Origin of the sequence: Acinetobacter sp. V89_7 (assembly GCF_029967895.1) — a bacterium.
Taxonomy (GTDB): domain Bacteria; phylum Pseudomonadota; class Gammaproteobacteria; order Pseudomonadales; family Moraxellaceae; genus Acinetobacter; species Acinetobacter soli.
Window position 1 is genome coordinate 57,672 of record NZ_JASCAJ010000029.1, and the last position, 41,656, is coordinate 99,327.

Genomic DNA, 41,656 nt, shown 5'->3' on the forward strand with positions numbered 1-41,656 from the left:
AGCACCCGTTTGAAAGAAGCTGTGCCCATAGGAGATGTAGTAGCCTACAAAAAAGTAAGCAATTGCAGAAATAGAAAAATCGGTCAGAATCTTACTGAGCGCATTGACCTGATTCTTATGCCGCACGGTGCCGAGCTCTAAAAAGGCAAACCCAGCATGCATGGCCAGAACCAGCACTGCGCCGAGCAATAAGAAAAATAAATCGACATTTTGCATAATTTGCTCAAAAAAAGTGCTTAAATCCAGCTTGGTTGCATATAAAAAATGATTTATGCACCAAAATGGTTAAGAAAATCTAAAGGGTGATTAACCACAACGCACGGTTGGGTTAATTTGCCTTTTTAAAGCAAAAAACGCACCAATATTGGATTAAAATTTAAAGCTTCCGATAAGCGTGGTGCAGACTGAGCAAAAAGAGTGCTTTAAGGTGGGCCGATCTGACACGCTTTGCCTTCATATTCGTAACGATGAAAACGATAATTGCTGCCATCCCAGCGCAAAACCGGAAAGCAGAACCCCGGCCCACCTACCGAAACGTCGGGCATACGATTTTTTCCTGTCGATTTTAATAACTCGGGCACACCTGTACCATCGTAGCGCACACGCCACACACCTTGCGCCGTTTTGCTTAATAGCACAAACCCCATACCTGTCAGTCCATAACAGCCAGTATCTGCACTGCTGACAATGGCCTCGGATAAACGGTCATGGTTGATATCTTGATACAGCTCAAGCGTTGGCTCACCACATTCGGATTGCCATTTATTGTGATGAAACTGAAAACCGGCAGCTTTAAAAATCGCACGCTTTTCTACTAATGGGGCGCGTACTGTTTCGGCAAAACTGGTAGTCGAGAACAAACAACTTATAGTAAAGACGCAGGTGAGAAGTGATCGAATATTCATAGTTGCTTTATTTTTGTTCATTTGCTTAAGTTTAACGCAAATTTTAAGCCTGATCCGATTTTTGCGCATAGAATGAATCAGGATTTAAAAATAACGATAGTAGACACTGATCGAACATGGCTCATATCTTTCTTGCACTTTTTCCCCTGATTGCGCTCATTGCGACAGGGTATCTGTTTAAAACCTATCAATTTTTTAGTACAGAATTTTGGGCAGGCGCAGAAAAACTCAATTATTACGTGCTCTTTCCAGCGCTACTGTTTCATACCCTTGTTACGGCCAAAATTGATTTTCAGAATCTAAAGTACGTGATTTTTGCCATGTTTACAGTTATTGCTGTGGCCACTGCTGTGCTGTATGGCATCAAGTATTTCAAAAATATCCGACCGGCACGCTTTGGTGTGCATGTACAAAGTATTGTGCGTTTTAATACCTATATTGGCTTGGCTTTGGTGGCAGCGCTCTATCACAAAGAGGGCATGGCGATCTTGGCCATTTTACTGGCGGTGAGTATTCCGGTAGTCAATGTAATTTCGGTGCTTTCACTCACCTCAAGTGAAAATATGGCCCTTAAACCCGTACTGCTGGCATTACTGAAAAATCCGCTCATTGTCTCTTGTCTATTTGGTGGTGTATTCAATGCACTCCAGATTCCGCTGTGGGACGGTATTTTAAATTTACTCAAGCTGTTTTCATCGTCTAGCTTACCTTTGGGGTTACTTTGTGTAGGCGCAGCGTTACAGTTTATGGAAATGAAAAAAGATGTGCCCGCCTTGCTAATCGATACCGCTGCGCGTTTGCTTGTTATGCCTGCGCTGGCTTATGGGGTGTGTATGTGGATGGGTTTATCAGCGCTTGAAACCCAGATCATGGTGGTCTTTTTTGCATTGCCTACGGCATCTGCGGCTTACATTTTAACAAAAGTGCTGCGTGGTGATAGTCAGCTTATGGCAGCGGTGATTAGCTTACAAACCCTGTGTGCGGCCGTGACCTTACCGCTGGTGATTTGGTGGGTGGGCCAATAAGTTAACGTCTTTCAATGCTGTATGGCGTATTGTCTGCTAGCATAAATACACCCGTTGAATGGTTTTCTCTTTTAAATAAAACAGAGATGCGGCACAGGTCGCATCTGCCGTACTGGCTTCAACACCTTCATTTTTTAAAATCAGACGAGCCTCTTTGGGCGCTTCTTCAAAAGGTACAATATCGGCACCATCTAGTTTCGACATATCTACAAAATTTTCTCCCCGTTCGGTTGGCTCAAACTTATTAAATACATTCAAATCATAATCATGACTGTCATTTTGGTAGTAATACACGTCCCTGCTGTTGCCAAGGCGAAACTCAAACAAATATTGTAAGCCTTTGGCGTTTGGATTTTTAAGTACCCGAAACGCATCAGGGTGGCCATCACCATTCGCATCGAGTATAAGCGGTTGTTTTAAATAGGTGGGATCGACCACATAACCTTGTGGTAAAGGCGTAGGGTTATCTACCAAATACGTTGGTTTAGAAGCAGCTTGCGCCTTCATATGAGCGGCGGGTTGAGCGGTATTTGTTTCTTGCTTTACTGCTGCTGCGTGTTGTGGTGCAGTATTTTGCGTTGTCGATGGGGCTTGCGGGCTACAGGCACTGAATACTCCCACCATCCACAGTATGCCATATTGCTTTTTCATGTTGATCTTCTTGTATTGAAAATAGCCCATGCTGGGTGCTTTATGGTAACGCTTAAATTGAAAATCTTAAAGTTGATACATGGTAATTTACATTGATTAAAACGTAAGGATAAAAAATAATGTTAAATGAGTACAGTTAGCGATTAATTTTAAACTTATCTTTCATAATTAATTATTAATTTAATTTTAATTTGAAAAGAATTAAAATATCAATTCAGTTAAAGAATCAATCTTTATTAAAATTAATCTAAAATTTATTTGTGAAATATTATGAAAAAAATATTACTTGTTGGATTATCAGTTGCTCTAGGCGTTTCTGCTTGTACTTCTAACCTAAAAGATATGAGTTCGAAATCAAAAAATGTTACTGAGTTCAATAGCATAAACCATAAACAATATAAGTTGAATAATGTAAATATTCGCTTAGATAGTTCTGTAGAGAAAGAAGGCTTCCTTACGAAAGACACTATTCAAAAGGTATATTTGGATGAATTAAATAAGCAACTACAATTACAGCACAAAAATGTGACCAATCCATCAGCTAAGTTTGCTTTGGTTGATGTAGATTTAACTCATAAAAGAATATTCATGGGCGAAGGACTAAAATTTATTGGTGGTAATCGTATTGTCGGAGGATATGCTGATACCGTCTTTACTTATAAGGTTAAAGTAATTTACAACGGTGAAGTTGTTCAAAACTTTGAGCGCGAAAAACAGATTGCAAGAAAAGGTGGTTTGATTGGTAATTTCAAAAAAATAGCTCGAGATTTGTCTAGTTCTGGCAAACCAGAAAATGAAATTCAAGATTTACAAAAAGTCTCAGCTGCTATTGTGGCTGATTTGAAGCCATAAAAAGATTTTTTTTCAATCTATAAAAAAGCCACCATAAGGTGGCTTTTTTATACTAAAGAAACAACACCTTAAAGCGCAGCAATCTGTTCCATGCTTTGCTTAATTTTCACGAGCTGATCTGCAAACTCAGCCAATTTCACTTTTTCACCTTCAACAACTGCTGCGGGAGCTTTGGCAACAAAGCCTTCATTAGCAAGTTTGTTGGCAATCTGGTCGTGCTGCTTTTGTACTTTATCCAAATCTTTCTGTAAGCGGCCCAATTCTGCTTTCGGGTCGATCAAGCCTTTCATTGGAACAAATACAGACGCATGGCCCACAACACTAGAAGACGACAATGGCGGCTCTTCACCTTGTGCCAAGAACGTAATGCTTTCTACTTTGGCCAAAGCTTTAAAGAGCGGCTGAATACGTTCGATCTGTGTGCGTTCGCTGTCAGAGATGTTTTGAAGCAACACTGGCAACAAGCGGGCATTACCCAAGCCCATTTCACCACGGATATTACGTACAGCACCAATCAAGCCTTGAAGCCATTGCATATCGGCTTCGGCTTGTTCATTCATTTTTGCAGCTTCCGGCACTGGGTATTTCGCCGTCATGATGGTGTCGCCACCTTTACCAATCATTGGTGCAAGCGTCTGCCAGATTTCTTCGGTCAGATACGGCATCAGTGGGTGCGCCAAACGAAGTGAGGCTTCCATCACTGCAAGCAATACGCGGCGAACTTCTGCTTTACGTTCTTCCGAAACTTCTGCATCGTTCAAAACTGGCTTGGTCAGCTCGACATACCAGTCGCAGTATTCGTTCCAAATGAAGTCATAAATGGTTTGCGCAGCAAGATCCAGACGATACGTTGCAAATGCCTGATGTACCGCTTGCTCCGCTTTTTGTAGGCGGCTCATGATCCATTGCTCTGGCAATTCCCATAGCTCTGGGCGAGCTTCCTGAGCAACGGTTTGACCTTCTACGTTCATGAGTACGAAGCGGGTCGCGTTCCAGATTTTGTTACAGAAATTACGGTAGCCTTCTACACGCTTCAAATCAAACTTAATGTCACGGCCAGTGTTGGCAAGGGCACAGAACGTGAAACGCACGGCATCGGTACCATACGAGTTAATTCCTTCTGGGAATTCTTTACGGGTGGCTTTTTCAATTTTCTCGGCTTGTTTCGGGTTCATCAAACCAAAAGTACGTTTTTGTACCAAGCTTTCAAGGTCAATCCCGTCAATCAAATCGAGCGGATCAAGTACGTTGCCTTTCGATTTCGACATCTTCTGGCCTTCGCCATCACGTACCAAACCATGTACATATACGGTTTTGAACGGCACTTGTGGCGTACCATCTTCATTCTTCATGAAGTGCATGGTCATCATGATCATGCGCGCCACCCAGAAGAAGATAATGTCAAAACCAGTTACTAACACATCGGTCGGGTGGAAGGTATTGAGGAAATAGTTTTCCGCATCTTTCTTGGCATCGCCTGTCCAGCCCAAGGTCGAGAATGTCCAGAGGCCCGAAGAGAACCATGTGTCTAACACGTCTTCGTCTTGTTGAAGCGCAAGGTCGGCAGCAAGGTTGTTTTTCGCACGAACTTCTTCTTCGTTACGGCCAACATATACATTGCCTTCAGCGTCGTACCATGCCGGAATACGGTGGCCCCACCACAACTGACGTGAAATGCACCAGTCTTGAATGTTGTTCATCCATGCCATATACATGTTGGTGTATTGCTCTGGTACAAACTTGATGCGTCCGTCTTGAACTGCTTCAATTGCAGGCTGTGCCAATGGCGCAATTTTTACATACCACTGGTCGGTTAAAAGTGGCTCCACAATCACGCCTGAACGGTCACCGCGTGGCGCTTTGAGGTCATACGGCTGAATCTGGTCTAACCAGCCTTCTGCTTCGGCTTGTGCAACCAGTTTCTTACGTGCAGCAAAACGCTCCAAGCCAACATAATCTGCTGGCGCTGCAATTGCGTCAGAAATTTGTTCGCCAGCTTTTGCAATATATTCAAACTCAGCCAGAACTTCGGCATTTTTATTGAAGATATTGATAATTGGCAAATCGTGGCGTTTACCCAAGTCGTAATCGTTAAAGTCGTGTGCAGGGGTGATTTTGACACAGCCTGTTCCGAAATCTTTTTCGACGTATTCATCGGCAACAATTGGAACCAAACGGCCCGTAATTGGCAACACAATATTTTTGCCAATCAGGTGCGCATAGCGTTCGTCTTCCGGATGTACCGCAACCGCAGTATCGCCTAATAGCGTTTCAGGACGCGTCGTGGCCACCACAAGGAAATCATGGCCGTCTTGAGTTTTGAGTGACTTGTCTTCAAAGAAATATTTGAAATGCCACAACGAGCCTTTTTCTTCAACCGACTCAACTTCAAGATCAGACAGCGCCGTTTGTAGTTTCGGGTCCCAGTTTACCAAGCGTTTACCGCGGTAAATCAAACCTTGCTCATGCAGTTGAACAAACACTTCTTTTACTGCATTAGACAAACCATCGTCCATGGTAAAGCGTTCACGCGACCAGTCGACCGAAGAACCCAAACGACGAATCTGTTTGGTGATGGTGCCGCCAGATTGCTCTTTCCATTCCCAGACTTTGTCAATAAATTGCTCACGGCCCAAATCGTGACGGCTAACATTTTGTGCAGCCAACTGACGCTCTACGACCATTTGCGTGGCAATACCCGCGTGGTCGGTTCCCGGCTGCCATAAGGTATTTTTCCCCATCATGCGGTTGTAGCGGGTGAGGGCATCCATAATGGCATTGTTAAAGCCGTGCCCCATGTGCAAGCTACCGGTGACGTTTGGCGGCGGAATCATAATACAAAACGAGTCACCTTGACCGGATGGCTTAAAGTAGCCTTTCTCTTCCCAGATTTGATACCATTTTCTTTCAATATCAGTGGGATCATAGGTGGTTGCGATGTTTTGGGCAGATTGAGCGTTGGCGTCAGTCATAGTAAAAATCAAAAATGAATAAAAAATTGCGACTATTGTAGCAAAAAATACATCGGAATTAATGCTTAACTCATCGACAAAAAATTTACCTGCTCGGTAAAACACGCTAGATTAAACCCAAACGCAGACATTCATGTCTTTACATGAATATCAGACAATAAAATGCGAGGGATGCTTCATGGGATATGCTGTATTTCTTAAAATCGATGAGGCCACGCATCATCATTTTGATCAGATTCATGCCCAGCTCAATCAGGGCACTACACAGCCGCAGTCCAAGCAATTGGGAATCGTACTTTCCGACATTTCCTGTCAAATCATTCAGCAAGTTTTTGGCGATATGCTGGCACAGCAAAAGCACAAGCCCGATCAGTCCTTCATCAAACAAATCGACGAGTCTGAAAAAGTCATTCAGCAGGTCATGGCTACCATGAAAAAATATTTGCCGTGGTCAGTTTCATTTTTTAGCAATGAACGTCTGCTGCCACTGGTCAATTATCTGGCAAGTACCTTTCGAACAGAAGCGCAGACCACCTATATGCGCTACAGCCTCGATTCGGTCTTGGTGCAGGATACCTTCTCTGCGGTCGATAAAGTCCGCGCAGGGCAAGCCGTATATGTACCCAAAGCTTTTCAGGCGCTCACACAAATTGTCGATCAGGGCGTTACACAGCTCATTCGGACACCGAAGCAGCTCCTTAAGTTTAATCTGGTGGTCGATAAAACCTTAAACGGTGTGATTCATATGACCACGCATCTGGGCTACAAGCGTCTAGAAAAGCTGGGCACGCAAATTGACCCTGATATGGCAAATGACTATATTGAACACTTTATGGCATTTTTAAAAAAAGAAGCCTAACACATTTATTTATAGGGTAAATTCTAATGTCAAAACTCAACTCGCTCGAAAATAAAGTGGTCTGGATTACAGGGGCATCTTCAGGTTTGGGTAAAGCCTTGGCACGTGAGTGTGCCTTACAAGGGGCACAGGTCATCTTAACTGCACGTCGTTATGATGAACTCGAAGCGGTGCGAGTGGGGCTGTTTAAACCAGAACAACATCTGTCTGTGGCTGCCGACATTACCGACGAATCTCAAGTGCGTCATGCCTATGCAGAAGTGTTAGCACAAAAAGGACGTATCGATTGGCTCATCAATAATGCGGGCCTGAGTCAACGCGCACTCATTCAAGACACCACCATGCAAACCGAACGTGCGATTATGGAAATTGATTATTTCTCGCAAGTGTTTCTGACCAAAACTGTATTGCCGACTTTTTTACAGCAAAAATCTGGACGTATTGCCTATGTGTCGAGTGTCGCGGGTTTGCTCGGAACACAGTACCGTGCCAGTTATTCGGCAGCCAAAGCCGCTATTCATATGTGGGCCAACAGCTTGCGTGCCGAAGTGGCAGAGCAGGGCGTTGGGGTTTCGGTGATCTTTCCCGGTTTTGTGAAAACCAATGTGTCACTCAATGCACTCAATGGAGAGGGAAAACCTCAAGGCCATCAAGATGAAGCCATTGAAAATGGTTTGGAGCCAGATGTATTTGCTCAAACCGTAGTTCGAGCACTGATCAATGATGAAGAATACATTGTAGTTGGTGGTGCCAAAGAAAAGTTAGGCGTACTGGTGTCTCGCTTATCGCCATCACTCTTGTACAAAATGATCCGTAAAACCAAAGTGAAATAATCAAGCCATTCAATCTCGTTCAAGGACGCGAAATATCGCGTCCTTGTCGAGTGAGTTTTTAATCGATGATTAACTCAGCCACTCAGCGTACTGTTTGGTCAATCGCGGTACCGTAGGCAAAGACTTCAACCATTCCGCCTTGCATGCCCAGTTCGGTAGTACTTAAACGTAGCCCCATAATATGCGTGCATCCACATTGCTGCGCCTGAAGTTTGAGCCTAACAATCGCTTCGCGCCGTGCCCGCTCTACCACGGTCTCATAGCTGGTGAGTCTGCCACCAAAGAAATTTTGAATATTGGCAATGATGTATTTAAAGTAATCGTGGGAAATTACCACATTACTTGAAACGAATTGTCCCGGCTGAGCAGGTTGTACAAAACGATTGGTATCGAGTTGAATATGCGCCAGTAGTCGTTCTTTTTGTTCTAATTCTTTGAGGTGTTTACGCTCAAAGTATCTTCCAAATCCCCAGCCCACGACAAAGAGCACCACAAAAACGCCAAGCTGAAAAATAAGATTTTCCATGCAGTTGTCCTTGTTTACTGAAACGGATCGGGAAGCTTGGGCGTATTGGGCTGCACAATCACGGCTGTGCCGTATACAAACAGCTCCGAAGCACCTTGAGTAATATTGGAGGTCGAAAAGCGAATCCCCACAATGGCATTGGCACCGAGTTGTTGGGCTTTGGCAATCATACGTTGCATCGCCTCTTGACGCGATTCTTCTAACAGCTCGGTGTAGGCGGTCAACTCACCACCCACAATATTTTTAAGTCCTGCCAGCAAATCACGACCAACATGCTTGCTTCGAACAGTACTTCCATACACCACGTCGAGTTGCTGCGTAATGTGATGGCCTGGCATATTTTCTAAATTACTTAATAACATACAGTTTTCTTCTTGGCATAATAAATATCAAGATAAGAAAAAAGAAACCACGTTGCAATGAAAAACACATAAAAAAAAGCCCACCGAAGTGAGCTTTTCTAGAGTAATTCATTATTTCTTATGGCGTTCTGCACTCGATGCCGGATAGGTTACCGTCTGGGTTGAGGTTGCTTTTACACCGCCGCCCAAGGTTTTATACAGCTCGACCTGATTGTTTAAATTGGCTTGTTGAAGCAAAAGTAAACCCTGTTCTGCCGAATACGAGGTACGCTGTGCATCGAGTACCGTCAAGTAACCGTCAATACCCGCACGGAAACGCGCAGTAGAGAGGGTATAGTTACGGTTCGTTGCTTCCACCAAACGACGCTGTGCCTGTAAACGATCGCCAATGTTATTGCGTGTTGCCAGAGCATCATTTACTTCACGAAATGCGGTTTGAATCGACTTTTCGTAACTTGCTAAAGCCAACTGCTGGTCGGTTTTAGAGATATTGACATTGGCACGGCGCGTACCCCAGTCAAAAATTGGTAAGTCGAGACTTGGACCAATCGACCAGATACCTGCACCCGATTTAAACAAATCGCTCAATTCAGTTGACGCATAACCCGCCGATCCGGTGAGTGTAATCGTTGGAAATAATGCGGCTTTTGCTGCACCAATATTGGCACCTGCTGCACTGAGTTGATATTCCGAAGATTTCACATCTGGGCGGTTATTAAGTAAGTCACTTGGTAAACCCGTTGCAAAAATACTTTCACGCGTAATTGAACTGACCGGCTGATTCGGTAGCAAGTTTTGTGGCACTTGCTGACCCACCAATAGATCGAGCAGATTTTTGGCCTGAGCCATCTGAGTCTTGTAGTTGGCAACGTCGTCACGTGCTGTTTCAACTGAAATTTGAGCCTGACGCAGCGGTACTTCACTATCAATACCCACATCAAAACGTTTTTTATTCAGGTTGTACGCATCGAGCTGTGATTTCAATGTTTGATCAGCCAGTTTTAAATTGGCAGTTGCAAACGAATAGCTCAACCATGCCTGAGCCACCTGACTCACCAGACTGATCTGGGTGGAGTCACGTGCGGCTTGTGTCGAGAGGTAATTGTCGAGTGCTGCATCTTTTAAGCTACGAACACGTCCCCAAAAATCCAGCTCATAGGCAGTCACGCCTAAACCGACCTGATACGTCGAGTAAGGATTGTTTGGATCACGTGTAGACGACACTTGACGAATCGCACTACCACTGGCACCAATGGTAGGTAACTGATCGTTTTTGGTAATCTGATACTGTTGTTGCGCACGCTGAATATTCAGTGCAGCAGTACGTAGATCACGGTTATTGTTGAGCGCCAAATCAATCACTTGCAATAAGCGAGGATCAGAGAAAAAGTCTTTGTAGCCTTGCTCAGCAATAGACGGTCCTGAAGCATTTGAACTGTAGCTTGCAGGGATATCGGCTTTGGCAACTGGTTCTGGGCCACGCATGCTTTGACACGCGGTCAAAGCAAGCGCAAGTGCAGATACCGCAATGCTACGACCTGAAATAGACCATACTTTTTGCATCACGATCTGTGCTCCTGATTGTTGATGGTTTTAGGTTTGTACTTAAAGACACTTCGAATCCACACGAAGAACAATGGAATAAAGAAGATACCTAAAAGTGTTGAGCTGATCACACCGCCAAGAACACCATAGCCGACTGAATGCTGACTACCTGCACCTGCACCAGAGGCAAGCGCGAGAGGAAGTACACCAAAGCCGAAGGCGAGGGTGGTCATGATGATTGGGCGTAGACGCATTTTAGCGGCATGTAAGGTCGCTTCAAGTAAGTCTTCACCTTTTTCTTGCAGTTCTTTGGCAAACTCGACAATCAAGATCGCATTTTTTGCCGACAAACCAATCACCGCAATCATGGCAACTTGGAAGTAAATGTTATTGGATAAGTTCGGATCGCCTTTAATCATCGAGCCAAAGAAGGTTAACAAAACGGCACCAAATACACCCAGTGGCACCACCAGTAAGACCGAAAACGGAATCGACCAGCTTTCATACAGTGCAGCCAAGCACAAGAATACGATCAGCAACGACAATGCGTACAAGAATGGTGCCTGAGCGCCTGATTCGCGTTCTTCAAGCGATAAGCCGGTCCACTCATAGTCAAAGCCTTGTAAGCCCATCGATGGCAATTTGTTAACAATCTCTTCCATGGCCATCATGGCATCGCCCGAGCTGACACCCGTTGCTGGAGTACCTTGAAGGTTGACCGAAGACACACCGTTATAACGCTCAAGGCGTGGTGAACCATAGGTCCATTCGCCTGTCGCAAAGGCAGAGAACGGAACCATGGTGCCCGCACTATTACGAACATACCATTTGTCTAAATCGCCCGGCATCATGCGGCTGGCCGCATCACCTTGCAAGTAGACTTTTTTCACACGACCACGATCTACGAAATCGTTAATGTAAGATCCGCCCCATGCAATACTCATGGTGGTGTTGATATCGGAGATACTTACACCCATCGACCCTGCTTTGGCCTGATCGATATTGATTTGATATTGCGGTGTATCTTCTTGCCCGTTAGGACGAACACCTGTTAAGCGCTTGTCTTGTGCGGCCATACCCAAAATGGCATTACGCGCAGCAATCAGCTTGTCATGACCTTGTCCGCTTGAATCTTTCAACTGCAAGTTAAAGCCTGCTGTGACACCGAGTTCAGGCATCGACGGCAATTGCAACGGAATGATGTACGATGCGTCTTTGACGATCATATTCAGTGCCATACCGCGCTGGATGATATTCCCAATCTGGGTTTCAGGCGTGGTCCGCTCACTCCAGTCTTTTAGACGAATAAAGGCAAGACCTGCGTTTTGACCCACACCGGTAAATGAGAAGCCCGATACAGTAAAGATCGACTGAACCGAATCTTTTTCCTTATCGAGGAAATAGTTGGTCATGGTATCAATGACTTTACCAGTTCGGTCTAAGGTCGCATTTGGTGGTAACTGCACTAAGGTCAGTACGATACCTTGGTCTTCTTCTGGTAAGAAAGATGATGGCAGTTTGACAAAAACAAAGACCAAAATCCCGACCACAGCAGCATACAAAAGTCCAGAGAATAACTTGTGATGCAACATGCGCCCCACACCATTTTGATAGCCATTCGATAGACGATCAAAACTGTGGTTAAACCAGCGGAAAAAGCGGGCAAATACATTGTTACTTGGCTTTTTGTTTGGATCATGCTGTTTAAGCAAGGTCGCACACAGGGCAGGGGTGAAGGTCAGAGCTACGATTAGCGAGAGCACCATCGCGGTGACCAGCGTAATCGAAAACTGACGATAAATGACCCCGGTAGTGCCAGAGAAAAATGCCATCGGTACGAATACCGCAGAAAGTACACTGGTGATCCCGATCAGGGCGCCAGAAATTTGCTGCATCGAGTGTTCGGTTGCAGTGACGGGGTCACTGTGTTCTTCAGCCATTACCCGTTCGACGTTTTCGACCACCACAATTGCATCATCGACCAAGAGACCGATGGCCAGTACCATGGCAAACATGGTCAGGGTGTTGATGGAGAAGCCAAAAATATTGATGACGGCGAAGGTTCCGAGTACAACTACAGGTACTGCAAGCGTTGGAATAATCGTTGCACGCCAGTTTTGTAGGAACAAGAACATCACGATAAACACCAGTACCACAGCTTCAATCAGTGTATGTACAACACTTTCAATCGAGAGGCGGATAAACGGTGTTGTGTCATACGCAAGCTGATCTTTTAGACCGGCAGGGTAGTTCTTACGTAACTGTTCTAAACGGTTTTCAACAGCTTGTGCGGTGTCTAACGCATTGGCACCAGTTGCAAGCTTGATAGCGAGACCACCCGCAGCTTTGCCGTTATATTTCGACTCAAACTGATAATTGTCTGAACCAAGTTCTACACGTGCAACATCTTGGAGTCGAACTTGAGCACCACCTGCGGTGTTTTTCAAGAAGATATTACGAAATTCTTCTGGCGTTTGAAGCAGACTTTGCGCAGTTACTGTCGCGTTCAGAACTTGCCCATTGACGGCAGGTGCACCACCTAACTGACCCACTGCAACTTGCGCATTTTGAGCTTTAAGTGCAGTTGCTACGTCACTTGGTGTAAGTTGATAGCTGGTGAGTTTGGCTGGATCGAGCCAGATTCGCATGGCATAAGAGCCACCAAATACCTGAATCTCACCTACGCCTTCTACACGGCTAAGGGGTTCAGAAATATTTGAGTTTACGTAATCTTTAATGTCTGCATCAGACAGGCTGCCATCAGGTGAGTAAAATGCAATCACCTGTAAGAAGCTGCTGCCCGATTTGGTCACTTTCACGCCTTGGCGCTGTACATCTTCAGGTAAGAGTGCCGTTGCAGACTGCAACTTGTTTTGCACCTGTACCTGTGCGATATCTGGATCAATGCCTTGTTCAAAGTTTAATTGAATCGAGGCCTGACCGTTACCTGCACTGTTTGATGAAATATAACGTAAGCCATCCAGACCATTCATCTGTTGCTCAATAATCTGTGTCACTGTGTTTTCAACAGTTTGAGCAGATGCACCTGGATAAGTTGCAGCAATAGTAATGGTAGGCGGCGCAATCGTAGGATATTGTGCAATTGGCATTTTGGTCAGCGTAAGAATACCCGCCAACATAATGACCAATGCAATCACCCACGCAAAAATGGGGCGATGAATAAAAAACTTAGCCATTCTGTCTACCCCTTATGTATTTGAAGTAGTTTTTTGATCAGAAGGCGCCTTGTTCTGTTCAGTCATTTGTGGCTTGCCTGAGGTTGCTCCTTGAGCAGCTGCACCTTGTGGAGCGGCTGATTGCTCAGGTTTGGCCTGATATGGCTCAACCTTCACCTGCTGGCCTTCTTTAACTTTAGCTACGCCATCGACAATGACTTTATCGCCCTGTTTTAAGCCGCCAGTCACAATCCAGTTTTGACCTTGAACGCCAGAGGTCTGGATTTGACGTGTTTCAACCACACCTTTGGCATTGGCAATCATTGCAGTGGCTTGACCCGTTGGCGTACGGGTAACCGCAGCTTGTGGAATCAAATATGCATTTGGAATAACGGCCTGTGCAATCTGCGCCGTGGCGTACATGCCCGGTAACAACAAGTGATTCGGGTTTGGAAACACCGCGCGTACCGTAATGGTTCCGGTTTCGGTGCTCACAGACGCATCAGAGAACGCCAATCGCCCTTCAATTGGATACATTGAACCATCTTCAAGACGAAGTTTGACTTTGGTGTTATTGCTGTTGTCTAGGCTACCTTTGCTCAGTTGCTGACGCAAACGAAGTAATTCGGCACTAGACTGCTGAATATCGACATAAATCGGGTCAAGCTGTTGAATGCTGACCAACGCTGTGGTCTGGTTTGCAGTCACCAAAGCACCCGCTGTAACCGACGATTTACCCGATTGACCCGAAATAGGTGAGCGAATGGTCGAATAGCCCAGATCGACTTCTGCATTTTTCACTTGTGCGCGTGCAGCCGCAACTTGTGCTTCGGCAACGTTGACCTGACCCACTAAATCGTCATAATCCTGTTTGGCCACGGCATTGCTCGAAACCAATTGCTTATAACGGTTGAGTTTGGTTCTTAATGAACTGAGGTTGGCCTGTTGTTGCAACAGCGCAGCTTTTGCATTGTCGAGTGTGGCACGGTTGGTTCGAGAGTCGAGCTCATAAAGCGCTTGACCTTCACGTACGTAGCTGCCTTCTGCAAACAGGCGTTTTAAAATAATACCGCTGGTCTGTGGACGAACCTCAGAAATCTGGTACGCCGATGTGCGTCCAGACAATTCCACAGATTGTTCTACGCTTTGTGGTTGAGCAACAATGACACCTACTTGAGGAGGTGGCATCTGCTGTGCAGCTGCCGCTTGCTCAGCATTCTTGGAATCTTTGCTACAACCAACAAGTGCAATACTTGTTGCCAATGCGCAAGCAGTAAGGGCAGGAACCCAAAGCTTAGCCGACGTCATTCTTTCACCTCATTTAGATTCTTATCTAAAAATAATTTGTTTTTGTCTAACTTGGTTGTTAATAGCCCCAGCCAAAGCAACGAGGTCCAAATTAAACCAATGCCCCAGCCTGCCAGTACATCGGTAGGATAGTGAACCCCGACGTAAACTCTTGAAACCCCCATCATGCCAAACCACAGCAAGGCCACAAATGCAATTGGGAAATACCGGGGATGGTGGCGGTAAATCAACAGCGCGAGGCCTGCAAGTGTGGCTGCATAAACACTGTGAGCACTTGGAAACGATGCACCATAACTGTTGACGATGTGATACATCTCTGGCGGACGCGGTCTATCGAAGCACCATTTAAAGAGCCACCCCAATCCTATACTGCCCAGCACACTTAAAACGATAAAGACGACAATTGCTTTTTTACCGTTTAAGAAGTGGATAAGGCACCACAGCACAGTAACAAGAAGCACCGCAGGCATACCACCCAAGAAAGCAAGTCCGGTTGAAAGATGGTCAAATGCTGGATTCCTATGTTCACTCAACAACTGTACGACAGAAATGTCCCAAAACTGAGCGGTAGGAGAAAATAAAGCAGAAACGCCAACAATGAAAAAAATACAACCAATACAAAGCAGTAGGTATGGCATCACAGCAACCTTTACTGTTACCGAGGCCTTTGGCCAAGGATTGTGGAGTTAAAGTGTACTTTCGAGTACACTTTTTTTCAAGTCTAATATGCCTGATAGTAATTTCATTCTGAACAATTTTTAAGTTGCTTTAACATTACACAACAAAATTGTTAATGTTTTGTTTTTTCTGATTGAGTTAAAGGGTCTTCGACTTCAACCGGTTGTTTTGGTGGCCAAAAAAAGTCGCTTGGACGGGTCAAAAAGTGGGTCATCACCAGTTTTGCCAAGGGTTTCCACTGCTCAAAACGTACGCGTCGCGCGCGCAATGCCACGATGACCGTTAAGGTAAAGCTGACAAATAAGTTGGTTAAACCAATCATCAGTACGCCCAAAAAAGAAACCACGATCAGACCGATGTCGGGTGAGCCATTGATGTTCATCAAGCCTTGAATAAAGTTCGCCGATGCAAAGGCAATATGACGAATATCGAGAGGTAGTCCCAAAATAAAGCCAATCGTGCCCATACTGCCAAGCATGATTCCGAATAAGAAATTACCTGCCAATGCCCCCAAGTTGCGTTCGACATAATCGGCAAAACGGTCTAAACGAGCTTGTCCCATCAGTCTGACTAAACGTATATCCGCTTTTAAGCGTGGACCGACTTTACGATAAACCGCCATATTGTCAAAGTAACCTGCAATCAAACCAGACAAAAATAAGCACACACCTGCAATCGCCGCATGTGGCACTGCCAGTGAGGTAAACGGATTTAAATCGTGCAGGGTTTTGGCGGCCTTGGCGTTGGTCATCAGTGGCTCATCGAGATTAAAATGCCACATAAACGCGATAAACGCCGCCACTGGTATTGCAATTGAGATATTGCCCAAAATTGCAATCAATTGGGTGCGGATAATATTAATAATGAGGGCCGCCAGTTCAGCCAGTTGTGCGTTTTTAGAACCTCTGCGCTGTTGTACGGTAGCTGCCAGAGCGGCAGCTGTCATGGCCGGTTGTTTGGTTGCCACGGTAAAGTGCAAGATATGAATCAGGACAAACCCCAGTGAGTAATTCATACTGTATACAAATGCCTGCATCAGCGGTGCCAATGTGACTCGCGCCGCCAGCGTTTTCAGGGTTGCCATGACTGCAATAATCGCACCGGCACCGGCGGCGGCCTTATACATTCCCAAAAAGCCTTTTTTGTCGGTACTCACATAGTGTTCGCCAGTTTTACTGGCATTTTCGGTGACTTGTAGAGCAATCAGTTCACTGTTGGTGCTGAGCAGCGCACGCACACTTTTTTCACTATAATGCGCGGCAGTTAAATCCTTGAGCAGCTCGCCCAAAGCACGGTGTCGGCGCTGTTGATCTGCCACTACAATGGTCAGCAACAACTCAATCCGGTCTAAACACTGCTCAAGCAGCGAGAGCAGGTAGGTCAGGCTTAAACTGACCCCGATGCGTTTGGTGGCACGGCGGATTTTCAGTACCACATCGCGGCATTGATCAAACATCACCAAAGCCTGTGAGGCATCTGGTGGTTCGAGTACTGCCACTTCATGGCCGGTGTATTGCAACTGCTTGTACTGCTCAATAAACTCAATGACTTCGCGATTTTGAACCAGAAATGGTGATTCGTATTCTGAGAGTTCTGGCTGGGCGTTAATAAATTCAGGATATAAACCAATGCCGCTGATTCGATACGACAATACGGTAATGGCGGTGATCATTTCGTCATGTACAACGCGTTTGCAGTCGACATTACCGTTACTTTGCCCCAGCACCTGAAACAGCTTATTCCAGCGTGCATCTTCAATGGCATCGAGCCAGTAACGATCACTTTTTTGATGAAATACTTGACCAATCAGGGTGCGTAAATCTTTGTGATCGATCAGGCTGGGCAACACATAAGCGCCCATGCGCTGAGAAAGCTGGTTCCAAAAACCATCCTGCGACAAAATGCCGCTGTCAGAGTACAAGCCACTTTGCTTGTACTGCTGGATCAAATGCAAAATAAACGCCTGTAGGGTATAGGCAGCATTGGGGGTGATCAGTAAGGATTGTACAAATGCATCAAATTTCTTATTGATCTCATCCAGATTGCGTGTGTCGGCAGGTCTCAAGCGATTAATGAGTTCGACTGCCAAAGATTCATCTAGTGCATTCGGGCTCTGTTCAAGCTGCGACTGCATGGTGGCATAAAGATCTAATAAGTGAATATGCATAGGCAACGTATGTGTAAATTTAGTTAGTTTTATTGAATTCGATGTAGCGCCATTTCTGTCAGGTTAAACAGTGCCTGACGTGCCTCACTTTCGGGAAGCTGGCTCAACGCTGCGAGCGCGGCTTGGGTTTCTTCTTCAGCACGTTGGCGACAATAATCAAGTGCACCCGACTGCTGTACAATCTGAATCACCTGATCGAGTTGCTCGACTCCGCCCGTCGCAATACTGCGTCGAACAATAGCATGCTGCTCACCCGTGGTATGTTGTAATGCTGAAATTAACGGCAAAGTGGGTTTACCTTCCATCAAATCATCACCAATATTTTTACCTAATGTTTCGGCATCCGAGGTGTAATCTAAAATATCGTCAATGATTTGAAATGCATTACCAAAGTGCCCGGCAAAAAGACGTAGCGGCTCGCGGTATTGCGGTGTATTGGATAATATCGCTGCGCCTTCGGTGGCCAGTTCAAACAAACGCGACGTTTTGCCGTGAATAATATCTAAATAAGTTTGTTCGGTGGTCTCTGGGTCGTGTTGGGCTTGGAGCTGCAATACTTCACCTTCGGCAATTTCACAGGTACCTGTCGAGAAATCTTTTAAAAGCACCATATCATTTAAATCGACCAGCAAATCAAATGCGCGCGAAATCAGAAAGTCGCCTACCAAGACTGCGGTTTGGTTATTCCAGGTCGCATTGGCGGTTGGACGGCCGCGTCTTAAACCTGATTCGTCGACTACATCGTCGTGTACCAGCGTAGCGGTATGCAGCATCTCAATAATCGCGGCAAGTTTACGGTGTGGCGCCAAGTCTTGTGCACCACAGGCCTTTGCAGCCAATAAACACATAATCGGACGCATACGTTTTCCGCCTGCCTCAACCACATGTTTACTGACCGCCATCACCAATGCGACTTTGGAAGTGATCCCTTCATTGATAAATTTATCCATCGCTGCAAAGTCGGTTGCAACAGGTGCGAGAATATCTTGCTTAAAGTCGATGGCCATTGAAGGGGAACCTCATCAATTTAGGGGAAACGTCACTAAAGGTGATATAGATTTAATTAAATCAGATGCTTAATCAAAAAAAGCGAGCCTAGACTTATACGCCACAAGCATTTTTCTTGCAGAAAAAAACCAAAAGATTGACCTATAAATGAAACGCCAGATTTGAAAATTAAGCCCAATTTACAGTAGCAAGTTGTTTTTAAACTGTATTTGAGATTTTACACATATTCCGTTTAAAAGCTAGGTTGTGCTTTTATTTGCTTTGTGTTTAAGCGTATGCATGATCCATTTCGGCTTTAACATATTATTTTTTGTTCGCTTACTTGTTGTTTGGTCAAATTTCACTTAAAATCTGTCGCCTTATATATCCCAGTGGCGTTCGTTTTAAGTTCAGTATGTCCCTTTACTGACACGACGACACGGGCTGAGTTGGAGTACATTATGTACGCAGTAATCCAAAGCGGTGGTAAACAGCACCGTGTAGTTGAGGGTGAAACCCTTAAAGTTGAATTATTGAAAGCTGAAACCGGTTCAACTATTACGTTTGATGACGTACTTATGCTTGTAAACGGCGAAAGCATTCAAATCGGTGCTCCAGTTGTGGCTGGCGCTACAGTAACTGCAGAAGTGGTTGGTCATGGTCGTCACGACAAAATCCGCATCATCAAAATGCGTCGTCGTAAACACTACCGTAAGCAACAAGGTCACCGTCAATGGTTTACCGAGTTGAAAATTACTGGTATTTCAGGCTAATCACGAGGAGTAATAGACATGGCTTCTAAAAAAGCTGGTGGATCGACTAAAAACGGTCGTGATTCGAATCCTAAAATGTTAGGTGTTAAAATCTACGGTGGCCAATCAGTAACTGCTGGTAACATCATCGTACGTCAACGTGGTACTGAATTCCACGCTGGTGCTAACGTTGGTATGGGTCGTGACCATACATTATTTGCTACTGCTGATGGCGTAGTAAAGTTTGAAGTGAAGGGTCAGTTTGGCCGTCGCTATGTAACAGTTGAATCTGTATAAGATTTAGATTGTTTGAAAAAGCCCACGATGTGGGCTTTTTTTATATCTGAAGATAAAGATGCTCTCCATCATGATGAATAAAACTCACAAAGCAGCCGTATAAAACTACAAAATGTCTTATTTTTTCAATTCTTAGCATATAATTTGTCGGGTAATATAAAAATCAAATTGATTGAAACACAACGAAAGACAAGGTGATATTATGACGATGCTTCGTAAAACCATGTGTGCAATAACGATAAGCGCAGCAACGCTTGCACCTGTCATGAGCACGACAGTGTTTGCCGCGACGCCTGCATCGGAACAACAAGCCACTTCAAACTTGGTGAAGCAACTCACGGGTATTCAAAGCTTGAGTGCCAACTTTGAGCAAACCACTAAAGTAACCAACTCAAAAGCGCCACAAAAGAAAGGGCTGACAGCGCAGCACATGAACCAGACCTTTAAAGGGGTAATGAAAGTTGCGCGTCCAGGAAAGTTTTTCTGGGAAACCTCAACGCCGTCTAAACAGACCATTGTGACCACGGGTAAAACGGTCTGGATTTATGACCCTGATCTACAACAAGCGATTCGTCAGAGTCTAGATGAACAGGTTGCCAACACGCCTGCGCTGCTCCTTTCTGGAAATACCAGTCAGATTATGCAGTCTTATCGGGTGACTCAGCCAGATCGTAGTAAAACTTACTACACACTGTATCCAAAAGACAGTGAGGGTGCCTTTCAAAGCCTGACCATTAGCTTTGGCGCCAATAAAGCACCAAGTTTGATGATTTTGCAAGATTCACTCGGTCAAACCACATATGTTCGATTTAATAACGTGAAGTTAAATGCTGCAATTCCGGCATCGACCTTTAATTTTACACCGCCAAAAGGCACGGATATTATCGATCAATAAGCCGTCAATATAAAAAAGCCGCGTATGCGGCTTTTTTTGTGCTCAGGCTACATAACTTCAATGTTCAGTTTAAAAGTGGCTTTGCTATAGTGAACTCCATTGAGATGACATGATCATAATAGAGAGGAGTGCATATGGCTTTATTACCTACAAGAAAAACAACTGTTCTGATTTCAATATTCAGTGCCACTTTACTGATCAGTGCTTGCCAACCCAAATCTGATGCAAAGAATGAGCAAAAATCTACGACAACTCCCGCCGTTCAGACCAGTATTCCAGCATTAAAGGCCAAAGTGGTCGCAGTCAAATTGCCAAAAAACAAGCTATGTTTAGAAGATGGGTGTACCACCTATAACTTTCAAAGTGTTGAAACCAATCAGCCTTGGATTGATGCATATTTTAGCGAACGTATTAAAAAGGCCGATCCAAATGCCTTTGCCAATTTACCCGATCAGGCTGTGAAGTTGCCTGATGGAATGCCGCAAGATGGCCAAAGTATGATTTACGTGCGTTATTTGGGGCAAAATTACAATCTGGCTTCATTTGAATTATTCACATATACCTATTCGGCAGGTGCAGCACATGGGATGTATCACAAAGAATACGTTATTTTCGATTTGGCTCATAAAAAGCATGTGACGGTGGCAGATTTAATCCAGACCGGAAAAGAGGCAACCCTACTTGATCGACTCTACAGTTATAATCAAAGCTGGCTGGATGAACATAGCATTTCACGAGAAAAGCTAAAACTGAGCGACAACTATTATTATGGCAATGACGGCATCGTGTTCGTCTATCCACTTTATGAACTGGCCTCGTATGCTGAAGGACTTACAGAGCTGACCTTGCCGTATGATCAAGCCAAAGATGTGATTAAACCTGAGTACTTGCCGAGTCAGCCTGTCATGCAATCGCCTTAATCTAGCTAAATTGAGTCTGAATTCAGGAGTAAAGCTGATTTAAGTCATTTAAAATTGTCGTGAAGTGCTGACTGTATTTTTTGATGTGAAGCGCTTACACTATAAGGCAGTTTTTTCCTTAACTTTTGATTGACTATGATCGACCCAAAATTACTCAGAAATAATATTGAAGCTGTAAATCTGGCCCTTGCTAAACGTGGTGTTCAACTTGATCCGGCTGAATGGTCAGCACTGGAAGCACGCCGCAAGGAGCTTCAATCCAAAACTGAAAGTTTGCAGGCAGAACGTAATGCCGGGGCGAAGCAAGTTGGCCAAATCAAAAAAGCGGGTGGTGATGCATCAGAAATCATGACCCGCATGCAAGCAATTGCAGATGAGATCAAAGCGGCCGAAGTGGCTTTGGCTGATCTACAGGCAGAGATTGAACAAAAAGCGCTCACCATTCCAAACTTGCCGCATGAATCTGTGCCAGAAGGCAAAGATGAAAGTGATAATCTGGAAATATCTAAATGGGGCACGCCGCGTCAATTTGATTTTGAAATCAAAGACCATACCGACTTGGGCGAATGGATGGGGGGGCTGGAGTTTGAAACGGCCACTAAACTCACCGGTTCACGCTTTAGCGTATTAAAAGGGCCTTTGGCACGCTTACAGCGCGCTTTGACTCAATTTATGCTCGATACACATACCTTAAAAAATGGTTACACCGAAGCATACGTGCCGTATTTGGTTAATGCAGATAGTTTGCGTGGCACAGGGCAGTTACCAAAGTTTGAAGAAGACTTATTTAAGTTACAAGGCGAAAAAGAATACTATCTCATTCCTACCGCCGAAGTGCCAATCACCAACTTTGTGCGTGATGACATTATCGATGCCGATCGTCTTCCGCTGAAGTATGCAGCGCACACACCGTGTTTTCGTAGTGAGGCTGGTTCGTATGGTCGTGACACCCGTGGTCTGATCCGTCAGCATCAGTTTGATAAAGTAGAAATGGTGCAGATCGTTAAACCAGAAGATTCTATGCAGGCACTTGAAGAATTGACTGCACATGCTGAAGGGATCTTACAGGCACTCGGCTTGCCGTATCGCAAGATTTTGCTGTGTGGTGGTGATATGGGCTTTGGTTCAACCAAAACGTATGACCTTGAAGTGTGGGTACCGAGTCAAAATACCTATCGTGAAATTTCATCATGTTCAAATATGGGCGACTTTCAGGCACGCCGCATGATGGCGCGTTATCGTAGTGAAGCCAAGAAAACCGAATTGGTCCATACCTTAAACGGCTCTGGACTGGCTGTTGGTCGTACACTTTTGGCGGTGATGGAGAACTATCAACGTGCAGATGGTTCAATCGAAATTCCAGAAGTGTTGCGTCCGTACATGGGTGGTGCAACGTTTATCGATTAATTGCATCGATTGTGTGCATGATTTTTGCTTTTACCCACCCAATGTTTTGATTCCGAGGTAGGCAGTGGAAATTTTTCCAATTTCGCTTAAGTTACAGCAACAGCGTTGTTTGATTGTGGGAGGTGGGCATATTGCCTACCGTAAAGCTGTCCTACTGGTTAAAGCAGGCGCAATTTTAGATGTGGTTGCACCCGAGATTAGCAGTGATTTAACTGCATTGATCGATCAAAGTCAGGGTACTGCGTATCACAAGCCTTTTGAAGACACTGATCTGGAGCGTGCTTATCGATTGGTAATTGCAGCCACTGATGTTGCAGCCGTAAATAAGCGAGTATTTGAGCAATGCGAAGCGCGAACGATCTTGGTCAATAGCGTCGATGACATTCCCAATTGCCGCTTTATGGTGCCTGCCATTATTGATCGTTCACCGCTCCTGATTTCTGTGGCTTCAAATGGCGCATCACCCGTGCTCTCGCGTCAGCTTCGCACGCAGATTGAAACATTGGTGCCACACGGCATGGGTAAACTGGCCGAGTTTTCTGGTCGCTGGCGCAAACAAGTGAAGGCCCAGATTGAAAATCCAGATGAACGCCGTATTTTTTGGGAAGATTTATACAATAGTCCTTTAAAAGAGCAGGTGTTCAATGACAATCTGGATGCTGCAAACCAGATGATGACCGATGCACTGCAAAACTGGCGCACGCCTAAAGGTGAAGTATATTTGGTCGGGGCTGGCCCGGGAGATCCAGAATTACTTACACTCAAAGCATTACGCTTGATGCAGCAGGCCGATGTCGTTATTTATGACCGATTGGTCTCTGCGCCAATTATGGAACTATGCCGTCGAGATGCAGACAAAGTCTATGTCGGGAAGGCGCGTTCAAATCATAGTGTGCCGCAAGAAGGCATCAATGAGTTGTTGGTCAAGTATGCGCAGGCTGGTAAACGGGTTTGTCGACTCAAAGGCGGTGATCCGTTTATCTTTGGCCGTGGGGGCGAAGAAATTCAGGAGCTTTTTGCTGCGGGTATTCCGTTTCAGGTGGTACCTGGCATTACCGCTGCCTCGGGATGCTCGGCATATGCCGGTATTCCACTTACTCATCGTGAGTATGCGCAGAGCGTACGGTTTTTAACAGGACACTTAAAAGCCGGATCTCCAGAGCTGCCATGGAAAGAGCTGGTCTATGAAAATCAGACCTTAGTGCTGTATATGGGGCTGGTCGGACTTGAACAGATTTGCGAGCAACTGATTGAACATGGTCAGCGGCCTGATATGCCTGTGGCCCTGATTTCAAAGGGTACTACGCCAGAGCAAAAAGTTGTTGTGGGGACATTACAGACCATCGCATCGAAAGTACTTGAGCACCACATTCATGCACCGACGCTGACGATTATTGGTGAAGTGGTGAATTTACGTGATCAGCTTCAATGGCATGATTCAGGGTCGAAAATTGCCTAATCCCATCCGTTCAGGTGTATCACCTGAACTTGTTTAATCTAAGTGACAAGCGAGTAGTTAAGTGATTCACGTTGTTTTGTTTGAGCCTGAAATTCCTGCCAATACCGGTAATATCATACGCTTGTGCGCCAATACAGGTGCGCAGTTGCATTTGGTACGTCCGTTAGGATTTGAGCTGGATGATAAAAAGCTTAAACGTGCTGGGCTGGATTATCACGAATATGCGCGCATGAAAATCTGGGACAATATCCAATTGTGCCTAGATGATTTACAGCGTCAGGGGATTAGCGCGGTTTTTCCTCTGACCACCAAAGGCACATCGACCCCGCATACGGTCGATTTAAATCGACCTATTGCACTATTGATGGGGCCTGAAACGCGTGGATTGCCAGAAGCGGTACGCTTAATGTTTCCTCAGGAAAACTGGATTCGTTTGCCGATGGCAGAAAATTCTCGCAGTTTAAATCTGTCTAATGCTACGGCTGTAATTGTATACGAAGCATGGCGTCAGCAAGGTTTTAAAACCTTATCGGCAGTTTAAATGGTCTAGTAAGGTGTTTATTTTGTTCTGTAGCTTAGAGCCACAGAAATAAAAAAGGCGCGATGCGCCTTTTTTATTTCTTGGTTTATAACTTGTCGTCAAACTCATTATGCTGAGGTGCTGAGTATTTAAAACCTTTGGTTTTATAACCTAAGTACAAAATACCAAACATTGCCCACCACAAGCCGTATTTCAGCGCAGTGTCTTCAATTTCAAGCCACATGGCAAAAATACTGAAAAAGCCCAACAACGGAATGATCACAAAGTTTAAGATATCTTTAAAGTTTTTGGTGCGTCCATCACGAAGTGCATAGCGTGAAATGACCGACAGATTCACGAAGGTGAATGCTGTTAGGGCACCGAAACTGATCATTGAGATAATGATATCTAAGTCCATAAAGCCTGCAGCCAAGGCAACCACACCTACAATCATAATATTGTAAGACGGGGTATAACTGCTGCTGCTGATATGGCCAAAAATCTTCTTGTTGATAATCCCGTCACGGCCCATTACGTACATCAAACGCGATACGCCTGCATGTGCCGAAATACCCGACGCCATAACGGTCACAATTGCAAAAGCCAATACGTATGACTGAAACAGTGATCCACCTACAAGCATCAAGATATCAGGCTGGGTGGCTGCAATATCAGCAAAGTAGCTTTTTGGATCGCCCGGGAAATAAATCTGGATGAAGTACGTGCTGGCAATAAAAATGACACCCGCCAACAACGCTGTCAGAAAAATTGCTTTAGGTAGCGTTTTTTCCGTATCTTTGGTTTCTTCAGCCAGTGAGCTTAATGAGTCAAATCCGGTAAACGAGAAGCATAGCAAGGTGGCACCCGTTACGATTGCACCCAAGGAGGTCAGTTCGTTCCAAAAAGGTTCGAGGCTCCAGAGCTGATAGCGTGTTTCAGCAGTCATTGGTCCGTCTGCATTTAAGCCCATCTGGAGTTTTTCATAGACCAGATAAGTAAAGACGGCAATCACAATCAATTGAACCAAAACAATCCAGCTATTGAAATGCGCGACGAATTTCGCACCACGAAGGTTCACTCCCGTCATAAATGCGGTCAGCACAATGACCCAGACCCAGTGATTCACTGATGGGAACAACGCCTGTAAATAAATGACAGCCAGAATGATGTTGACCATAGGCGAGAGCAGATAGTCCAGCCATGATGACCAGCCGACCATAAAGCCAACATTGGGATGAATCGATTTTTGCGCATAGGTGTACGCAGATCCGGAAGACGGATAGCGACGAATCATATGGCCATAACTGATCGAGGTCAGCAAGATCGCAATCAGAGCAATGATATACGATGTCGGTACATGATGATGACTTTCTTCTGATACTAGGCCAAAAGTGTCAAATAGGGTCATCGGTTGAATATAAGCCAAACCGATGATGATGATGTGCCAGAGTCCTAGCGTCTTTTGCAGTTTAGCCGCAGGTTGAGTCCCAGTGTGAGTTGTCAACGGCGTATCCTCATAATCGTTGATCAAGGATCAGTCATGTCTGTTAAGGATCGTTTGAGACGAACGATCCCCCCTATACAAAAAGTAAAGTGCGCCAATCTATCCTAAAATGGGGCCTTTTGTCAGTAACTTTGTTGAATTTTTAGCAAATTTTTTGCCAACTTGACCAGTAAAAAAAATGAATAAAAATTCATCTAAAAATAAAAGAGTCTGAACTTAAAGTAAATTCAGACTCTTAGCAAAATGATAAAAAAATGAAGAATTACCAAGCTTTTTTCAAAATCGCTTTTAGATCAGCTAAGCTCGCTTCTTTTGGGTTATAAATAATTGAGCCATCATTGAGTGCTTTTTCAGCCACTTCATCGAGCTGAGCCTCGTTTATCTTGCCTGTTTCACGTAAGGTACGTGGCAGTTTGGTCATGCTGAATAAACGATCACGCATGGCCAAAATGGTGGAAATGGCCTTGTCTGCACGTTGATTGGCTGGAGTCTGAGCGTATATATCAGCGCCAGCCAGTGGCAGCAAGAGGTCGGCAATTTTTGGACCATTCACGTCTTTGTTGTATTCAAGCACGTACGGTAAGAATAGATTCATACATAAACCGTGCGGCAAATGCGCAACTGCACCCAAAGCATGACCGAGTGAATGCACCAGACCGACCATCGAATTTGAAAAAGCAATGCCGGCCATGGTAGAGGCTTGTGCCAGTTCAAGACGGCCTTGGGCATCGTTTGGATTTTCAATGACTTGAAACAGATGCTCGCTGATTTTTTTAATTCCGGCGCTGGCGTAAGCATCGCTAATTGGATTTGCGGCTAGGCAGGTATAGGCTTCGACACAGTGGGTTAAAGCATCCATGCCAGTCATTGCAGTGAGATGAGCGGGTAACGTTAGGGTCATGCGCGGATCTAAAATGGCAGCATGTGGCATCAAATAGTTCGAAGCAAAGGCCATTTTGACATTTTTTTCCGTATCTGACACAACGGCCACCATAGTGGCCTCAGAGCCTGTACCTGAGGTGGTCGGAATAACAAAAAACGGCTTTAACGGTTTAGGTAGATTGTGGGCACCTGAATATTTTAAGAGATCATCACCGCCCTCAGAAACCAGAATATTGGTGGCTTTCGAGGTATCAATCACGGAGCCACCACCAATGGCAATAATGGCATCACAGCCATGCTCACGATACAACTCTGCTGCACGTCGAACCGTTTGCAGGCTAGAGTCGGGTGGAACATCATCAAAAATATAACCAATTACCGTATCGGTTGAGCCAAATGCTGCTTCGATGGGTTCGAGTAACTTGTTGGCACGCACGCCTTTGTCGGTAATGATAAAGGCTTTTTTTGCGCCCAGAGTAGCCAGTTCAAACGGAATATGTTCAAGCGCGGCATGGCCAGCAATCACTTTGACAGGACAGAAAAACTCATAGTAAGGCTTGGCCATGTTAAATACTCCGTTTTAAGTATGATTGTGCAACTTTAAGATAAATATGGGCGGCGCCGGTCAATTTGTCCTTCAATGCCAGCTCGCTTGGGTACTCTTTTACTGCAAGTGAAGCCACGACTTTAGGTAAAATCAAGGCTTCCATTTTATTTAGACACCGTACCAGACGAATTGCATACGACAGATCACCATCAGCAATCATACGGTCATTGGCAAATGCTTGTGCGGTACTTTCCTGAAAAGAAAATACTAAAAAAGCATGACTTAAATGCTTAAAGGTAATGGTGAGATCGGGTTTGATGTCGGTATTGGAAAGTAACTGAAGGCGTTTATCTGGTGTTACACGCGCCACGAAAGCTGGACCATGTGGAAAAACGTTCATCGACAAAACAAAATTGGCTGGAAACTTGGCAACTTCCTGTTGAATCTCTTGATCGACTTCACTTGCCATGGCAAGCCCGCGCCCAATCACATCCATCATGAGTTTGACGTAGCTCAGCTGCAATGCAGGTTTAACGGCTTTTATTGGAATCACTCTACTTTCCCTTTGCAGTTTCTAATTTTATTTAGAGTATTTACTCTAATTGATTTTTTGATGATCGAAAAGTGATTTATCGTGTGATGACTTGTACGTCACTAAAATCTTCGCGGGATTTAAAATAGTTCACTACCTGATCGCATAACTGTTCAAAGCTAGGATACGCAGCCAGTAAGTCACATAACCGTACCATTTCGAGCCCAGCATAACCACAAGGATTAATACTTTGAAAGCCACTCAGGTCGCAATCGATATTTAAAGCCAGCCCATGATAACTGCGTCCGCGACGAATTTTAAACCCCAGTGAACCAATTTTACGCCCTGCAACATACACACCCGGGGCATCAGCTTTGGCATAAGCTTCAATGCCATAAGCTTGAAGCAGATCAATCATGAGTTGTTCAGCAAAAGAAACCAGCGTTCGAACATTCCATTTCAAACGGTTCAGATCAAATAAAAAGTAGATCACCATTTGTCCCGGACCATGCCACGTAACCTGACCGCCTCGATCAGATTGAACCACAGGAATGTCGGTTTGCAGCAAGATATGTTCTGGCTTTCCAGCTTGACCTTGAGTTAAAACAGGCTGATGTTGCAAAATCCACAATTGATCGGGAGTATCGGCATCCCGCTCATTGGTGAGGGTTTTCATTTCATCAAACAGATCGGCATAGGGATGCAACTGGGTGTATTGTCGAATGACGAGTGTAGGTTTTAAAACAGTATCATTCACAGATCGTATCTCTTCGTGTTTGAAGTGAAAGCAGAAATTAGATAGGCAAATAAAGAAAAACACGCCACAGGGCGTGTTTTAAAGCTTAAAGTGCAGTACGAATCAGTGGGCAAGCCGCCAAATCTGCATACAGTGCGTGCACTTGTTCAAGTTCTTCAAAGCGCAATTGCGCTGTTAAAGAATGATATTTTCCTGTACGTGATGGTTGCACCTTGATTGATGCAGCATCAAATTCAGGAAAGTGCTTCTGCAAAATATCAACAACAGCTATGCGAAGCTCATCTCCTGCATTACCAATCAATTTGATTGGATAATCCATTGGAAAAACCCAAAGATGTTCTTGTAATTCACGAGAAGGAGTGCGGTCTAACATATCAGTCTCCATAGTTAATGCCTGCGAAGATGCAGGCATTAAAGTATTTGGATCTTAAATGGGGGCAGTCACCTGAGTATCAAGTGACTACGGATCAGCAGTGCTTAGTCATTTTCAAGGAATGAACGTAAGTGTTCAGAACGTGAAGGATGACGCAATTTGCGCAGTGCTTTCGCCTCAATCTGACGGATACGTTCACGTGTCACATCAAATTGTTTACCCACTTCTTCTAGCGTATGATCCGTTGGCATGTCGATACCAAAGCGCATTTTCAAGACTTTTGCTTCACGTTCAGTCAAGTTTTCAAGCACTTCACGTGTTGCTTCTTTTAAGCCTTCCGAGGTTGCCGCATCAACTGGTGAAGTGATGTTTGAATCCTCGATAAAATCACCCAAATGCGAATCTTCGTCATCACCGATTGGTGTCTCCATCGAAATCGGTTCTTTGGCGATTTTAAGCACTTTACGGACTTTTACTTCGTCCATTTCCAAACGTTCACCCAGTTCTTCAGGTGTCGGTTCACGGCCCATTTCTTGCAGAAGCTGGCGAGATACACGGTTGATCTTGTTAATGGTTTCAATCATGTGTACCGGAATACGGATGGTACGTGCTTGGTCGGCGATCGAACGAGTAATGGCCTGACGAATCCACCATGTTGCATAAGTCGAAAATTTATAACCACGACGGTATTCAAATTTATCAACCGCTTTCATCAAGCCGATGTTACCTTCTTGAATGAGATCAAGGAATTGCAAACCACGGTTGGTGTACTTTTTCGCAATTGAAATGACCAGACGCAAGTTGGCTTCAACCATTTCTTTCTTGGCACGACGTGCTTTGGCTTCACCAACAGCCATACGTTTAGCAATTTCTTTGATCTCGCGGACGTTTAGATCCAGATCTTTCTCGATTTCAGCAATTTTTTGCTGGAAAGCCAAGATATCTGGGCGCACCTTTTCAAGATGGCCTTTGGTTTCGGCTGGTGCTTTTGCAATCTGTTCTTCAAGCCAGCTTGGGTTTGACTCTTGTCCCGGGAATGTAGTACGGAACTGGGTACGATCCATACGACCACGGCGGACAGCATAACGCATCACTTCACGTTCGTTAGAACGAATCTGCTCGTGTGTACCGCGAATCATCTCAGAGATAATATCAAACAGGCGAGGCGTGAACTTAAACATCATGAACACAGTGGCCAAAGACTCAAGTGCAGCTTTGGCTTCGTCGCTGTTACGGCCATGTTTGGCAATCACAGATTTAGTGTTGTTCCACGCAGCTTCGAGTTCTTCAAAGCGAACTTTTGCAATTTCTGGATCTGGGCCTGAATCGCCTTCAGAGTCGTCATCGCTTTCAGACTCTTCCTCTTCTTCATCCTCGTCATCGAGCTTGACCTCTTTGGTCGATTTAGTCGATGCATCATCGTCTTGATCAATCTCGGCTTCTTCTTCCAGAACTTCTGGAATCTCTTCGTCTGATTCAGGATCAAGATAACCAGACAAAATGTCGGCTAGACGGCGTTCGCCAGTCACATAATCATTATATTCTTGTAATACAACTTCAACGGCATTTGGCCAGTAAGCAATCGAATGAAGAACGTCACGAATACCTTCTTCAATACGTTTTGCAATGCTGATTTCGCCTTCGCGCGTTAAGAGTTCAACCGTTCCCATTTCACGCATGTACATACGTACAGGGTCTGTTGTACGGCCCGGTTCGTTTTCCACAGACGCAAGTACAGCTGCAGCTTCTTCTTCTGCAACTTCATCGGCTTCTGTCGAATCACCGAACATCGTATCATCAGATTCAGGTGCACGTTCATGCACAGGAATACCAACGTCTTGAAGCATCTGGATAATGTCTTCAATCTGTTCGCTTTCTGTGATTGAGTCTGGGAGATGATCGTTAACCTCAGCGTAGGTTAAGTAACCTTGTTCTTTGCCTCGGCTAATCAGAGCCGCTACTTGAGAAGTAGGGGAATGCATATCGCTCATCTTTGCTTACTCTTCGTTGAATCTGTGGCAGTAAAAAACCGTGCATGATAGCACAATTCGCTATAAATGTTTTCAATTTGATCGATCAGATATAAATGAAAAAAATCTTTGATTTCACAGCTATTTTTTGAATATTGGGACAAAACGAATGTTTTTCAAGTGCAATGCCTGTTTATTTTTTCTTCCTGCTTCGCACATGATTCTCAACACTATCAAGACTTTTCTGAATATACAATTTTTTTGACGAAAAAAAATTCAAAAACCCTGAATTTATGAAAAAAAATAAATAAAACTTGACAAGGATTTTAAAGGGCGATAAATAGCGCCTAGAACATTCACATTTTTTCATTATGAGGTAGTTTTAGTGTCTTCTACAGATTTTGAATTAGATGATAACTACGGTGATGATGATGATGTTAGTTTTGATGAAGCATCAGGCAAAATCAGTGCCAAAGAATCATTAGAAAAGCGTCGTTTGATTGACGATCTACTCGCGCAGCGTCGATTGGAGCGTGAGCTGAAAGATTTTGATTATGATCTTGATGATGATGATCTTGATGACGACGACGAAGACTAACATAAATCACATGTAGTCCATCTACGGCTGAAAATGATATGCTACAGCCTATTTTTATGAAATTGGATACACAATGAGTACTTTGAATTTAGACCTATTGAGCGATTATCTTGACGGTGACCAAAACGAATACGGTCTGGATTTTGCAGCTACTCATGGTTTTTTGTGTGCCATTGCGGTTGGACCACAGTTTGACCGCTGGTTAAATGAATTGTTTGAAGGCAATCAGAAAAGTGTGCCAACAGCAATCATTGAACAGATCAACATTTGGCTTGATCAGATTCGCCAAAATCTGGCCAATGAAGAAGGAATCGAGTTTCCTTTTGAAATTGAAGAAGCCGACACCGAGTCAAGTTTGGGCGACTGGAGCGTTGGTTTTGTCGATGCGATGTTTCTCAACGAAGATGCATGGTTTACACCAGAGCATGAAGAGCAATTGGTCGATTTGACTTTGCCGATTATGGTGTTCAGTGGCATTGATGAAGAAGATCCACAAATGGAATCGTTCCGTCGTAATGGTCAGTTGATGGATGAGCTGGCGGAAGAAATTCCAGAGAACCTAAACGAATTGTATTTGATGTACCATACACCCAACTAAAACGTTTTCGTGCTGCTTTTCGTCAAGTAGTTAAACGCAATGTTTGGCTTATTGGTTTAAAGCTGCGACTTGAACACACAAAAAACACCTCTAAAGAGGTGTTTTTTATTTTCATTTAGCGCGTAAATACCAGATTTTTTCTTGCGCTTGTCGTCCTTTGTGTTGTTCTGATAATTCCACATGAGCCAGTTGTCGAATTGAATATTGCGATGCATAAAGCTGTTCAATTTCTTCTGCCTCTACTGAGAAAGGCGGGCCTTGAAAACTGTCTTGATCATACTGGTAACTCACTAGAAGCTGCACTGCGCCTTGAGTTATATCGATCAGATGCTGTGCGTAGCGGGCACGCATTTCAGGCGGTAATGCAATTAAGGCTGCGCGGTCATAAATTGCATCGATCTGCCCAATCTCTACATTGGATACATCGAAAAAATCACCAACAAAAAGATCGATTTCTGGATGATGATAGTGAACACATGCTTCAAGCTGTTTTTGTTCAAATACAATGCCCAGATCATCTTTCAACTGTTGCATCAAAGCATGAATTGCAACAGGACTCAGCTCAATCGCCACCACGCGAAAACCTTGCATGAGCAACCAGCCAACATCCAAAGTTTTCCCACTTAAAGGCACCAAAATACGAGCATGTGGCTGAAGTGTTAAAGTAGGTAAATACTGAATTAAGTAATCATTGGGCTGTGGCTGATGAAAACCAATTCGATTTTCTTGCCAGCGTTGATGCCAAAAATCTTGTTGCATGCCACTATCCTTTATTTAAAGTATAAGTTGTAACGATTTAAACCACGTTATTGAATAGATGAATTGCTAAATATAGTCCTATACCAAATACACCATGAGCAAAAACACTTTTAAGTCGCGCTTGCCACGCAGAGGGCACTCGTCGCGCAGCAATTCCAAATCCGAAACAAGGCTGCATTATAAAAAAGGGTATAAGCACGGTGAATAAACCAAATCCCACAGCACAAAAGAACAGAGGTTGCTGTTCGCTAGGGATTGCTAAATAATAAAGACCAGCAAAGCCTACACCAATCATATAATGTGCGAGCCAGCCCACCCATTTTTCATGGGTAAGTCGAGCTGAGTTAATGATATTACGATGACAAAAAAATCCTTTTGGCATAGATAAAAGCCACCGACCGACCAATGAATAATCCAGTGATTGCACTCCAAACCAAAATTTTAACGCTGCGCTAGAAAGATCCATACAGATTGTTGCAGCCACACCGATCCAGAAAATATATACCACTTCCATTATTGCTTTAGCCTGATAAAGTAAGATACTACAGTCTACAAATTGAAGTGAACTTCAAGTCAAGATGAATGAGATCACGATTTCAATGCTTGTCCGTCAGACCGGATTAACAAGCTCAGCGCTGCGATATTATGAACGCATGGGCTTAATTCGTTCTATTGGGCGTAAAGGTTTGCAACGCGTCTTTTCTGAGCAGGTGTTAGAACAACTCGCTTTGATTGAATTAGGTAAAAAGGCAGGATTTAGTATTGCTGAAATTAAAGCCATGTTGGGGCGGCCAGATTCACAGGTAGATAAATTAAAACTTGAGGAAAAAGCACAGGAACTGGAGCAGAAAATAAGAGAACTTGAATCGCTCAGAAAAATGCTAAACCATGCCACGCAGTGTAGTTTTGTCAATCCGTTGGAGTGCCCAAAGTTCAAACGCATCATGGCATTGTCCAAAGCTGGATCAGTTTTAATCACTAAAGATTAAGATATCGAAGTGAAATGAACTATATTTAAGCTTTGTGTTTGAAGAATTTTCTATACAACCACATCAAACCTAACCCTGCAACAATTGCCAAAATGACATATCCCACACGATGCATGATTGCAAACATGAGTGCTTGATTTTCACCAAAGTAAAAGCCCACACAAGCTAAAAATGTGGTCCAGATCAGTGTTCCTAAGCTGCTATAGAGCATAAATTTCCAAAAGGGCATATGACTCATGCCAGCCGGAATACTAATGAGGGAGCGAACAGCCGGAATCATGCGTCCGAAAAAGACAATTCTGTGACCATAATGCTCAAACCAGTCAAGTGCCTTGTGTACGTCTTTGCGCTTAATGAATAGATATTTGCCATAACGGTCTACAAGTTTAAATAAAGATTCTTGAGGAATCTTACGACCCAAAGCATACAAAACGGCTGCGGCAACAATCGAACCAAAGCTGCCAGCAACAATCACACCAACAATCTGTAACTGACCACGTGAGGCGGTATAGCCTGCACTGGGCATAATAATTTCAGAGGGAATAGGAGGGAAGACATTGTCTAGAAACATTAAGAAGGCGATGCCCAAATAGCCTAAACGTTCAATAATCTGTATGACCCAATTTTCCATAGAATTGAATTGGTAAATAAAAAGATAGTAATGATGGTGCTTTAAATTTCAAAGATTTGTTATGTAAATTTATACATCGGCCTACTGTGATGCTCAAAAATGCTGAGGCGTAATTTACGATCGAGTGTCGTATCAAGCGTACTGTCAGCAGTAAATCCTGCTGTCAAATTGTAAATATTGCGCTATTTGTTGGGTGAATCGTATAAGGTAAAACGGTAAAACCACCATATAAACTTTTATTAATCCAAATGAAAAAACGAATTAAAAAGTCAAATGATCTAAAGGCATCAGCATGCAAAAAATAGAAATAACGCAAGCAACTCCGCAAGATTTAGATTGGATCGTCGCGCTTTACCAAGCCAACACCAAACAACAGCTTCAGCAGCCAGTGCAGGGCTTTGTGCAGGATAATCCGCATTTTGAGCAGTTGGCACAAAAATGGATTGAGTCTTCATCGATTTATAAAGCTGAAATTGGGCAGCAGCCTGCAGGTTTTCTGGTACTCCAGCAGATGCTTTCAATGAATGGCCCTGAAATTATTCAGTATATTCATCAACATGCCGATATCTTGGTGTTGAATGAACGCCATCTGGCCGATATGCGTTATGCCACGTATGGACCTATTTTAGTTCATCATGATTTTCGGGGCATCGGTGTTGCAAAGCGCTTATATGAACAGGCGATCCAAGATTTAAAACAGCAATCTTTTGATGCCTTGATTGCTTTTATTGATCTTGAAAATTCTACCTCGCTAAAAGTACATATCGATGGATTGGGCATGCGTATTATCGATAAAGTTGTACTTCCTTCAGGTCAGTTTTATATCATTGGTCAGGTCGTATAGAAACAAAAAAGCCGAAACAGTGTTTCGGCTTTATGATGTATTGATGAATTAAAGACGTTTACGTTTCGCGGCTGCAATTTGTGATTGACGCATACGGAAACCTTCTTTTTGTTTTTCTGTGGTTTTGTCTATGCAGTATACGCACGATACGCCGTGTTCGTAACTTGGAAGCGCCACCTCTTCAGGTGTGAGCGGCCAGCCACATGCATGACATTTTACATTTTGGCCTTCTTCGACACCGTGAGTGACTGCTGTACGGCCATCAAACACGAAACATTCACCTTCCCACATGCTTTCTTCGGCAGGTGTTTCCTCTAAGTACTTTAAAATGCCGCCTTTAAGGTGATACACCTCTTCAAAACCTTCTTGGAGCAATAAGGAGGTCGATTTTTCACAGCGAATCCCGCCCGTACAAAACATCGCAATCTTTTTATCTTTATGCTGTTCCAGATTCTTTTTCACATAATCTGGAAACTCACGGAAAGTTTCTGTTTTAGGATCGATCGCGCCTTTAAATGTCCCGGCCTTGTACTCATAATCATTTCGGGTATCAATCAGAATAACATCGTCACGGCGGATCAATTCATTCCACTCTTTTGGATCTAAATAATGTCCAACCAGATCACGTGGCTTCACTTCCACACCCAAAGTTACAATTTCTTGTTTGAGTTTGATTTTCATTTTTCGAAATGGCTTGTCTGAGCTATGCGATTCTTTGTATTCCATCGCATTGAAGCCTTCATTCAATAAAAACTGGCGAATAGTATCAATTGCGTGGCGGTCACCTGCAACGGTACCGTTAATGCCTTCACTCGCTACGATTAGAGTTCCACACAGATTGATGGTTTTGACCAGATCAAGAAGACGTTGTTGCAAATCTGCAGCATCGGCTACTTCTTTAAATTGGTACAACGCGGCAACCACCCAATCATTGGTCGCTTGCTGTTCTACAGGTGCAAGCTGTTCTACAGTAGCGTTCATGGAAAACTCCAAACATAGATAACAAAAATTTAGGCGCATATTCTAGCTCGAATTTTTCCAATTGGCGAGAATTCAATACATTTTATAGGGATTTATTTGTCTAAGATGGAATATGTAAAAATGTCTAAGTTTTATTCAAAATCACAGGATGGATTTTAAAGTTTAAAGACTAAATATTGTGTTTTTTTAGATAAAGCATACAATATATAGTAGTTTTTGGCGTTTATGAATCATCCGATAAACGCGTATTGTAATTAATCGATAGGGAGATAAGTGTGACGCAAGATCGACGCATTACCACTTTGACGCCTTGTGCTGGGCGCTGTTCGACGACGTTTGGAGACAACGTCTGCCGTGGTTGTCGTCGTTTTAGCCATGAAATTATTCATTGGAACAGTTACACCCCAGAGCAGCAATTAAGCATCTGGACACGTCTAGACATTCAGTTAGATCAGATTCTAATTCCGATGCTCCCTCATGCCAATCTGGCGCAAGCTTTCGCGTTTCTCAAATTAAAGCGCGTACGTCTGTTTGAGCATGCATCTACTGGCCGCACTTTGTATCATGCCTTGAAAGTGTGCGAAAAAAATATCTATCTGGCCGATGAAAGTGGTCTAGGGATTCAAAGTCACCAAGTCAAACCGCTCTGGCAAGAGTTTGAACGTCGCATTTTATCCTTGGCTCAGGCCAGCTATGATTTTGCATGGTTACGTGCCGATGGCATGAAACAACACTTACTCGAAACGGTAGAAGACGACTTTTAAAAAAAGCCCGATGACGGGCTTTTTTTTGATCTGATGATCTTAAATTTGATGCTTTAGGCGATACTGCACCAATTCTTCAATGGTAATTACGGTCAAATGATGAGTTTGTGCATAGGCCAACACCTGAATACCTGCTGCCATTGTGCCATCTGGATTGGTCAATTCACATAACACGCCCGAAGGTTTTAAGCCTGCCAAACGCGCCAGATCAATTGTGGCTTCGGTATGACCACGGCGAGCCAATACGCCACCATCACGCGCGCGCAAAGGGAAGACATGGCCTGGACGATTTAGATCACTGGCGACCGCACCATCTTTAATGGCAGCTTGAATGGTGGTAACACGGTCTTTGGCTGAAACGCCTGTGGTGACGCCATGTGCAGCCTCAATGGTGACGGTAAAGGCGGTATGAAACTGGCTGGAATTGTTTTGTACCATAGGAGGCAGCTCAAGATGATCGGCCAGTTGTTCTGAGAGGCAAAAACACACAATGCCTGAACCGTCTCGAATCATACGCGCCATGGTCTCTACATTGAGAGTTTCGGCTGCCACAATCAGATCGGCTTCATTTTCACGATCAAAATCGTCCATCACCAATACCGGTTTTCCGGCACGCATATCTTCAAGTGCTTGCTGAATACGTTGTTCGGCTGGAGAGAGGGCAGAGAAGAAAATTTCGGGTTGAATCAAACTAGACATATGAAATGCTCACGTAATGGACTGTACGGTTAAACATTTCAGGACTGATGAGAAATGGGGGCGCAGCAATACCACCCCAAAATGGTGGTATCGTAAAACGTCGTCTTCTTTCATCCGGACTATACCGTCGGCTCTGGAATTACACCAGATCTGCGCTGAAAGCATGACTCACTTTGCTGCGCTCGCGGGCTTGCTCGTGCTGAGCTTACCGCCGGTGGGGAATTGCACCCCGCCCTGAAGCGATGTGTGAATAGTATAGCGTTTTTTGCATGATTTCCGAGAGCCTTTTTTAGAACAATCAGTTCTATGCATAGTGTAAATTTTGCTTTGCCAAGCGGTATAAACACAAAAAAGCCCGCAGATTGCGGGCCTTTGGGCGTACAGTCATTTAAGCGACTTGTACCGGAATGCAGTTTGCCGTGTGGTTGACGGTATTATCTGGATTTGCATACACTAAACGCGGTTTGTGCGCATTTGCTTCCACTTCGGTAAAGTCACCAAAGGTTGCAATAATAACTAGATCACCTACATCTGCCTGATGTGCAGCGCCACCATTCACCGAAATAATGCCTGAACGTTCTTCACCACGAATGGCATAAGTGGTAAAGCGTTTGCCATTGGTGACATTCCAGACATGAATTTCTTCATATTCACGTATCCCTGCCAAATCCATCAAGACACCATCAATCGCACAAGAGCCTTCATAATGAAGTTCGGCATGTGTGACTACGGCACGGTGAATTTTGCATTTTAATAATCGAGATAGCATGGCCAGCGTCTCCTGAGTTGACATAAGCGTCTGATCTTGTCCTTGAATCGGCACACGTTCACATCATTGTGAGCGAGTATGCGCATTTTGCTCTGATTCAAATCGCATGGCAAGCCTGATTGTTCAACAATTTATGCTAATTTGGCTTATATGCATTAATTTGGTTCATGGCTTGAGAGATTTGGCCGTCGACCAACAGTCTTAACTTTGACAAGGCATGATGAATGGCATCGTCCATAAGGCTCTGTTCGCTTTGTGGTGCTTTACCCAAAACGTGCCCAGAAACGCGATCTTTCGATCCAGGATGACCGATTCCAATTCTTAAGCGGTGAAAGTTTGGCCCAATATGCGGCACAATATCACGTAAACCATTATGACCGCCGTGTCCGCCGCCTGTTTTTAAGCGAATCACACCTGGGTCCATATCTAGTTCGTCATGCGCAATCAGAATAGATTCAGGGGGAATTTGATAAAACTTTGAAAAAGGAACAACACTTTGTCCCGAACGATTCATGAAGGTCGTTGGAATTAAAAGACGAACATCGTGTCCTTCAATTTGGCCCCGTCCTGTATATCCATGAAACTTTGGATCTTTTTTTAATGTAATGTGATACTGATCTGCAAGTTGCTCAACAAACCAGAATCCTGCATTATGACGGGTCTGGGCGTATTCCGTTCCCGGATTCCCCAGACCAACAATTAGCGAAATCTTAGACACTAATTTACGCCTTGAACACTTATGCGCGTTTGAAGTCAGCGTGCATAGGCGTGTTTTTAGCAGGGTGACGTTGTAACGCTTGGATTTTCACGTTTTCAACTTTGTCACCAAGTTTGATTTCAACAACTTCTTCAAAGAAAGCGTTGTTATCAAGCGCTTTAACAAGTTCACGAAGTTCGATTGTTACTGCTACAGGCTCAGCTTCACCACCATAGATGATTGCTGGAACAAGCGCTTCGCGACGAAGGCGGCGGCTCGCACCTTTCCCTTGCTTGTCTTCGTTACGCGCAGTAGCGTTAAGTACAAAATTTGCCATGAGATAAATCCTCATTAAAGTAAAATAAACTAAACTTGCGACCAGTTTAGTGATAGAAAACCCCAGCCAAGGCCAGGGTTTGAAAAATTCGGGCTATTATAGATAACTATCAAACATCGCGCTAATAGATTCTTCGTTATTAATACGACGAATTGTTTCAGCGACCATGCTTGCTACAGATACTTGGCGGATTTTGCCTAAATTTAATGCTTCAGGAGAAAGCGGAATGGTGTCAGTGACTACCAATTCGTCAAGCACAGAATTTTGCAAGTTTTCTAATGCCTTACCTGATAAAACAGGGTGAGTGGCATAAGCAACAACACGACGAGCACCAAATTGTTTCAGTGCATCGGCAGCTTTGCAAAGTGTACCGGCAGTATCAACCATATCGTCAACAATGACACAGTCACGATCTTTCACATCACCAATCAAATGCATCACTTGTGATTCATTTGCTTTTTGACGACGTTTGTCGATGATTGCAAGGTCGATATCACCCATTTGTTTTGCAACAGCGCGTGCACGTACCACACCACCAACGTCAGGTGAAACCACCATCAAGTTGTCATGCGATTGCTGACGCAAATCTGCAAGCAGGGCAGGCGTACCGTAGATGTTGTCGACAGGGATATCGAAGAAGCCTTGGATCTGGTCAGCATGAAGGTCGATCATGACAACACGGTCTACACCCACAGTGGTTAGCATATCTGCAACAACTTTTGCGGTAATAGGAACACGTGCTGAACGCGGACGACGATCTTGACGAGCATAGCCAAAATACGGAATAACAGCGGTAATACGACCAGCGCTAGCGCGACGTAATGCATCTGCCATCACCAAGATTTCCATCAGGTTATCATTGGTTGGAGCACATGTAGGCTGTACGATGAAAACGTCTTTACCACGAACATTTTCAGTAATTTCTACTGAAATTTCCCCATCAGAAAAGTGACCGACTGAAGCAGCACCGAGAGGAATATGTAAATGGCTTACGACTTTCTGGGCGAACTGTGGATGAGCATTTCCACTAAAAACGACAAGATTGGGCATGAAGCACCCTTGGCGGTTGGCATGTAATGAATTTGGATGGCAGGGGCGGCTGGATTCGAACCAACGGATGGCGAGATCAAAACCCGCTGCCTTACCACTTGGCGACGCCCCTAATGCGGCAGAACTTTAATATTTTTGCCCGCTAATGTCAAGGAAATTGAGTATTAACGTGACAGTAAATTCAGTCTGACTTTATAAAGATATGGCAGGGGCGGCTGGATTCGAACCAACGGATGGCGAGATCAAAACCCGCTGCCTTACCACTTGGCGACGCCCCTA

The 41,656-nt window shown here is 44.3% G+C and carries 43 protein-coding genes, 2 tRNA genes and 1 riboswitch (1 of these 46 running past the window's edge); of the genes, 16 read left to right on the plus strand and 29 right to left on the minus strand.

Translation table 11 applies throughout. The annotated features are described in order from the left end of the window. Both QLG00_RS09685 and QLG00_RS09690 read right to left on the minus strand, forming a co-directional pair. On the minus strand, positions 1-216 hold the 5' portion of the coding sequence (locus tag QLG00_RS09685; protein ID WP_282470881.1) for an ammonium transporter. The gene continues 972 nt to the left of window position 1, outside the view; 216 of the gene's 1,188 nt are visible here — the first part of the coding sequence; the start codon lies at positions 214-216; its stop codon lies beyond the left edge, outside the window. 206 nt (positions 217-422) lie between these two features. Then, positions 423-905: a hypothetical protein gene (locus QLG00_RS09690; protein WP_282470882.1), complete on the minus strand. Its 483-nt coding sequence runs from the start codon at positions 903-905 to the stop codon at positions 423-425. A gap of 116 nt (positions 906-1,021) precedes the next feature. Here QLG00_RS09690 and QLG00_RS09695 point away from each other — a divergent pair, with 116 nt between their 5' ends. Then, positions 1,022-1,930 (plus strand): AEC family transporter, encoded by a 909-nt coding sequence (locus QLG00_RS09695; protein WP_282470883.1) that lies wholly within the window; start codon positions 1,022-1,024, stop codon positions 1,928-1,930. A gap of 36 nt (positions 1,931-1,966) precedes the next feature. On the opposite strand, the gene QLG00_RS09700 is transcribed toward QLG00_RS09695, so the two are convergent. Next, positions 1,967-2,581: a hypothetical protein gene (locus QLG00_RS09700; RefSeq protein WP_282470884.1), complete on the minus strand. Its 615-nt coding sequence runs from the start codon at positions 2,579-2,581 to the stop codon at positions 1,967-1,969. Between the two features lie 270 nt (positions 2,582-2,851). Here QLG00_RS09700 and QLG00_RS09705 point away from each other — a divergent pair, with 270 nt between their 5' ends. Next, positions 2,852-3,433 (plus strand): hypothetical protein, encoded by a 582-nt coding sequence (locus QLG00_RS09705; RefSeq protein ID WP_282470885.1) that lies wholly within the window; start codon positions 2,852-2,854, stop codon positions 3,431-3,433. Positions 3,434-3,501: 68 nt separating this feature from the next. Here QLG00_RS09705 and QLG00_RS09710 read toward each other — a convergent pair whose 3' ends face one another. Further along, the gene (locus QLG00_RS09710; protein ID WP_004941102.1) at positions 3,502-6,405 is read right to left on the minus strand and encodes a valine--tRNA ligase; all 2,904 of its coding nucleotides are present in this window, start codon (positions 6,403-6,405) and stop codon (positions 3,502-3,504) included. Between the two features lie 178 nt (positions 6,406-6,583). Here QLG00_RS09710 and QLG00_RS09715 point away from each other — a divergent pair, with 178 nt between their 5' ends. After that, positions 6,584-7,264, plus strand: coding sequence for a hypothetical protein (locus QLG00_RS09715; protein WP_048765904.1), 681 nt, complete (start codon positions 6,584-6,586; stop codon positions 7,262-7,264). A gap of 26 nt (positions 7,265-7,290) precedes the next feature. Beyond that, positions 7,291-8,097, plus strand: a complete 807-nt coding sequence (locus QLG00_RS09720) for an SDR family NAD(P)-dependent oxidoreductase (RefSeq protein WP_004943263.1) — start codon at positions 7,291-7,293, stop codon at positions 8,095-8,097. Positions 8,098-8,179: 82 nt separating this feature from the next. Here QLG00_RS09720 and QLG00_RS09725 read toward each other — a convergent pair whose 3' ends face one another. The 8 genes from QLG00_RS09725 to sdsA form a co-directional block, all read right to left on the minus strand. Then, positions 8,180-8,623 (minus strand): heavy metal-binding domain-containing protein, encoded by a 444-nt coding sequence (locus tag QLG00_RS09725; protein WP_004943261.1) that lies wholly within the window; start codon positions 8,621-8,623, stop codon positions 8,180-8,182. Between the two features lie 14 nt (positions 8,624-8,637). Further along, on the minus strand, positions 8,638-8,985 hold the full coding sequence (locus QLG00_RS09730; protein WP_004941091.1) for a YbjQ family protein: 348 nt from the start codon (positions 8,983-8,985) through the stop codon (positions 8,638-8,640). 111 nt (positions 8,986-9,096) lie between these two features. Continuing rightward, on the minus strand, positions 9,097-10,548 hold the full coding sequence (gene adeK / locus QLG00_RS09735) for a multidrug efflux RND transporter AdeIJK outer membrane channel subunit AdeK (RefSeq protein ID WP_076031929.1): 1,452 nt from the start codon (positions 10,546-10,548) through the stop codon (positions 9,097-9,099). Continuing rightward, positions 10,548-13,727: a multidrug efflux RND transporter permease subunit AdeJ gene (gene adeJ, locus QLG00_RS09740; RefSeq protein WP_004941086.1), complete on the minus strand. Its 3,180-nt coding sequence runs from the start codon at positions 13,725-13,727 to the stop codon at positions 10,548-10,550. The genes adeK and adeJ overlap by 1 nt, the downstream gene beginning before the upstream one ends. A gap of 12 nt (positions 13,728-13,739) precedes the next feature. Beyond that, the gene (locus QLG00_RS09745; protein ID WP_004941084.1) at positions 13,740-15,014 is read right to left on the minus strand and encodes an AdeA/AdeI family multidrug efflux RND transporter periplasmic adaptor subunit; all 1,275 of its coding nucleotides are present in this window, start codon (positions 15,012-15,014) and stop codon (positions 13,740-13,742) included. Further along, positions 15,011-15,652 (minus strand): phosphatase PAP2 family protein, encoded by a 642-nt coding sequence (locus tag QLG00_RS09750; protein WP_004943251.1) that lies wholly within the window; start codon positions 15,650-15,652, stop codon positions 15,011-15,013. The genes QLG00_RS09745 and QLG00_RS09750 overlap by 4 nt, the downstream gene beginning before the upstream one ends. A gap of 152 nt (positions 15,653-15,804) precedes the next feature. Beyond that, entirely contained in the window at positions 15,805-17,859 is a 2,055-nt protein-coding gene (locus QLG00_RS09755; RefSeq protein ID WP_004941078.1) for a site-specific recombinase, read from the minus strand. Between the two features lie 29 nt (positions 17,860-17,888). Then, positions 17,889-18,866, minus strand: a complete 978-nt coding sequence (gene sdsA / locus QLG00_RS09760) for an All-trans-nonaprenyl-diphosphate synthase (protein WP_004941075.1) — start codon at positions 18,864-18,866, stop codon at positions 17,889-17,891. Between the two features lie 441 nt (positions 18,867-19,307). Here sdsA and rplU point away from each other — a divergent pair, with 441 nt between their 5' ends. The 7 genes from rplU to QLG00_RS09795 all read left to right on the plus strand — a co-directional run bounded on the left by rplU (position 19,308) and on the right by QLG00_RS09795 (position 25,117). Next, a complete protein-coding gene (gene rplU, locus QLG00_RS09765) occupies positions 19,308-19,619 on the plus strand; it encodes a 50S ribosomal protein L21 (protein WP_004941071.1) in 312 nt (103 codons plus the stop codon). Between the two features lie 18 nt (positions 19,620-19,637). Beyond that, positions 19,638-19,895, plus strand: coding sequence for a 50S ribosomal protein L27 (rpmA, locus tag QLG00_RS09770; RefSeq protein ID WP_004929519.1), 258 nt, complete (start codon positions 19,638-19,640; stop codon positions 19,893-19,895). Between the two features lie 202 nt (positions 19,896-20,097). Continuing rightward, positions 20,098-20,790 (plus strand): outer membrane lipoprotein chaperone LolA, encoded by a 693-nt coding sequence (gene lolA / locus QLG00_RS09775; RefSeq protein ID WP_004941067.1) that lies wholly within the window; start codon positions 20,098-20,100, stop codon positions 20,788-20,790. 134 nt (positions 20,791-20,924) lie between these two features. After that, on the plus strand, positions 20,925-21,710 hold the full coding sequence (locus tag QLG00_RS09780) for an RsiV family protein (RefSeq protein ID WP_282470886.1): 786 nt from the start codon (positions 20,925-20,927) through the stop codon (positions 21,708-21,710). Between the two features lie 135 nt (positions 21,711-21,845). After that, the gene (gene serS, locus QLG00_RS09785) at positions 21,846-23,117 is read left to right on the plus strand and encodes a serine--tRNA ligase (protein WP_282470887.1); all 1,272 of its coding nucleotides are present in this window, start codon (positions 21,846-21,848) and stop codon (positions 23,115-23,117) included. A gap of 64 nt (positions 23,118-23,181) precedes the next feature. Beyond that, positions 23,182-24,576: a siroheme synthase CysG gene (gene cysG / locus QLG00_RS09790; RefSeq protein WP_282470888.1), complete on the plus strand. Its 1,395-nt coding sequence runs from the start codon at positions 23,182-23,184 to the stop codon at positions 24,574-24,576. 61 nt (positions 24,577-24,637) lie between these two features. After that, positions 24,638-25,117: a tRNA (cytidine(34)-2'-O)-methyltransferase gene (locus QLG00_RS09795; RefSeq protein ID WP_282470889.1), complete on the plus strand. Its 480-nt coding sequence runs from the start codon at positions 24,638-24,640 to the stop codon at positions 25,115-25,117. Between the two features lie 85 nt (positions 25,118-25,202). Here QLG00_RS09795 and QLG00_RS09800 read toward each other — a convergent pair whose 3' ends face one another. The 6 genes from QLG00_RS09800 to rpoD all read right to left on the minus strand — a co-directional run bounded on the left by QLG00_RS09800 (position 25,203) and on the right by rpoD (position 31,682). Beyond that, complete coding sequence (locus QLG00_RS09800) at positions 25,203-26,600, minus strand: APC family permease (protein ID WP_004943238.1); 1,398 nt, start codon at positions 26,598-26,600, stop codon at positions 25,203-25,205. A 262-nt stretch (positions 26,601-26,862) separates the two neighbouring features. Further along, positions 26,863-28,047 carry an iron-containing alcohol dehydrogenase gene (locus QLG00_RS09805; RefSeq protein WP_151746561.1) on the minus strand — a complete coding sequence of 395 codons (1,185 nt, stop codon included), beginning with the start codon at positions 28,045-28,047 and terminating at the stop codon, positions 26,863-26,865. Position 28,048: 1 nt separating this feature from the next. After that, positions 28,049-28,582, minus strand: a complete 534-nt coding sequence (locus tag QLG00_RS09810; RefSeq protein ID WP_004941050.1) for a hypothetical protein — start codon at positions 28,580-28,582, stop codon at positions 28,049-28,051. A gap of 76 nt (positions 28,583-28,658) precedes the next feature. Next, on the minus strand, positions 28,659-29,318 hold the full coding sequence (gene lipB, locus QLG00_RS09815; protein WP_104124873.1) for a lipoyl(octanoyl) transferase LipB: 660 nt from the start codon (positions 29,316-29,318) through the stop codon (positions 28,659-28,661). Between the two features lie 85 nt (positions 29,319-29,403). Next, entirely contained in the window at positions 29,404-29,691 is a 288-nt protein-coding gene (locus QLG00_RS09820) for a DUF493 domain-containing protein (RefSeq protein WP_119026072.1), read from the minus strand. Between the two features lie 104 nt (positions 29,692-29,795). Beyond that, positions 29,796-31,682 (minus strand): RNA polymerase sigma factor RpoD, encoded by a 1,887-nt coding sequence (gene rpoD / locus QLG00_RS09825; protein ID WP_004941043.1) that lies wholly within the window; start codon positions 31,680-31,682, stop codon positions 29,796-29,798. Positions 31,683-32,046: 364 nt separating this feature from the next. On the opposite strand from rpoD, the gene QLG00_RS09830 reads away from it, so the two are divergent. Then, positions 32,047-32,259: a hypothetical protein gene (locus tag QLG00_RS09830; RefSeq protein WP_004941040.1), complete on the plus strand. Its 213-nt coding sequence runs from the start codon at positions 32,047-32,049 to the stop codon at positions 32,257-32,259. Positions 32,260-32,332: 73 nt separating this feature from the next. Then, on the plus strand, positions 32,333-32,857 hold the full coding sequence (locus tag QLG00_RS09835) for a YecA family protein (protein ID WP_004941036.1): 525 nt from the start codon (positions 32,333-32,335) through the stop codon (positions 32,855-32,857). 111 nt (positions 32,858-32,968) lie between these two features. Here the strand turns inward: QLG00_RS09835 and tmpT are convergent, their stop codons facing one another. Then, on the minus strand, positions 32,969-33,616 hold the full coding sequence (tmpT, locus tag QLG00_RS09840) for a thiopurine S-methyltransferase (RefSeq protein ID WP_282470890.1): 648 nt from the start codon (positions 33,614-33,616) through the stop codon (positions 32,969-32,971). A 37-nt stretch (positions 33,617-33,653) separates the two neighbouring features. Then, on the minus strand, positions 33,654-34,130 hold the full coding sequence (locus QLG00_RS09845) for a DUF2938 family protein (RefSeq protein WP_004941029.1): 477 nt from the start codon (positions 34,128-34,130) through the stop codon (positions 33,654-33,656). Positions 34,131-34,194: 64 nt separating this feature from the next. Here QLG00_RS09845 and QLG00_RS09850 point away from each other — a divergent pair, with 64 nt between their 5' ends. Continuing rightward, positions 34,195-34,605, plus strand: a complete 411-nt coding sequence (locus QLG00_RS09850) for a helix-turn-helix domain-containing protein (RefSeq protein WP_282470891.1) — start codon at positions 34,195-34,197, stop codon at positions 34,603-34,605. Positions 34,606-34,630: 25 nt separating this feature from the next. On the opposite strand, the gene QLG00_RS09855 is transcribed toward QLG00_RS09850, so the two are convergent. After that, positions 34,631-35,236, minus strand: coding sequence for a DedA family protein (locus tag QLG00_RS09855; protein WP_282470892.1), 606 nt, complete (start codon positions 35,234-35,236; stop codon positions 34,631-34,633). A gap of 292 nt (positions 35,237-35,528) precedes the next feature. Between QLG00_RS09855 and QLG00_RS09860 the strand changes: the two genes are divergently transcribed. Then, positions 35,529-36,080 (plus strand): GNAT family N-acetyltransferase, encoded by a 552-nt coding sequence (locus tag QLG00_RS09860; protein ID WP_212515025.1) that lies wholly within the window; start codon positions 35,529-35,531, stop codon positions 36,078-36,080. A 48-nt stretch (positions 36,081-36,128) separates the two neighbouring features. On the opposite strand, the gene QLG00_RS09865 is transcribed toward QLG00_RS09860, so the two are convergent. Next, positions 36,129-37,061 (minus strand): rhodanese-related sulfurtransferase, encoded by a 933-nt coding sequence (locus QLG00_RS09865; protein ID WP_282470893.1) that lies wholly within the window; start codon positions 37,059-37,061, stop codon positions 36,129-36,131. Positions 37,062-37,336: 275 nt separating this feature from the next. Between QLG00_RS09865 and QLG00_RS09870 the strand changes: the two genes are divergently transcribed. After that, positions 37,337-37,825, plus strand: coding sequence for a DUF1289 domain-containing protein (locus tag QLG00_RS09870; RefSeq protein WP_004941011.1), 489 nt, complete (start codon positions 37,337-37,339; stop codon positions 37,823-37,825). 39 nt (positions 37,826-37,864) lie between these two features. Here the strand turns inward: QLG00_RS09870 and ribB are convergent, their stop codons facing one another. The 7 genes from ribB to QLG00_RS09905 form a co-directional block, all read right to left on the minus strand. After that, positions 37,865-38,524: a 3,4-dihydroxy-2-butanone-4-phosphate synthase gene (ribB, locus tag QLG00_RS09875; protein ID WP_111812160.1), complete on the minus strand. Its 660-nt coding sequence runs from the start codon at positions 38,522-38,524 to the stop codon at positions 37,865-37,867. Between the two features lie 98 nt (positions 38,525-38,622). After that, positions 38,623-38,769: riboswitch (FMN riboswitch) on the minus strand. A gap of 143 nt (positions 38,770-38,912) precedes the next feature. Next, positions 38,913-39,293 carry an aspartate 1-decarboxylase gene (gene panD, locus QLG00_RS09880; protein ID WP_004941003.1) on the minus strand — a complete coding sequence of 127 codons (381 nt, stop codon included), beginning with the start codon at positions 39,291-39,293 and terminating at the stop codon, positions 38,913-38,915. 136 nt (positions 39,294-39,429) lie between these two features. After that, positions 39,430-40,011, minus strand: coding sequence for an aminoacyl-tRNA hydrolase (gene pth / locus QLG00_RS09885; protein ID WP_004941001.1), 582 nt, complete (start codon positions 40,009-40,011; stop codon positions 39,430-39,432). Between the two features lie 19 nt (positions 40,012-40,030). Next, positions 40,031-40,327: a 50S ribosomal protein L25 gene (rplY, locus tag QLG00_RS09890; protein WP_004941000.1), complete on the minus strand. Its 297-nt coding sequence runs from the start codon at positions 40,325-40,327 to the stop codon at positions 40,031-40,033. A 96-nt stretch (positions 40,328-40,423) separates the two neighbouring features. Further along, on the minus strand, positions 40,424-41,377 hold the full coding sequence (locus QLG00_RS09895; RefSeq protein WP_004929444.1) for a ribose-phosphate pyrophosphokinase: 954 nt from the start codon (positions 41,375-41,377) through the stop codon (positions 40,424-40,426). Positions 41,378-41,414: 37 nt separating this feature from the next. Continuing rightward, a tRNA-Gln gene (locus QLG00_RS09900) sits at positions 41,415-41,489 on the minus strand. A gap of 91 nt (positions 41,490-41,580) precedes the next feature. Then, positions 41,581-41,655 (minus strand) — tRNA-Gln (locus QLG00_RS09905). Between the last annotated feature and the right edge of the window lies 1 nt (position 41,656).

Excerpts from the sequence above, each read along its gene's own strand:
- QLG00_RS09690 (WP_282470882.1), bottom strand. The coding sequence starts at position 905 with ATGAATATTCGATCACTTCTCACCTGCGTCTTTACTATAAGTTGTTTG.
- QLG00_RS09695 (WP_282470883.1), top strand. The coding sequence starts at position 1,022 with ATGGCTCATATCTTTCTTGCACTTTTTCCCCTGATTGCGCTCATTGCG.
- QLG00_RS09700 (WP_282470884.1), bottom strand. The coding sequence starts at position 2,581 with ATGAAAAAGCAATATGGCATACTGTGGATGGTGGGAGTATTCAGTGCC.
- QLG00_RS09705 (WP_282470885.1), top strand. The coding sequence starts at position 2,852 with ATGAAAAAAATATTACTTGTTGGATTATCAGTTGCTCTAGGCGTTTCT.
- QLG00_RS09710 (WP_004941102.1), bottom strand. The coding sequence starts at position 6,405 with ATGACTGACGCCAACGCTCAATCTGCCCAAAACATCGCAACCACCTAT.
- QLG00_RS09715 (WP_048765904.1), top strand. The coding sequence starts at position 6,584 with ATGGGATATGCTGTATTTCTTAAAATCGATGAGGCCACGCATCATCAT.
- QLG00_RS09720 (WP_004943263.1), top strand. The coding sequence starts at position 7,291 with ATGTCAAAACTCAACTCGCTCGAAAATAAAGTGGTCTGGATTACAGGG.
- QLG00_RS09725 (WP_004943261.1), bottom strand. The coding sequence starts at position 8,623 with ATGGAAAATCTTATTTTTCAGCTTGGCGTTTTTGTGGTGCTCTTTGTC.
- QLG00_RS09730 (WP_004941091.1), bottom strand. The coding sequence starts at position 8,985 with ATGTTATTAAGTAATTTAGAAAATATGCCAGGCCATCACATTACGCAG.
- adeK (WP_076031929.1), bottom strand. The coding sequence starts at position 10,548 with ATGCAAAAAGTATGGTCTATTTCAGGTCGTAGCATTGCGGTATCTGCA.
- adeJ (WP_004941086.1), bottom strand. The coding sequence starts at position 13,727 with ATGGCTAAGTTTTTTATTCATCGCCCCATTTTTGCGTGGGTGATTGCA.
- QLG00_RS09745 (WP_004941084.1), bottom strand. The coding sequence starts at position 15,014 with ATGACGTCGGCTAAGCTTTGGGTTCCTGCCCTTACTGCTTGCGCATTG.
- QLG00_RS09750 (WP_004943251.1), bottom strand. The coding sequence starts at position 15,652 with ATGCCATACCTACTGCTTTGTATTGGTTGTATTTTTTTCATTGTTGGC.
- QLG00_RS09755 (WP_004941078.1), bottom strand. The coding sequence starts at position 17,859 with ATGCATATTCACTTATTAGATCTTTATGCCACCATGCAGTCGCAGCTT.
- sdsA (WP_004941075.1), bottom strand. The coding sequence starts at position 18,866 with ATGGCCATCGACTTTAAGCAAGATATTCTCGCACCTGTTGCAACCGAC.
- rplU (WP_004941071.1), top strand. The coding sequence starts at position 19,308 with ATGTACGCAGTAATCCAAAGCGGTGGTAAACAGCACCGTGTAGTTGAG.
- rpmA (WP_004929519.1), top strand. The coding sequence starts at position 19,638 with ATGGCTTCTAAAAAAGCTGGTGGATCGACTAAAAACGGTCGTGATTCG.
- lolA (WP_004941067.1), top strand. The coding sequence starts at position 20,098 with ATGACGATGCTTCGTAAAACCATGTGTGCAATAACGATAAGCGCAGCA.
- QLG00_RS09780 (WP_282470886.1), top strand. The coding sequence starts at position 20,925 with ATGGCTTTATTACCTACAAGAAAAACAACTGTTCTGATTTCAATATTC.
- serS (WP_282470887.1), top strand. The coding sequence starts at position 21,846 with ATGATCGACCCAAAATTACTCAGAAATAATATTGAAGCTGTAAATCTG.
- QLG00_RS09805 (WP_151746561.1), bottom strand. The coding sequence starts at position 28,047 with ATGGCCAAGCCTTACTATGAGTTTTTCTGTCCTGTCAAAGTGATTGCT.
- QLG00_RS09820 (WP_119026072.1), bottom strand. The coding sequence starts at position 29,691 with ATGTTAGACCGCACTCCTTCTCGTGAATTACAAGAACATCTTTGGGTT.
- rpoD (WP_004941043.1), bottom strand. The coding sequence starts at position 31,682 with ATGAGCGATATGCATTCCCCTACTTCTCAAGTAGCGGCTCTGATTAGC.
- QLG00_RS09835 (WP_004941036.1), top strand. The coding sequence starts at position 32,333 with ATGAGTACTTTGAATTTAGACCTATTGAGCGATTATCTTGACGGTGAC.
- tmpT (WP_282470890.1), bottom strand. The coding sequence starts at position 33,616 with ATGCAACAAGATTTTTGGCATCAACGCTGGCAAGAAAATCGAATTGGT.
- QLG00_RS09845 (WP_004941029.1), bottom strand. The coding sequence starts at position 34,130 with ATGGAAGTGGTATATATTTTCTGGATCGGTGTGGCTGCAACAATCTGT.
- QLG00_RS09850 (WP_282470891.1), top strand. The coding sequence starts at position 34,195 with ATGAATGAGATCACGATTTCAATGCTTGTCCGTCAGACCGGATTAACA.
- QLG00_RS09855 (WP_282470892.1), bottom strand. The coding sequence starts at position 35,236 with ATGGAAAATTGGGTCATACAGATTATTGAACGTTTAGGCTATTTGGGC.
- QLG00_RS09860 (WP_212515025.1), top strand. The coding sequence starts at position 35,529 with ATGCAAAAAATAGAAATAACGCAAGCAACTCCGCAAGATTTAGATTGG.
- QLG00_RS09865 (WP_282470893.1), bottom strand. The coding sequence starts at position 37,061 with ATGAACGCTACTGTAGAACAGCTTGCACCTGTAGAACAGCAAGCGACC.
- ribB (WP_111812160.1), bottom strand. The coding sequence starts at position 38,524 with ATGTCTAGTTTGATTCAACCCGAAATTTTCTTCTCTGCCCTCTCTCCA.
- panD (WP_004941003.1), bottom strand. The coding sequence starts at position 39,293 with ATGCTATCTCGATTATTAAAATGCAAAATTCACCGTGCCGTAGTCACA.
- rplY (WP_004941000.1), bottom strand. The coding sequence starts at position 40,327 with ATGGCAAATTTTGTACTTAACGCTACTGCGCGTAACGAAGACAAGCAA.
- QLG00_RS09895 (WP_004929444.1), bottom strand. The coding sequence starts at position 41,377 with ATGCCCAATCTTGTCGTTTTTAGTGGAAATGCTCATCCACAGTTCGCC.